Raw genomic sequence first — 57,671 nt, forward strand, 5'->3', positions numbered from 1 at the left:
AAAAATTAAAACTTTTTTTAATCTTTTTTCTTACCCCGAACAAAACCTCTATCTCAATGAACTTGCTCTCAAAACTTATGCCTCAAAAGCGGATGCAAATATACTAACATTCTTTTCTTAAAACCTAATAAAACCTTGTAAAAAAATAGAATTTATTTAACTCATTACGATAGCCCTTGAATATCAATAACCTATTACCTTTATTTTTTTTGAACATGAATTAAATTACCTCGCTTAGCGGCTATATTCATATAATCAAAATCTAATTTCGACACTTGTTTTTCTAAGGTTCCATTCATAAAAGCCCTTTGTAAGATATCTTCTATCATAAAATCCTCATCTATCAATTCTGGATTGTATTCTAATTTTAGAGATAATTTAAATAGACTCGCTGTCTTATGATACCAAAAAGCCTTCCATCCACTTCTAATTTCCTTTATTAAATCGAACGTGGTAACTCCAGTTTGCCTATGAATTAGTTTTATCAAAATACGTCCTTCCGTTCTTGTTAACTTTTTCAATTGTTCAGTAAACTCTTCCTCCATATATTTTTGAACTCTTTTTGTATACAATTTCTTCTTACGCTTAGAATCGATATTATCCAACCTTTCATTTAAAGTCGTTAATCGTTCGGCCGCCAATTTTGCAAAAGGGTAAGCTTTTATAGTTTTTTTTCTAAACCAATAATAATAACGTTTGTCATAATCGTTCTTAAACTTAACTTTATTCAGAACTGCCACTTCATCTAATTCTATGACCACCGTATCACCTTCAAAAATTATGTAGTCCTTATATATATAGGAAGAGTCCTTTTTTATTTTCTTTTCGGTTTGTGAGAACCCAAAAACTCCGATTAATACAAAAAATAAACTAACAAGTTTTCTCATAGCTATATATAACGTCTTTAGAGTTTACAAAATTACAATTATTTGAAACTAGAAATAATGTAAAACGGAAATTTCAGTATTTTTGAGAAAACTTTAAGAACATGAGCAATACAAAATCAATTTTAAATAAAAAATCAATAACCTTCCTCGAAAAATACTTGAATAACCCCTCTCCTACTGGCTACGAAAGTGAAGGTCAGAAAATTTGGATGGACTATTTAAAACCCTATGTTGATACATTTATAACGGATAGTTATGGAACAGCAGTTGGAGTGATTAATCCAGATGCAAAATTTAGAGTGGTTATAGAAGGTCATGCCGACGAAATTTCTTGGTATGTAAACTACATAACTGATGATGGATTGATCTATGTTATTAGAAATGGTGGAAGTGATCACCAGATTGCTCCTTCAAAACGGGTAAATATCCACACAAAAAAGGGAATTGTAAAAGGTATTTTTGGATGGCCAGCAATTCATACAAGACTAAAAGGCAAAGAAGAAACGCCTAAACTCGATAACATCTTTATAGATGTTGGTTGTAAATGTAAAAAGGAGGTGGAAAAATTAGGTGTTCATGTAGGATGCGTTATAACCTACCCTGATGAATTCATGATTTTGAATAAAACCAATTTTGTTTGTAGAGCCCTGGATAATAGAATGGGTGGATTTATGATTGCAGAAGTTGCAAGATTGTTAAAGGAGAATAAAAAGGACCTTCCTTTTGGCTTATATATAACAAACTCGGTTCAAGAAGAAATTGGATTACGTGGAGCCGAAATGATTACACATACCATTCAGCCTAATGTTGCCATCATTACAGATGTATGTCATGATACAACAACGCCTATGATTAACAAGAAAAAAGAGGGTGAAACAAAATCTGGAGATGGCCCTGTTATTTCATATGCTCCCGCTGTACAAAATAATTTGCGTGAATTAATTATTGATACTGCAGAAAAGAATGAAATTCCATTTCAGCGCTTAGCTTCTTCTAGAGCTACAGGAACCGATACTGATGCTTTTGCATATTCTAATGGAGGCGTACCAAGTGCATTAATTAGTTTAGCGCTAAGATATATGCATACAACAGTTGAAATGGTTGCCAAGGAAGATGTGGAAAATGTAATTAAATTAATCTATGAATCGTTACTTCAAATAGACCCTAAAAAAGGTTTTAGTTATTTTGATTAATGACAGATGAATTAATAGACATATTAAATAAAGATTATTCTTTTCAAAAAACTGCTTTAAAATCTGAAGCACATAAATATGGATGGTTGCATGCAAGCGTCCATATTTGGTTTTATACGGAGACTGAAGAATTATTATTACAGAAAAGAAGTGCTACAAAAATTGCATTTCCGAATGTTTGGGATGTTTCAGTTGCTGGACATATTGGAACTAAAGAATCTCCATTAGAAAGTGCATTAAGGGAAATTAAAGAGGAAATTGGATTGGAAATTGAAAAGGAATCCCTAAAACCAATTGGAACTTATCACGAACATCAACAATTTAATCCTGCTTATATAGATAATGAATTACACTACATTTATAAATGTAAATTAGAGAAGCGGTTTTCAGAATTAAAAATTCAAAAAGAGGAACTAACCGCACTTAAATTAATTCCTATAAAACTATTTCGCCAAGAAATTAAAGAATTAAATCATGATTATGCCAAACATCCAACGGATTATTATCTTCAAATCCTAAATAATCTGGAACAATGAATGTGGTATTGTTAACCATTGCTCCAATTGCTTTCATCATTATTTATATCTATGTGAAAGACAAGTATGAAAAAGAGCCAAAAAAATTACTAGTAAAAACCTTTTTAGGTGGTGCGATTATAAGTGTTATTGCAACCATTCTAATCTCTACAATAGCGAGTAAAATATTTCCTTTCTCAGATTCCTTTAATCTTTTTCAGCAATTTACTAAAGCCTTTATAGTTGTTGCATTAGTTGAAGAGTTTAGCAAATACCTTATTGTTAGGTTTTACGCTCAGAAAAAATCCGCATTTAATGAGCCTTTTGATGGAATTGTATACGCCGTTATGGTTTCTATGGGTTTTGCATTTACAGAAAACATTCTATATGTGATGGATGGAGGGTTTTATACCGCTCTAGCAAGAGCATTCACCGCTGTACCTGCTCATGCTACATTTGGAATAATAATGGGTTATTATATGGGAATTGCAAAATTCTCTAGGCACAGAATAAAATACAATCTTTTAGGATTACTATATGCCACGTTGTTTCACGGAGCATATGATTATTTCTTATTTATCAATTTTATTCCTGGAATTTGGATCGGCGCTTTACTCTCCTTAATAATAGGTATTGTATTATCAAGGAAAGCAATTAAAAAACACCAAAACCGCTCTCAGTTTAAATATTAAAGGGCATTATCCATTATTTCTTGAACCACTTCCGGGTTCAATAAAGTGGATGTGTCTCCTAAATTAGAGGTGTCCTTTGAAGCAATCTTACGTAATATTCTACGCATAATTTTACCACTTCTTGTTTTAGGCAGACCAACTGTAAACTGAATTTTATCCAATTTTGCAATTGGACCAATGTGTTCTGTAATTATTTGATTGATCTCTTTTCTTAAATTAGTCTGATCTCTAGACTCACCTGTTTCCTTCAAAATCACATATCCGTAAAGAGCGTTTCCTTTAATATCATGTGGAAATCCAACAATAGCGGATTCAGCAACCGCTGGGTGTTCATTCACAGCATCCTCAATTGGAGCAGTTCCTAAATTATGTCCTGATACAATTATTACATCATCTACCCTACCGGTAATCCTGTAATATCCAGTTGCATCTCTTAGCGCACCATCTCCTGTAAAGTATTTCTTTTCATAGGCAGAAAAATAGGTTTCTTTATAGCGCTGATGATTTCCCCAAATGGTTCTGGCCATAGAAGGCCATGGAAATTTAATACACAATCGACCATCAACTTGATTGCCATGAATCTCTTCACCATTTTCATCCATTAGGGCTGGTTGAATTCCAATAAACGGTAACGTAGCATATGTTGGAATTGTTGGTGTTACATATGGCAACGGAGAAATCATGATTCCTCCAGTTTCTGTTTGCCACCAAGTATCGACAATTGGACTTTTCTTATGCCCTACATTATCATTGTACCAGTGCCATGCTTCTTCATTTATTGGTTCGCCTACAGAGCCCAATACTTTTAATGAAGACAAATCATATTTATCTACATAATCTAGTTTTTCTTTTGCCAAGGCTCTAATTGCTGTAGGTGCTGTATAAAATTGCGTGATTTTATGCTTTTCAACAACTTCCCAAAATCTTCCATAATCCGGATAACTTGGAACGCCCTCGAACATTACTGTTGTTGCTCCATTTGCCAAAGGTCCATATACAATATAACTATGCCCAGTAATCCACCCAATATCTGCAGTACACCAATACACGTCGTTTGCACGGTAATTAAATACATTTTTAAAGGTGTATGCCGTGTAAACCATATAACCAGCAGTTGTATGCACCATACCTTTTGGTTGCCCAGTTGATCCGGAAGTATATAAAATAAATAATGGATCTTCTGCATCCATTATTTCTGGCTCACACTCTTTAGAAGCATCATCTAATAAAGGCTGCAACCATTTATCCCTACCTTCTTTCATATTGATTTCTGAATTGATTCTATTTACAACCAAAACAGTTTCTACGTTTGCACATTCTTCTAAACCTTCATCAACTATTCCTTTTAAATCAATTGTCTTTTTACCTCGGTAGGACCCATCGGAAGTAATGACCATTTTACAATCTGAATCATTAATTCTAGATGATAATGCTGTTGCTGAGAATCCTGCAAATACTACGGAATGTATAGCCCCAATACGAGCACAAGCTAATAATGAAATTGCCAATTCAGGAATCATCGGTAAATAAATGCAGACACGATCGCCTTTTTTAATTCCTTGAGATTTCAAAACATTTGCAAATTGATTTACTCTTTCGTACAAACGATTATACGTAATGTGCTGTGCTTCCTCATCCGGGTTATTAGGCTCGAAAAGAATTGCCGTTTTATTTCCATTTGTTCGCAAATGACGGTCAATACAATTCTCCGTTATGTTTAATTTGGCACCTTCATACCATTTAATTTCAGGTTTCTTAAAATCCCACGACAAAACTTTGTCCCAACGTTTACGCCAAACAAAGTGTTCTTCTGCAATCTCCTCCCAAAATACTTTAGGCTCTCTAACGGATTTACGATACACCTTATAATATTCTTCAAGATGCTTTATATGATAATTACTCATTAGTAGTAGTGTTTATTAGGTTAAAAGCGATTTCTAAAATCGAATCCGAAAATAATAAAATTAGCAATTTGAAAATTACTTTTTTCTATTGATGACGTGATTTTATCGACCAACTAAACTTTGAAAATGAAATATTAATGTGTTGCTTCTCCCGCTCCACTCGGTATTCTGATATTCTCAACAATTTCTTGTACTTCTTTTGGGGGTGCTGGTGTAAATTTCGAAATTACCATTGAAACAACAAAGTTTGCAATCATTGCTACAGTTCCAAACCCTTCTGGAGAAATTCCAAACCACCAATCTTCTTTAGTCCCTCCTCCAAACCAATCGAATTTGAATTTGAGCATATAAAATAACATGGACAAGATACCCACAACCATTCCGGCAATGGCTCCTTCTTTATTCATTCGTTTACTGAATATTCCTAATACTATTGCAGGGAAAAACGAGGCCGCCGCCAAACCAAAGGCTAAAGCAACTGTTGCGGCGACGAAGTCGGGTGGATTAATACCAAAATATCCAGCAACACAAACAGCGGCTACAGCAGATAAACGCGCAGCAACCAATTCTCCTTTCTCAGATATATCTGGTTTTATCATTTTTTTAATTAAATCATGCGAAACTGAGGCTGATATTACGAGTAATAATCCCGCCGCAGTAGATAATGCAGCCGCTAAACCGCCTGCCGCTACAAGGGCAATTACCCAATTTGGAAGTTTGGCTATTTCAGGATTTGCCAGAACCATAATATCTCTATCAACCGTTAATTCATTTAAACTCTCATCCCCAACATATTGAACTTTACCGTCTCCATTCTTGTCTTCAAAAGCGATCAATCCCGTAGTTTCCCAATTCTCGAACCACTCTGGCAACTGATCATACTGAACATTATGAACTGTCTCGATCATATTGGTTCTAGAAAACACAGCAATTGCTGGAGCAGTTGTATAAAGAATTCCAATAAATAATAAAGCCCATCCAGCAGATACACGTGCGTCGGCAACTTTTTTTACTGTAAAGAATCGCACAATAACATGAGGTAATCCTGCTGTACCAACCATTAAGGCTGCCGTAATAAAGAACACATCTAAAGTCGATTTTGAACCTGAGGTATATTCTGCAAAACCTAAATCTTTATGCAAGCCATCTAATTTATCTAACAAATACATTCCTGTTTCGTCAGTTCCTCCAAAGCCTAATTGTGGAATTGGATTTCCTGTCATCTGAATAGAGATAAAAATAGCAGGAACCATAAAAGCAAAAATCAACACACAGTATTGAGCTACTTGCGTGTAAGTAATTCCCTTCATCCCCCCTAAAACGGCATAAAATAAAACGATAATCATTCCAATAATAACACCCGTATTTATATCAACTTCTAAAAACCGAGAGAACACCAATCCTACGCCACGCATCTGTCCAGCCACATAAGTAAATGAAACGAGCAGTGCACAAAATACTGCAACTGTTCTAGCAACATTTGAATAATACCTATCTCCGATAAAATCAGGCACCGTAAATTTTCCGAATTTTCTTAGATAAGGCGCCAATAATAATGCTAACAATACATAACCACCAGTCCAACCCATTAGATAAACAGAACCATCATATCCTGAAAAGGAAATAATACCTGCCATTGAAATAAAAGATGCTGCAGACATCCAATCTGCCGCAGTTGCCAAACCATTCGCTAAAGGGGAAACACCTCCTCCTGCAACATAAAATTCTTTTGTAGATCCGGCCCGTGACCAAATTGCGATACCAATATAAAGCGCAAAGGTAATTCCTACCAAAACCCAAGTCCAAGTTTGTAAATCCATAATTATTTATCGAGGTTGTGTTTTTTGTCTAGTTTGTTCATTAAGCGAATGTATACGAATATAAGTATTACGAATACATAAATAGATCCTTGTTGAGCGAACCAAAACCCAAGTTTAAAGCCGCCAACTCTAATAGTATTCAATTCTTCAACAAATACAATTCCGAAAAGATAAGAGACAATAAACCAAATGGATAAAAGAATGGCCAAATATCTCAGGTTTGTTTTCCAATAAGCTTTATGATTGGGTGTAGACATGCTAGGTTTATTTTTGGATTCTAAAAATACATCTTTTTTAATTTAACTCACCATTCATTTAACCATTACAATCAAATCTTTTTTTGAACCCATTGTAAATTGATAATTGCTTTAGTACTTTCGCTCTATGATTGAATTCTCTGAAATTATAAAATCGCTGATAGAAAACTGGGGAATTGTTTTGCTCTTTTTTTCAATTGCAATTTTATATTCATCTGTAGGATTTGGCGGTGGCTCTAGTTACTTAGCAATACTTGCGCTCACTGGCTTAGCATTTACACAAATTAGAGCTACAGCTTTATTGTGTAATATAGTAGTTGTTACAAGTGGTACATTAATATATGCCAAACACGGTCTTTATAATTGGAGAAAAGTAATTCCACTAGTTTCTTTTTCAATTCCCTTAGCATTTATTGGCGGTTATTTAAAAATTAGCCAATCATTCTTTTTTATTCTATTGGGAATTACCTTAATTATTGCTGCATTATTTATGTGGATGTCGAAATACGTTTCGGAAAAATCAAGTGGTGAATTTTATCAATCTTCATTAACTAAGGATGCATCTTATGGAGGAATTATTGGTTTTATTTCTGGAATGGTCGGTATTGGTGGTGGCATTTTTTTAGCACCATTACTTCATTTAACCAATTGGGATACGCCTAAAAAAATTGCTGCTACAGCCAGTTTATTTATTTTAGTAAACTCCATTGCCGGATTGTTAGGGCAAATGCAACATAATAAATTTACAATAGAATGGGATCTAACCTTAGTACTATTGATATCGGTGTTTATTGGAGGTCAAATAGGGTCAAGATTAAGTGCTAAAACAATCTCTCCTTTTCTATTAAAAAAAATAACAGCTGTGCTTATCGCAATTGTTGGATTGCGAATTCTTTGGAAGTATGTAATTTAATACACTATACTGATGAGAGCCCCATATATATCAGCAAAACACCAAAAAAGGAAAGCACCATCATTAAAATACTCGTTTGATTTCTAATTAGAAAATTCCGCCATTTTAAGAACAATGTGTCTAATTTTTCTTGTGATAAATTATAAATAATTACCGGAACAATCATACTGCTGCTCGCCAATACTGTGAACAATAAAGAAGCAATGCCTCTGTCTAATAAGTCAGAAGTTAACGCTGTTTTTATTTGAACTGCACCGGCAACAACAAGGGCTAAGTTTTTTACATTTATAGTACACATTAAAAAACCTAGCGAAATAGATCTTTTAAATCCAAACTTATCTATATGAACAAATAGTTTAGGTATTTTAATTGGATCTGTTTTTTTAGTTCCCTTTATCTTAACAATAACAGCGGCCAACAACATTGCAACACCAATAATTATTTGAGTATTTTTTGAAGACCCCATCGATTTCCATGTTGCCTCCAATGGAATTGGTAACAATAAAACAGCACCTGCAATTAAATAAACCCCGACTAACCATCCAATTAAAAATGCAGAACTGTTTTGTTTCGCTTTTGGTGTAAGTAAAAGCATAAACATTGCTATTAAGGGCAGCGGACTAAGTGCTAGCCCTATTAACATAGGTAATGTTTTTAATAAAGATTCAATCAATTCTTTTAAATTAAACGGTTTACAATTATATCTATATGCTCTTTTTCTTTATAAAAAGTATGTGCAGCATTTCGAATACTTGTATAATTCAGTTCCATTAGTTGAAACCAATTATTCGATGGAGCATCGGAGTCCTTTTCTCCATAAAATAATTCAATCTTACAATTTGGTTTTAGAGTTTCCATTCTCAATCTTGTCGATGATACACCTATTATTCGTTGAATTTTCAACCCTTTTAAGCCCGCCTTCCAGCCTATAGTTCCACCAATACTAAAACCTAAAACATTAACTAACTCATTCTCTAGGTTTAAGAGGTTATTTATTGCAATTTCTATTCCTCCATTAACAAACGCATTATGCAATTCACTTTCAGTTTTACTTGCCTTTTTAATTTCGGCAAGGACTAAAGCATCATAAAATACAACCTCGAAGTAATCATTTAGAATAGCCATATAATTCTGAATCCAATTATTCTCTTTAAAACCAAATAAATCAGAAATTACAATAAGCCTAGATTTCATAAATTTTAAACGGACTTTTCCATGATAAAATCATCCATTACGTAACCAGATCCTATATTAGTTACAACGGCATCAACATTAATAAAACCCATTTTTTCATAGGCCCTAATTGCATTATCATTGTACTTATTAACGGTAAGGGCTACTTTATCCTTTTTCAATTCAACTGCCATTTCAAATACAAAATTCAACATAAACTTACCTAATCCTTTTCCTTGAAAGTGTTGTAACACATAAATCTTGCTTAAAAACAATTCATTCTCTTTAGGTAAAATAGATAAATACCCTACAGGTTCATTTTTGAAATTTATGATATAATACAAATAACCAGCATGCAATTGTTCAGTCATTGTATTCGCCGACTGAAACTTTTTAAGCATGTAAGCAACTTGTTCTTCACCAATAATTGGTGTATAATGCTGCTCCCACACTTCTTTTGCTAGTTTTTCAACCATCAAAATATCTTCTCTCGTATCGACAACTTTTAAATGCATTCTTATTTGATAACTTTCTTCAAACTTTTTTGAACCAATTCTGTCATTACATTGTAGCCTTCGTTATTCGGATGGACACCATCATAACCATATTCTGTAATTAACCCATTTCTTTCATCGACCATTGATGAAAAATAATCTAAATATTCATGGCCATTTTTTGCGGCATATTCTTTAAGTAAAAGATTTAAATCAATAATTTTTTGAGCAGGCTCCAATCCAGGCTTCCATGGATAATCATAAACTGGCAGGACAGAAGAAATTACAACTTTAATATCATTTGCTTCGGCAATTTCACACATCGAAAAAATATTATCGGCAATCATTTTTATTGTAGAAGGCCCCGTATTACCAGCAATATCATTTGTTCCCGCCAAAATAACGACCACTTTTGGTTTTAAATCTATCACATCTGGACGGAACCGAACAAGCATCTGCGGCGTTGTTTGTCCGCCAATACCTCTATTTACAAAATTGTTTGTATTGAAAAAATCAGGATTGGTATTGTACCAACCTATTGTTATAGAGTTCCCCATAAAGACAACTTCGGGATCATCTTTATCTCCGTTTAAAAACGGCGCATTGGCCTCTTTGAAACTTTCTAAATTTGCCCAGTCTTGTGCGTTTACATTTTCCATACCTACCATATAAACAAGAAAAACTCCCAAATACAGGAGTTTCTTATATGTTTTCAATGATTTTAATTTCATAAATATTATTTAGTTAAAAAAGCATTAACATTAACATTGATTCTGTTTTCAACATCCGAAACGTCAGCTTTAACAAAGTTTTCTCCTGTTATCTGCTCATATAACTCAATATACCTATTTGAAATCTCAATTAATTTTTCATCAGACATTTCCGGTATTTGTTGCCCTTCCTTTCCTTGAAAACCATTTTCTATTAACCATTGGCGTACAAACTCTTTAGATAATTGTTTTTGAGCCTCTCCTCTATCTTGTCTTTCTTGATATCCTTCTGCGTAAAAATAACGGGAAGAATCAGGAGTGTGAATTTCATCAATCAACACAATTTTACCCTCTTTAGTTTTCCCAAACTCATATTTAGTGTCAACCAAAATTAACCCCCGGTCGTTTGCTATTTCACTACCACGCTGAAACAGTTTTCTAGTATAATCTTCCAATACCAAATAATCTTCTTCAGAAACGATTCCATTTGCTAAAATATCCTCTCTAGAAATGTCCTCGTCATGTTCACCGTTTTCAGCCTTTGTTGAAGGTGTAATAATTGGTTCAGGGAATTTATCATTCTCTTTCATCCCTTCAGGCATTGGCATTCCACACAACAATCTTTTCCCAATTTTATATTCTCTTGCCGCGTGTCCACTTAAATATCCACGAATTACCATTTCTACCTTAAACGGCTCACATAAATGACCAACAGCAACATTTGGATCTGGAATATCAACAATCCAGTTTGGAACCAAATCTGAAGTTGCATTCATCATTTTGGCCGCAATCTGATTCAAAATTTGTCCTTTAAAAGGAATTTGTCTTGGCATAATTACATCAAAAGCCGATAACCTATCAGTAGCAATCATCACTAAGACCTCATCATTAATATTATAAACCTCTCTTACTTTTCCTTTATAAATAGACTTTTGATTCGAAAAATTATAATTTGTATCGTTAATTGTATTCATTGTTGTGTTGTAAAACAGACCTTTCATTTGAACAAAAGGTGACAATTCTTAAATGTTAATATTCAATCGCAAAGATACAACCCGCTATTCAGATTCTATACTTTTAAATGCTTTAATAATATGTGTTACTAACCTATGACGAACTACATCTTTATCATCTAAATAAACCATTGAAATTCCTTTAACATCTTTTAATGCCAATAAGGCCTCTTTTAAACCAGAAACTTGTCGATGCGGTAAATCTATCTGACCAGGATCACCCGTAATTATAAACTTGGCACTTTTTCCCATACGAGTCAAAAACATTTTCATTTGGCTATGTGTGGTATTCTGTCCTTCATCTAAAATAACAAAAGCATTGTCTAAAGTTCTACCTCTCATAAATGCCAATGGTGCTATTTGAATTACTCCTTTTTCTAAATAAGAATCCAATCTTTCAAACGGAATCATATCTCTAAGAGCATCATATAATGGCTGCATATATGGATCTAACTTCTCTTTCATATCACCTGGTAAAAAACCTAATTTTTCACCGGACTCTACAGCAGGTCGCGTTAGAATAATTCGTTTAACTTCTTTTTCTTTTAAAGCTCTAACAGCTAAAGCAACCGCAGTGTAAGTTTTCCCTGTTCCTGCGGGACCAACAGCAAATAACATGTCATTCTTTTGCATGTTATCTACCATCTTTTGCTGGTTTGGACTTTGTGGTTTAATTAATTTTCCACCTACACCATGTACTAATACACCATCAGATTTTGCATGGTTTTTCGGAGCAACATCATCAGAAGCGACAATACGCTCAATACTGTTTTCGTCTAATTTATTATACTTATTAAAATGAATAATTAGCCGTTGCACCTTTTTTTCAAAAACATCTAAAATTTCAGGTTCTCCAAATGCTTTTAACTTTGTTCCTCTCGCAACAATTTTTAGTTTTGGGTAGTACTTTTTTAAAATGTCTACATTACTATTTCTTGGCCCAAACAAATCATTTGGGTTGATATCGGTAAGTTCTATTAGGCGCTCGTTCAAATGATTATTGTTTTTGGTTTTTTGTTAGAAAATTGCTTGTAAAAACAAATCAATAATAGTTGAATATTGATTAGATTTGTAAACAAATTTATAAATTTATTATTGCAACCAACAATTAACCGCAGGAAGTAATTAACAAATGTCTTTAATAACTTTAACTACCGATTTCGGATTGAAAGACCACTTTGTTGGGGCAGTAAAAGGAGCGATTTATACTGAACTTCCTGATGTCACTATTGTTGATATTTCACACGATATTTCACCATTTAACATTGCTGAAACTGCGTATGTTATGAAAAACTCTTATAGGAGTTTTCCTGAAGGGAGTATTCATATTATTGGTGTAGATTCAGAATTAAATCAAGATACGAATCACATCGCTTTAAAACTAGACAACCACTTCTTTATCTGCCCGAATAATGGTGTAATATCTATGATTGCGTCTGATTTTAAACCGGAGAAAATTGTAGAGATTAATATTCATGATCGTGTAGAAAGTAGTTTTCCGGTATTAGATGTTTTCGTTAAAGTGGCTTGCCACATTAAAAGAGGTGGTACATTAGAAATTATTGGTAGAGTAATAGAAGATTTTAAACGATTAATTGATATCCAGCCTGTAATTTCATCTGACAATACTAAAATTACTGGATCCGTGATTTACATAGATAATTACGGAAATGTAATTACAAACATTAATAGAAAATTGTTTAATGAAATTGGAAAAGGACGTCCATTTACAATGCATGCTGGCCGCTATAAATTCACCAAAATATTCGAAAAATATAGCGACATTGTCAACTTTGATTTACCTGAAGAACAAAGAAATCAAGATGGTCAAAAATTAATTATTTTCAATTCTTCTGACTTTATTGAAGTTTCTATTTATAGAAGTAATATGAAAACCGTTGGAGGTGCATCTAGTTTACTAGGACTTGATTACAGGGATCAATTAACTATAACTTTTGAATAAAAATACCAAACGTAAAAATAGAGCGTTTGTTTAAAGAATTACGAATACACATATGATTGCCATTTTAAAAAAAGAATTAAATGCATTTTTCTCTACACCCATTGGTTATTTAGTCATTGCGGTATTTTTAGGGTTAAATGGTCTATTTCTTTGGGTTTTTGATGGTGATTTTAACATCTTAAATACTGGATTTGCCGATTTAAACGGATTCTTTTATTTAGCACCTTGGATTTTCACATTTCTAATTCCAGCAATTACCATGCGCATGTTTTCTGACGAATATGCAATTGGCACCATAGAAATATTAAAAACAAAACCTTTAAGCCTTTGGCAAATAATTTTTGGTAAATACTTTGCAGCCTTAATACTCATTATTTTTTCAATTGTACCAACTTTAGTTTATGTATACTCCATAGGGTCCCTTGGAAACCCGGCAAATAATTTTGATTTAGGAAGCCTTTTGGGTTCATATATTGGACTATTGTTTTTGGCTAGTACTTATATTGCTATTGGATTATATACCTCAACTCTTTCTAAAAATCAGATTACTACCTTTATTATTGGTGTTTGCTTATCGTTATTTTTGTATTCTGGCTTTGACGCTATGGATTCCCTATTTGGAAATTTAGAATACACCGTTCAAAAAACAGGCATGTCAGCGCATTTTAAAAGTTTGGCTCGTGGTGTAATTGACACAAGAGATTTGATCTATTTTTTAAGTATCTCAGGATTCTTTCTTGTACTAACTAAATTTAGACTAGAACGTGCTTAATTCAAAAAACATAAAGAGAGTTGGTATTCTAATCGTTTGCGTATTAGGAATAAATTTCATTTCTAATAATTTTTACCATCGTTTTGATTTAACAGAAGATGGTCGATACACACTATCAAACCCAGCCAAAACAATTTTAGAAAATGTAAATTCTTCTATTACTATAAAAGTATATCTAGAAGGAGAATTTCCTTCTGAATTTAAGCGTTTATCTGATGAAACGCGTCAACTATTAGAGGAATTAAAGGTTGAAAATTCTAATATACGATTCCGATTTATTAATCCATTAGATACAGATACCGAAGCGTTAATTGAAAGTGGACTTCAACCGAGTCAATTAACTATCGAAAAGAATGGACAGACTCAGGAAGTTATTATTTTCCCTTGGGCAACAGTACAAAAAGGAAAAAAAAATGAATTGGTTTCTTTACTAAAAGATACCAATGTACAAAGTCAAGACGAGCAATTGCAAAATGCAATAGAGAATTTAGAATATGCCTTTGCAGATGCCATTCATAAAATAACAGCTAAAAAAGAAAAGAAAATTGCCATTCTAAAAGGAAATGGTCAACTAGATGATATTTACATTGCTGATTTTTTAAGGAAGATTGGAGAATATTATCATTTGGCTCCTTTTACACTAGACTCGGTTAAAAGCAACCCTGAAAAAACGCTATCGCAATTAACAAATTTCGATTTAGCAATTATTGCAAAACCCACAGAGAAATTTACTGAAAATGAAAAATATACGCTGGATCAATTCATAACCAACGGAGGAAAATCATTATGGTTACTTGATAAAACGCATGCCGAATTAGATAGTTTAATGGATTCGGGAGAATCATTGGCATTTCCTAGAGATTTAAACCTGACTGATCAATTATTTAGTTATGGAGTTCGAATAAACCCTGTTCTTGTGCAAGATTTGTACAGCGCTAAAATTCCTTTAGCCACAGGTAGAATCGGCAATCAAACACAATACAATAAGTTATTGTGGAAATATTACCCTGTTGCCATTTCTAAAAACAACCACCCTATAAACAAACATATAGAACCAATCAATTTTAAATTTGCTAACGCTTTAGATATTTTAAACAATGATGTTGACAAAACGGTCTTATTACAAAGTTCACTGCTATCAAAAACGGTAGGGACACCGTCCATCATAAGTTTAAAAACGATTACAGAAAAACCAGATCCTAAATTATTTAATAACGGAAATATCCCATTAGCCGTGCTTTTAGAAGGGAAATTTAATTCAGCCTATAAAAATAGAGTTCAACCTTTTAGCACATCATTAAAAAAACTCATTTCCGAAGAAAATAAAATGATTGTCATTGCGGATGGAGATGTTATTGCGAACCAAGTTACTAGAGGGATTCCTGAGCCGCTAGGTGTTGATAAATACACTGGGCAACAATTTGGAAACAAAGAGTTTTTATTGAATTGTGTTAACTATCTACTAGACGATACAGGCTTGGTACAAATTCGCTCTAAAACTATTGAACTAAAAATGTTAGATAGAGAAAAAGCGTATCAGTCTCGTACTTTTTACCAGTTTCTAAATATTACTTTACCTCTATTCATAATTGCATTATTTGGACTTGTTTTTAATTTCATTCGAAAGAAAAAGTACACCTAAGCATACTCATAATTTTTTGTTAAACTACTTCCTCTCCATTTTTTGATTTGGTTTATGTTTATATTTGTGTAACTAAAAACGAAATATTATGATCAAAAAATTTACTACACTACTAAGTATTTTGAGTGTTACTTTTGCGCTAAATGCGCAAATACAAACACCGCAACCGAGTCCAGGTGCAAAAATTGAGCAAACTGTTGGAATGACAACAATAAAGGTTGACTACTCACGCCCCTCTATGCGAGGCAGAGTTGTTTTTGGCGATTTAGTGCCTTATGGAAAACTTTGGAGAACTGGAGCCAATATGAGAACTTCTATATCTTTTGGAGATGACGTTACTATTGAAGGTCAAGAATTGAAGAAAGGTACATACGCAATATTTTCTGTCCCATCTGAAGATTCTTGGGATGTAATATTTTACACAGAATATAATGCAGGTGGAGCACCACAGGAATTAGACAATTCTAAAGTAGCGCTAAAAGTTAATGTAAAAACTGGACAGATGGCAAATGCTTGGGAGTCCTTTACTATTGCATTTGGTGATTTCACAAATGACTCCGCTAATCTTTATATCGCTTGGGAAAAAACAATGGTTAGATTAAACGTTGGAGTTCCTTCAGATGCAATAGCAATGAAAAGCATTGAAACTACGATGGCGGGACCTGCGGCAGGAGATTACTTTCAAGCAGCGGTTTACTACTTAACATCAGGTAAAGATTTAAATCAAGCAAAAACTTGGATAGATAAAGCTGTTGAAATGGATGGTGAAAATCAAAAATTCTGGGTTCTACGTCAGCAATCTTTAATTTATGCAGGTTTGAATAAAAAGAAAGAAGCAGTTGCTATCGCTGAAAAATCTTTGAAACTTGCTGAAAAATACAAAAACGCAGACTACGTTAAAATGAATAAAGAATCCATTACAGAATGGTCTAAATAATAATTAAAATAACTAAATTAAAATCTAAACAATTATGAAATCTAAACTAATCCTATCTCTTATTATGTTAGTGTCTGCTGTAACTTTTGGACAAAAAAGTCCGGCTGAAACAGTAACAGGAACAATTGCAGAAGCAAGCGTTGAAATTAAATACAGTTCGCCAAGAGTTAAGGAAAGAACGATCTATGGAAATTTAGTTCCTTATGCTAAAGTATGGAGAGCTGGTGCAAACGAAAATACTACAATTTCATTTGACAAAGCAGTAAAAGTAAATGGCCAAGATTTGGCTGCTGGAACATATGGTTTCTTTATTATCCCTAATGAAAATGATAACTGGATAGCAATTTTTAGCAATAAAAATGATGCTTGGGGTTCTTCTTCTTATAAAGAAGCAGATGATGCTTTACGAGTAGATGTTAAGGCAAAATCTTTAAAAGAATCGAAAGAAAACTTAACTTATAAGGTAACTGAAAAAGGTGTCAAATTTGTTTGGGCTGATAAAGGCTTCATGATGAAAGTAAAATAATTCACACGAATTTTATATGAAAAGGCTGCTCTTTAGAGCGGCCTTTTTTTTGTTTTGTATTCTTATCTTTGAGAATAAAATTTGATATCATGAAAATTCATTTCTCGCTTTTATTTATCCTAATTCCTTTTTTGAGTTTTTCACAATCTGTAAATACAACGCCTTTAAAACATTTAGTAAACAAAGTTTGGAAAGCAAACGGGAATTGGAGAGATGGTAGCCCTTTTAAGCAGAAAATTTCTTTTTCATTGGATTTAAATGAATCCATTATCATTTCAAAAACGAAAGGATTTATAGATGAAACTAAAGAAAAATACGGAAATCGCAACCATGGTGTACGAATGTATGACACCTCTTCTAGTTCCTACAAATTTTGGGAATTCGATGTTTTTGGTGGTGCAACTACGGGAGACATTACCTTTATTGAAAACGACATTTATTACACCTACCAATATGGTGAAAGCATCGTTACCGATTTATGGGAATATGTAAACCAAACAACATACAACTATAAAGTCGGCATTTTAGTAAATGACGAATGGCAAAATGTTTTTCTAGAAACTACTTTTTCTGCTGATTAATTTCCTGAATTTAATCTTGAAGTATAACTCTTAATCTCTTTAACAACCTTTGGCGCTAAAATAATAGTCGCTGTCATTGTTGGTATAGCCATTAATGCAAATACGCCATCAATTAAATTAATCATCATACTTAATGATGTTGTTGCTCCAATAACGATACTAGCGATGTAAAAATAGTTGTAATAATGCTTTTTATCTGCACCAAACAAGTACGACATACATTTTGTTCCGTAATACGAATAGGAGAACAACGAAGAAATACTAAAAATAGCAATGCATAACAAGAGTAAATAACTCCCAATAGACGGAATGGCATTATTAAACGCCGAAGCTGTTAAACTTACTCCATTTGCTTCTGTTGTTTGCCAAACACCCGTTACCAAAATTGCTAAAGCGGTTAAAGTACATACAACTAGTGTATCAATTGCTGGACCCAACATTGCGACTAAACCTTCTCTTACTGGTTCATCCGTTTTTGCCGCTCCATGCGCCATTGGCGCTGTTCCGATTCCGGCCTCATTAGAAAATGCTCCTCTTCGGATTCCATGGATAATTAATGCTCCTAAAACTCCTCCAAAAACAGCCTCACCTTTCATATGGTTTGCTTCAAATGCATCTGTAAAAATCATTAAAAAGTATTTTGGAACTTCGTTCATATTTACCACTAAAATGATAACGACCAACACAAAATATAACACCACCATAGATGGTACTAATCTAGAAGCAGTTTTACCTATTCTTTTCAACCCTCCTAAAATAACCACAGAAGTAAGCGCAACAAGAATTAACGCGATAATAATATTAGAACCTAAGCCAACATCTACTCCATTTGGTTTTAATAAAATATCATTAATCGCTTGTGTTAGTTGATTTACATTAAAAATTGGAAAGGCTCCGATTAAACCACAAATACTAAACATAACGGCTAAGGGTTTCCATTTTACCCCTAATCCTTCTCTTATAAAATACATCGGTCCTCCCTGTAGTTCACCGGCACTATCTTTTCCTCGGTACATAATAGCCAGTGTAGACGTAAAAAATTTTGTAGACATCCCAACAATTGCACTAACCCACATCCAAAATACTGCCCCAGGACCACCAATTGATATTGCTACCGCAACACCAGCAATATTACCCATACCTACGGTTGCAGATAAAGCCGTTGCCAAGGCCTGAAAATGACTAATTTGTCCAGGATCGTTAGGGTCATCGTACTTTCCACGTAATACTTGGATAGCGTGACCTAAATAGCGAAAAGGTAAAAATTTTGACAAAATTAAAAGATACAACCCTCCTCCTATTAACAACACTAATAAGGGCAATCCCCATACAAAAGAAGCAAACGATGCTATCCAACTATCTAATAATTCCATGTAACTAAATTTTAAGTGCTAAAAATAGTAAAGTGAAAACACTATTGCCTATCGAATTTATAATAATTATCAAAAAGTAACTGACAAGTATAAACTCACATTACATAATTTTCTAATAACATTTCTGTAACTTTGCGTTTTTCCAATATTTTACATGAAAAATCAGCAAGAATATATAGATGTTTTAGGAGCGAGGGTTCACAACTTAAAGAATATTGATGTTCGTATACCACGTGAAAAATTGGTGGTCATAACCGGATTAAGTGGTAGTGGAAAATCCTCATTAGCCTTTGATACTATCTATGCTGAAGGACAACGAAGATATATAGAAACTTTTTCTGCATATGCACGTCAATTCTTAGGTGGATTAGAACGACCGGATGTTGACAAAATTGACGGCTTATCTCCTGTAATTGCTATTGAACAAAAAACAACAAATAAAAGCCCTAGATCAACGGTAGGAACCGTAACCGAAATCTATGATTTTATGCGATTACTCTTTGCCAGAGCATCAGATTCATATTCATACAACACCGGAGAAAAAATGGTGAGTTATAGCGATGAGCATATTCGCCAACTAATTCTAAATGATTTTGATGGAAAAAGAGTAAATATCCTTGCCCCCGTAGTAAAATCCAGAAAAGGACATTATAGAGAGTTATTTGAGCAAATTGCCAAGCAAGGTTTTGTAAAGGTTCGTGTTGATGGCGAGATTGTAGACATCGAAAAAGGAATGCGCTTAGACCGTTACAAAAACCATGATATTGAAATTGTAATTGATCGTTTACAAATAAACGAATCCATCGAAAAACGTTTATCTGAATCTATTGTAACAGCATTATACTCTGGAAACAATGTAATGATGGTGTTAGAGCATGACGCTGAAAAACCTCGCTACTTTAGTAGAGAATTGATGTGTCCAACAACGGGAATTGCTTATCAAAACCCTGAGCCAAACACCTTCTCTTTTAACTCGCCTAAAGGGGCGTGCCAAACTTGTAATGGATTAGGAAAAATAAACATTGTTAACGAGGCCAAGATTATTCCGGATAATTCCATGTCTATAAAGAATGGAGGGATTGCGCCAATTGGTGAACAAAAAAGCAGTTGGATTTTTAAACAATTAGAATTAATTGGAGAACGATATAATTTTAAATTAACAGATCCTATATCTAAAATTCCAAAAGAAGCTTTAGAGATTATATTAAATGGAGGAAACGAGAAATTTAAGGTTGCATCAAAAACCATGGGGATAACCCGAAATTATGAAATAGACTTTGAAGGAATCATCAATTTTATTCAAAGCCAATACAATACTTCTGAATCTACTTCTATTAAAAGATGGGCTAAAGGTTTTATGAATGAAGTTAATTGTACAACCTGCCATGGTAAACGCCTTAAAAAAGAAGCGCTTCATTTTAAAATAGATGGTAATAACATTGCCGACTTAGCACAAATGGATGTGATTGAAATGGCAAATTGGTTCAAAGATATTTCACAAAATTTAACAGAACGTCAATTAACAATTGGTTCAGAAATAATAAAAGAGATACGAACACGTATTCAGTTTTTAGTGGATGTTGGATTGGATTATTTAACCATTGACAGAACTTCAAAATCACTTTCTGGTGGAGAAGCACAACGAATTAGATTAGCCACTCAAATAGGATCTCAATTAGTCGGAGTTCTATATATTTTAGACGAACCCAGTATCGGGCTTCATCAACGAGATAATCAAAAATTAATCGATTCTTTGGTGAAGTTAAGAGATGTTGGCAATTCGGTATTAGTCGTTGAACATGATAAGGACATGATTGAAAAAGCCGATTATGTTTTAGATATTGGTCCTGGTGCCGGTAGACATGGCGGTGAAATTGTGAGCGAAGGTTCATTCGAAGAAATAAAGTTGCATAAAACACTAACATCTGACTATTTAACCGAACGAAAAAAAATAGAAATTCCAACGCAACGGAGAAAAGGAAATGGCAATAAAATAGTCCTAAAAGGAGCAAGTGGTAATAATTTAAAAAATGTCACAGCCGAATTCCCTCTTGGAAAATTAATCTGTGTAACGGGGGTTTCTGGAAGTGGTAAATCAACCTTAATAAACGGAACCCTCTACCCTATTTTAAATCATCATATTTACCGCGGTGTAAAAAAACCGATGCCTTATAAATCCATAAAAGGTCTAGAGCATATAGATAAAATTATTGCCATAGATCAATCTCCTATAGGAAGAACGCCTCGATCTAACCCGGCAACATATACGGGTGTTTTTAGTGATATTAGAAGTATTTTCACCAAGATCCCTGAATCTCAGATTAGAGGTTATAAACCAGGTCGTTTTTCTTTTAATGTCAAAGGCGGTCGCTGTGAAACTTGCCAAGGAGGTGGTGTTAGGATTATTGAAATGAATTTTTTACCAGATGTAGAAGTTGAATGCGAAACATGTCAAGGAAAAAGATTCAACAGAGAAACCTTAGAGATAAGGCATAAAGGAAAATCTATATCTGATGTTCTAAATATGACCATAAATGAATCGGTTGATTTCTTCGAAAAATACCCGAAAATCTACAAGAAATTAAAGACAATTAAAGATGTTGGGCTTGGCTACATTACCCTTGGACAGCAATCTACAACCCTTTCTGGCGGTGAAGCGCAGCGCATAAAATTAGCGTCTGAACTTTCTAAAAGAGATACTGGAAATACATTCTATATTCTAGACGAACCTACTACTGGATTGCATTTTGAAGATATTCGCGTTCTAATGGAAGTATTAAATAAACTTACCGATAAAGGAAATACAGTATTGGTAATTGAGCATAATATGGATGTTATAAAACTCGCAGACCATATTATAGATATAGGACTCGAAGGTGGTAAAAAAGGAGGCGAAATTCTATGCACTGGGACCCCAGAAGCAATTGTTAAAAACAAAAAAAGTTACACTTCAAAATTCTTGATAAAAGAACTATCTTAGCAGGCTCACTTTTTTAGAAATTGCAAAAAAACAAATGATTATGAGTCCAAATGAAGATAGAAAAATAAAAGAAAAATTCAAGCACAAAACATGGAACGAAGTTAAAACCAATGATTCTTGGGCCATTTTTAAAATTATGGCAGAATTTGTTGAGGGCTATGAAAAACTTAGCAAAATAGGTCCTTGCGTTAGTATTTTTGGTTCTGCCAGATTACGACCTGGTCATGAATATTACGAATTAGCAGAACGTACCGCATATAAATTATCACAAAATGGATATGGTGTTGTTACAGGAGGAGGACCTGGAATTATGGAGGCCGGTAATAAAGGTGCTCATAGAGGAAAAGGTGTTTCGGTTGGATTAAATATTGAATTGCCATTTGAACAACACGACAATCCATGGATCGATAAAGATAAAAATCTAGATTTCGATTATTTCTTTGTTCGTAAAGTAATGTTTGTAAAATACTCACAAGGATTTGTTGTAATGCCAGGAGGTTTTGGAACCTTAGATGAAATGTTTGAAGCACTTACTTTAATTCAAACAAAAAAAATTGGAGCATTCCCTATTATATTAGTGGGCACCGAGTTTTGGAGTGGATTATTAGACTGGGTAAAAGACACGCTACTCAAAAAATTTAGCAGCATTAGCGAAACAGATTTAGACCTTATTTCATTAGTTGATACAGAAGATGAAGTAATTGATGTAATAAATGAATTCTATAAAAAATATAGTTTGAGTCCAAACTTTTAAAATTCAATTTATAAATTTCTTTATTTTAACGCATTATTTATACCAAAACGGTACATTTAATGCGTTAGTAAGTTATAGAGATTTTATCCTACCAAATTGTTGTGAAGATTCAAAAAATTCTTGTCGGTTTTCTATTGCTTTGGGCGTTTTTTACCCAAGCACAAACCAATGAAATAAAGATTGATGCAACTTTAGATATTGAAAATTACGCTCTTCATATACAACAGCAAATCATTTTTAATAATAACTCTGAAAAACCATTAGATACAATTTTTCTTCATAATTGGATGAATGGCTATAGAGATAATGAAACACCACTTGCAAAAAGGCTAATTGAAGATTATAACAAAACACTCTATTTTGCAAAAGACAAACACCGCGGAGAAACAACTATAAAAAACATCTCAATTGATTTTCAATCAATCAATTTTATTGAATATAATGGAATTGCTGATATAATTGCAATTCCACTTAATGAAACAATTCAACCTGGAGGGTCAACTCAGTTAAATCTTACCTACACAGTTAGAATCCCATCTGATAAGTATACCAGCTATGGCCGAAATCGAGAATTTTTTAATTTAAGATATTGGTATCTAGTTCCTGCAAATTATACGGATAAATGGGAGTTGATGAGCAATTTAAACATGGATGATTTGTATATGGATATTGCAGATTATGACATCAAAATTGCCGTTCCGAAGTTTTACAGATTAAGTTCTAGTTTACTCGGTAGTACCGAAACTAATAATAATGATAGAATTTATCATTTAAAAGGAAAAAAACGTGTAGATATAGAACTATCGATCAGTCCAATAGTTGATTATACCACTTACGAAACGGACAATGTTATCATAGAATCTAATATGAAGGCTGTAAATTTAGATTTAAATGTTAGACGCGATATATTAGGGAGAGAAATGGCGTTTTTAGAAGAGCAACTAGGAAAATACCCTCATAAAAAACTATTTGTTGATAGGATCTCTTATTTAAAAAATCCAGTATATGGATTGAACCAACTACCTTCTTTTATTCAACCTTTTTCTGATGCTTTTGAATGGGACATTAAAATGTTTAAAATTTTATCTAAAACATATATAGACAATACGTTATTAATAAATCGTAGAGAAGATATGTGGTTAGCAGATGGAATTCAGCATTATTTAATGATGAAATATGTTGAAACCTATTACCCAGAAATAAAAGCGATTGGAAACATATCAAAAGTGTGGGGTATCAGAACTTTTAATTTGGCCAAACTAGATTTTAATGATAAATACCCTTTTGTATATCAATTCGCTGCCCGAAAAAATGTAGATCAAGCATTGAGTAAAAGAGCCGATTCCCTTTCTAATTTCAATCGTAAACTTGTAAACAAATACAAAGCAGGTCTTGGGCTAGAATACTTAGACGCCTATATAGGTAAAGATCTTATTTCAGAAAACATAAAAGAATTTTATAATGAGAATGTTCTCAAAAACAGCTCAAGTAAATCGTTTAAAAACAACTTGATTAATAGCACAGATAAAGACCTTTCATGGTTTTTTGGAGACTATGTACAATCAAAAAAGAAAATAGACTATACCATCAAAAAAATTAACGTCGTTGGAGATTCTATTGATGTAGTGATAAAAAACAAGCGAAACATTACTGTTCCAGTATTGCTTTATGGTGTCAACAGTAATGAAATTAAATATAAAAAATGGTATTCAAATATAGACTCTACAGCCACTGTAAGAATACCTAATGATAGCATCGATAGACTTGCATTGAATTATGAATTTAAGTACCCAGAATTAAACCTAAGAGACAACTGGAAGAGTGTTAAAAAAAGACTATTCAACCGTCCAGTCAAGTTTAAATTATTTAAGGATATTGAAAACCCATATTACAATCAAATATTTTATGATGCTAAGGGAAAATACAACTACTATGATGGTTTACAAATTGGATTAAACTTCTCAAATAAATCACTATTAAACAAACCGTTCTCTTACCGACTTCAACCTTTTTACGGAATTAAATCTGAGAGCATTACTGGATCATTTTCATTACTTTATGAATATACACCTGAAGAAACAGTTATAGATAGACTACAGTTGGGTTTTGCTGGTAGTTATTTCCATTACGATACCGATTTGTCATATCAAACATTCTCACCCTATGCTGTTCTTAATTTTAAACGAAAGAGTTTAAGAGATGTTGGAGGTAGCGCATTAATTGCTAGTTTATCGGCCATACAAAGAGACATTGATCCTAATGAGTTAGCACCAAACCCCGAAGAATATAAATACAATATTTTCAGTTTGAGTTATGTGTATTCGAAACCTGCACTTATTGAGGATTTTAGACATGCCACAAATTTGGAATTTGAAAGTGATTTTACCAAACTCTCATATGACCTTAGATATCGAAGATTAACAGATAACTTAAGACAATTCGATTTTAGATTGTTCGCAGGTGTATTTTTACGTAACAAAACTGAATCTGACTTTTTTAGTTATGGTTTATCGAAACAAAACGATTACCTCTTCCGATTAAATTTCTTCGGTCGTTCGGAAGATTCTGGTTTTTTTAGCCAACAGTACATTACCAGTGAAGGAGGTTTTAAATCGCATGTTGAAAAAAACTTTGCAAATCAATGGATGGTTTCCTTTAACTCTAGTATTGGGTTATGGCGATGGATTGAGGTGTACAATGATGTGGCTTTATTGAAAAGTAAAAATGAGTCCACATTTTTTGCCTATGAGAATGGAATACGGTTAAATTTTGTGCATGAAATCCTAGAAGTCTATTTTCCAGTGTATTCCAATAATGGTTGGGAAATCACTCAAGAGGCCTATCCAACAAGGATAAGATTCGTATTATCAATAAATCCTAAAAAAATTATTAATTTCGCTAGAAGAGGCTTTTTTTAGTGAAAATAATTTAAATAATACGCCTCATTTTGATAATTCATTAAATATTCTTAAATTTGCAGTCCATAAAATCATCCCATGGTCTCTGAAAAAACTTCTAAAAACACCGAACAACTTTCATTCCAGCAATTTAGAGAAGAAATCTTAAATGATTATCGGATTGCAGTATTGAGTAGAGAATGTAGTTTGCTAGGGAGAAAAGAGGTATTGACCGGAAAAGCAAAATTTGGAATATTTGGTGACGGAAAAGAAATTCCACAATTAGCCATGGCCAAAGCCTTTAAGAAAGGTGACTTCAGATCTGGTTATTATAGAGATCAAACTTTTATGTTTGCTTTGGGTGAATTAACACCACAACAGTTTTTTGCTGGCTTATATGCACATCCTGATGTGAATGCTGAACCTTTCTCTGCTGGAAGGCAAATGGGAGGGCATTTTGCAACCCAAAGTATAAAACCCGATGGCACATGGAACAATCTTACAGAACAATACAATACCTCTGCCGATATATCTTCAACGGCTGGTCAAATGCCAAGACTGCTCGGTTTAGCACAAGCTTCTAAAGTTTATAGAGAATTAGATACCGTAAAAGAACACAGTAAAAACTTTTCTAAAAAAGGAAATGAAATTGCTTGGGGTACTATCGGAAATGCTAGTACTAGTGAAGGATTGTTTTTTGAAACTTTTAATGCAGCAGGAGTTTTACAAGTTCCAATGGTTATAAGTGTTTGGGACGACGAATATGGTATTTCTGTACATGCAAAGCATCACACAACAAAAGAAAACATTTCTGAAGTTTTAAAAGGATTTCAAAGAGACGCTAAGAATAAAGGTTACGAAATAGTAACAGTTAAGGGATGGGATTACGTACAACTAATCGACACCTATAATAAAATTGCAGAATTAGCGCGTAAAGAACATGTTCCTGCTTTAATTCATGTTACAGAAGTAACGCAGCCACAAGGGCATTCGACCTCTGGGTCTCATGAGCGTTATAAATCTAAAGAACGTTTGCAATGGGAAAGAGACCACGATTGTAATTTAAAAATGCGCGAATGGATTCTTGATTTCGAATTGGAATCGAATGGAGAAATCTTAAGATTTATAGACTCAGAAGACGAATTAATTGCTATTGAAAAAGCAGCCAAAAAAGAAGTGAGTATTGCAAAAAGAAACGCTTGGAAATCTTATACGGAATCCATCGATGCAGATTTACATGAGGCAATACCTTATTTAGAAAAAGCAGCGCTAAAAAGTTCTAACAAGCAGTTTTTACAAAAAACCGTAAATGATTTAAAATCATTACACGAGCCTTTAAGAAAAGATATTTTTACACTTCTCAGAAAAGCTTTACCTTTTTTAGCCAATGATACTTCTAATGAGAAAAATCAGTTTTTACATTGGTTAAAAACAAAGCAACGCAACATTCAAGAAAAATATAGTTCTGAATTATACGATGACAGTTTAAATGCTACGACAGCAATTGAAGGTGTTCAGCCTTCTTATGATGAAACGCCTAACCAAGTAGATGCAAGAATTGTAATACGTGATAATTTTGACGCCTTATTCAATAAATATCCTCAATTAATGACCTTCGGAGAAGATGTTGGGTTTATTGGGGATGTAAATCAAGGTTTAGAAGGTTTACAAGCTAAATTTGGAGCGATTCGTATTTCAGATACGGGTATTAGAGAAGCATCAATAATGGGACAAGGTATTGGTCTTTCTTTAAGAGGACTTCGACCAATTGTAGAAATTCAGTATTTAGATTATCTAATCTATGCACTCCAAATAATGAGTGATGATATTGCAACCTTGCGTTATAGAACTTTTGGCCAACAAGTTGCTCCTGTAATTATTAGAACTAGAGGACATAGACTTGAAGGAATTTGGCATTCTGGATCACCAATGGCTATGATGCTTGGTGCATTTAGAGGCATACACTTATTGGTCCCTAGAAACATGACAAAAGCGGCAGGCTTTTATAACACGCTCTTACAAGCAAATGAACCTGCAGTAGTAATTGAATGCTTAAATGGATATCGATTAAAAGAAGATTTACCAACCAATCTTGGAGAATTTACTACTCCCCTTGGAGTTGTAGAAACGTTAAAAGAAGGAGAAGACATTACCATAGTTTCTTACGGATCTACCTTACGCATTGTAGAACAAGTAGCGAAGGATTTGTTACAGGTAAATATAAATGTTGAAGTAATTGATGTACAATCTCTCTTACCATTTGACATTAAACATGATATTGTTAAAAGTTTACAAAAAACTAACCGATTGTTGATTGTTGACGAGGATGTTCCAGGTGGAGGTTCTGCATATATCCTGCAAGAAGTACTCGAAAACCAGAATGGATACGAATACTTAGATGCTAAACCGGTAACTTTAAGTGCTAAGGCTCATAGACCTGCATACGGTACTGATGGTGACTATTATTCTAAACCAAATGAAAATGACATCTTTGAAACCGCATATAAAATTATGCAAGAAGCAAATCCTAAAGCATACCCTGCTTTAATTTAAAAATATTGAATTCTATATAAAAAAACTCCTTCTATTTTTAGAAGGAGTTTTTTTATACTATCTATTTGGCGGCGGAGGTGGTGGTGGAATTTCATCTAACGCTTTGTTTTCATTTAAATCATCTAAATTTGATTGAATTACCGGTAATAATGAATCTTCATTTTTCAAGGCAATTTCAATTCCTTTTTTAAATATATCAATAGCTTCCTTTTGCTTTCCAAATCTATTTAAAGCTTCGCCATAACTGTTATAAGCGTTTATTGAGTTAGGATAAAATTCAAGCACCAAAGACAAAACATCCATTCCTAATTCGTTTTTACCGCTCTGAAAATAGTTGTATGCCTGCGCATTTAAGTAGTTTTCTGATGGCTTGAATTCTTCTCCGACCAGTTTACTATATTTATTATAATGCCTTAAAGAAGCCTCTATATAATTTCTATTCTTTATATCTACATTAAAATCGGATATCATATTAAGCAACTGTTCCAAGTCAACACCTCCTTTAATATTATCCTTCGAGAGGTTCCAATTTTTATAATTTTTTATATTCCCTCCAAAAGATTCTGAGACCCCTTCTAGCACTCCATTTTTTAATGCAAATCTTATTTTAGAATTCATATTTCTAATAGAATCCGAAATAATCACTTTTAAAAGATCATCTTCAACAACAACCTTCTTAACTTTTAACATATCAGTTCTATCAGGAGTAAAAAAAGAAATTTCGGCTTCCATACGTGTTGACTGAAAAGTTATGTCTAAAATTAACCCCAGATAAACATTATTATAGGTTGAAGTTCCATACCAACGTCCGTCAATCTTTTCCGAATTAATCTCATCTCCAATAATGATTTCAGGAATTGAGTACGTTGTCGTAGGCTCATTTAATTTTAAATAGCCACCCTTCTTTGCCAATTTACTCACAACATTCCAACTTGATTTTTGAATGAATTCTATATTCTTTTGATTTAATTGCAATAAGATTTCTTCCTCTTCAGAAGACTCACCTCTACTTGACAATCGAAAACCTGATATTTTATTTGAAAGCCCTTCTGTTGATTCTTTAAAAATTGTCGAAAATATGGTCGAGGCAACTATAAACGAGCCATATTCAGATGGGTGCGAGCCGTCCGGGTCGTATAAACTAAGAGAATTATTTACTCTTAATTTATCCCAAACTAACCCTACGGGCGCAAGAATTGCATCTAATTCACTCGCTATTTGGTTATATGCATGTGTAAGAATCACCTGTTCATTTGGTTTATTTTTAGTAGACCATGTCATAAAAAAAACAGTTTGCGCTCCTCTTTTCTTAATTTCAGTATTGAATTTTCTAGCGTATTCATAAAAATTATCAGTATCACCAAAATATATATCATTATCAATAATAAGTCCCATGCCTAGTTTACTCTGTTCCTGCAAAACCACATAATCCCAATCTTTCGATTTAAGGGTTTCCAAGGCAGATCCTTCTTCCCAATGCCTTTTCAATGTCATTCCGCCTTGACTCACTAATTTTACTTCAATTTCATGGTTTGGAAATTTTTCTTTTACCATTGACTTTAATAATTCTGGAGAACTATTATAGTAGGTATAACTATTTCCAATAAAAAGAATTCTAGTTTTGGCTGAATCAGGCACATGTGAACAAGAGATAACAAATGAAAAAATCAAAGTTACTCTAGATAGCATTTTAATAAAGTGCATCAAGTTGATTTTAATGTTGATCAAAAGTAGCAAGAAATAATCGTACCAAAAGTTAAATTTTATGTATTAAAATAAAGTTTATTGAGTCAACTTTTTGGTACATTTACAATAAAATTTGAAAATTCATGATTCATCTCATTGTTGGCAACACCGGCTCTGGAAAGACAACCTACTCCAATCAATTAAAAGAAAAAATCAAAGGGATTATCTTTTCTATAGATAAGTGGAATAACGCCTTATTTATTCCTGATAAGACCGATAAGGATGGCTTGGAATGGTTTTTAGAACGAATTGAAAGATCTGAAAAATTGATTCTAGATTTAATTAGTCAATTAGAACAATCTGGAACTGATTCAATTTTAGACTTAGGGTTATCAAAGGCGGAACATCGTCAAAAATTTCGAAATTTTGCAAATACTAATGGATATGAAATCAAACTTCATTATCTCGACATTCCCAAAGAAACTCGACTTCAACGCGTTTTAAAAAGGAATTCTGAAAAGGGAGACACGTTTGAATTTGAAGTTACCCAAGAGAATTTTGATTTTATGGAAACATGGTTTGAAAAACCAACAGAAAAAGAATTGAAAATAGCTGTTTTAATTCATGAATAACATTTCCTTTAATTTGAAAAATACTTTTAATTTGAAAATACTTTTTTTATTTTCATCTCTAATGATTTGTGGGATTTGCCACGGACAGAAGAAACTGCTTAAAGTAATTACGACTAGCGCAAATACTGAGTGGAGAACATCAAATCCAAAATTAGAAAAAACTAAGCACTCTTTTTTCAATACAAAAAATTCTAAATCTAATCTAGTAATTCCGGTTGAAATAAGCGGCCTGAGTATTCCGTTCTCTTGGGACTGCGACCTTTCAATTTTAAATTTCTTAACGTTAGAAGATGATGATTATTCAGTTAAAACTGGAATGAACGCGGATTCCATTTATTTAGGAACAAAAATTAGTTGGAGTAAAAACAAATCCTCACTTATATGGTTAAATAACAAAACTCATAAAGCATCAATTGACAATTGGTATTTAATGGAAGTAACGGATTGCCCAAATACTTTTGTTTTCCCTGTTTTACAATTTAGTCCAGTTTTAGAATTAAAAAAAGCCAGAACTAATAATTTGAAAGGTATTGCCATTATCCCGTTCAACCCTGAAATTAAAAATATAAAAAGCTTAAAAACTAAACTATATACAATTAATAAAATAGAATTAAGCGGAACAGGATATGATCTTAATGATGACGGTGCTTTAGATGTTTTCATTCATTATGAATCTATTGCAAACGATGGAACAATCGGGTACAAGCGAATGTATTTAAATATTAATGGGTCTTGGGTTTGTAAATGGAATCAATATTATCAAGAATGTATTTAAAACACTTTCTCTCTGTAGTAATTAGTCTTTTTTTTGTATCTAGTTTCTCTCAAAAAAAGGAAATCAAATACTTTGATGAGTTTAGGCAAGAAATTAACAAGCGACAGTTTAAAAAACTTATCGACTATAAAAACACAATAGATATCTACATTGAAAGGGACTCCTTAACCCTTGGTCTTATCGTAAAACGAAATAACTTTGGTAAACTTTCTTCTAGAAATAACAATGCCTTTAGAAGATACTTAAGTGAAGTAGCCACAACTCCAATTAATGAGAACGAAAAAATCGTTATTTCATATCTGTATGAGGAAGCAGAATTAAAAACAACACAACAAAAGTCAACATGGAATGTTTTAAGTGCTAATTTTTTGAAACGACTTCATGAAACGAGCCCAAATGTCAGACAGTTTTATATAGTTTCTCCTAAAAACTCAAAATTAGATTATTTCGGAGCACCAGAAATACCTTGGATTATAGATGCCGATTTTAATGTTGAGCGTTTATTTTTTGATAAACCCATAAACTCGGGAATTTACATTTTATTAAAACCAAATGGTTTATATTATTTCTATGTAGGTGAATATGGAGATTTTATGGTTTTAGAGAATGCTTCAAAGTTCTTTGCTAAAAAATAATATGAGTAGTTTATTTTGATTAATTTTAACTACCAAATTTTAATTCAAATGAAAAAAACTATCCTTCTATTTTGTTCTGTACTCGTTAGCGCAATTACATACGGACAATCTCGTACAATAACTGTTGATTCTACAGTCATTACAAAACATGAAACAACTGCAAACGGAGTATCATTTCCATATACTGCCACTACTGGAACGCAGCCTGTTTGGAATAATGACGGGGCCGTTGTTGCATCGTTATTTTATACGTATTACAAACGCTCGGATATTAAAGACGATACAAGTAGACCTCTATTAATTTCGTTTAATGGTGGGCCTGGTTCTGCTTCTGTTTGGATGCATGTTGCTTATACGGGTCCGAAAATTTTAAAAATTGATGATGAGGGTTACCCAGTACAACCTTACGGTGTAAAATCAAATCCATATTCAGTTCTTGATGTTGCTGACATTTTATACGTCAACCCCGTTAACACAGGCTATTCTAGAATGGTAAAAGACAAAAACGGTGAATATCCAGATCGAAAACAATTTTTTGGTGTCAATGCTGATATCCAATATTTAGCAGAGTGGGTCAACACGTTTGTAACAAGAAATAACAGGTGGAGATCTCCTAAATATATTATCGGTGAAAGTTATGGAGGAACAAGAGTTGCTGGTTTAGCAAAAGCACTGCAAGGTTCACAATGGATGTATTTAAACGGTGTTATTATGGTTTCTCCTGCAGATTATAAAGTGTTGCGTCAAGACAATCCTCTTTCTAATGGCATAAATCTACCTTATTTTACTGCCGCAGCTTGGCATCAAAAGGCATTAAGTGCAGATTTACAAAACAAAGATTTATTAGAAATTTTGCCTGAAGTTGAAGCATACGCAATTAATGAATTGATTCCCGCATTATCAAAAGGAGGCTCATTAAGTGCTGCCGACAAAGATGCAATAGCAACAGAAGTCGCACGCTATTCGGGGCTCTCAAAACAAGCCGTTCTAGATAATAATTTAGCGGTACCTACCTCCTATTTTTGGAAAGAATTGAAACGAAATAAAGGATTTACAGTGGGTCGATTGGATTCGAGATACTTAGGGATTGATAAAAAAAATGCTGGGGATAGCCCAGATTATAATTCTGAAATTACTTCGTGGTTACATTCCTTTACTCCAGCCATTAATTATTATTTACGTGAAGAACTAAATTATAAAACAGATTTAAAATACAACATGTTTGGAAGTGTGCGTCCTTGGGATAACAGCAACGATAATACACGAGAAAACTTGCGTCAGGCTATGGCAGAGAATCCTAACTTACATGTATTATATCAATCGGGATATTACGATGGTGCAACGACTTATTTTAATGCAAAATATTCTATGTGGCAACTAGATCCAAGTGGTAAAATGAAAGGCAGACTTTCATTTAAAGGTTACAGAAGTGGCCATATGATGTATCTGAGAAAAGAAGACTTAGAAGCATCCAACAAGCATTTGAGAGAATTTATTCTTAATACAATTCCAAAAGAAGGCGTACCTGCCAAATATTAACTTCTTAACAATTTAAGTCCTATTGCGCATTGCAAACATTTTTGTGGTGCGCAATAGTTGTTTTTTAACTCTAGTAAAGCCTGTGTTTCAAAAGCGCTTGATGTTGGAAAAGACAGTGCTTTAAAATTGTCAATTATACTATTCCCTTCAGGCTTCAATTCTTGAATTAATCTTAAAAACGGAACAGGTTCAAATTTACCTACATGTTTAAAATAGACAAACCTCAGCGGAATTATAGTGTTGATTAACAATAAATCTACAAATGATTTTGTGAGGTTTTTGTTACTTTTTTTGGAATCAGTTTCAAATGTATAATGTGTTTCCCAATACTTAGAAGTCGCAACTTTAAAATAAGTATAGAAATCACTTAAAGAATTTAATTTCATTACATCGGCAAACAGTTGCTTTTTTTCAAAAATTAAGTTGGCTAATTGCGCTGCTCTAATGGTTGGGAAATTGGTGGGTCGCAATCTAAAATACTGCACTTTGGTTATCGGTAGGCCTAACTTGTATTTTTTAACCTGATACTCATACTCCTTTTTCAACTCCAAATAATAATCGTTTTCTACAACTTCATTTAGCATTGCTAATTGTCCAAAAAACAAACTCTCCAACCGTGTTAGACTTTGAGATTCCTTTCTAACAATTGCATAGTCTAATGCATCGGCCATTTTAAAAAAGGGTTCAGCATTCACTTTTAAACCAAAATTCTTAGCCAATAACTGAAACAATACCTGCTCCCAATTAAACTCACTTTTGTTCAGTAATTTGTTTACTTCTAAAGCCTTTCTCTCAATTCGCTCTATATATAAACGCTCTAACCAATTGTTAATGGTAAAATGATCTATTAAATCTAACGACTTTTCGCAGTTGATAAAACTCTTTGATTTTGAAAATAACTTCTGGTAATTGTTCAATAATTCCTTAGAAACAATTTTATTCAATTCGATGGTAGGCAAAACATTATTCGCTTTGTCAAAAACTGCAACATCATTGTTCCAAACAACATGTAAAATTAAGGCATCATAATTACTGTCATTCTCATGTCCATGGACATACCAATCTGATGCATTTACATGAATTTCAATATTTCCGGCCCACAATTGATCGTCGATTCTAATTCTTGCATTCAAGAAATCAGGACCTGTATGTAAATTGTGTGTACCAACAGAAACTACATAAATTGGCTTACAGGAGACCGTTTTCATACTAGATGAATAAAACAACTTGTGCATCCAAATAAAATGGAGTAATTCTTCTTTCATAGCAAACAAAAGGATTCATTAAATATACAAATTTTATACATCGATTGATTATTATAATCACATTACCACTTTAAGTTTTCATTTTTACCTTTCCTTTGCATAATTATTATAGAACAATGGATAGTATAGAAAAATTAAAATGGCGTTATGCCACGAAAAAATTTAATCGTGATAAAAAGTTATCTAACGAACAATTAGATGTACTCAAAAACGCATTCAATTTAACCGCAACCTCTTATGGACTGCAACCTCTTAAATTATTAGTGATTTCGAACCAAGAAGTTAAAGATAACTTGGTTGAATACGCCTTTAACCAATCGCAAGTTGCAGACTGTTCACATCTCTTGGTTATTTGCATAAAAACAGATATTGATAGTAATTATGTCGATAGAAAATTTAATCTCGAAATAAAGGAGCGTGGACTAGAACCTGAAATGCTATCTGATTTTAGAGCCTACTTAAAGAAAACGATCGAAAATCAATCGCAAGAAGATAAAGATAACGCTGCGAAAAACCAGGCATATATTGCCTTAGGTAATTTAATGACCGTTTGCGCACTTGAAGAAATTGACTCTTGTCCAATGGAAGGTTTTTTACCTTCCAAATTTGATAAAGCACTTAATCTAAAGGATGAAAACCTTAAATCAGTACTTTTATTACCCGTTGGATTTAGAGCGGAAGACGACTTTATGAGTTCTCTTAAAAAAGTTAGACTACCAATTGAAGAATCAATTATTACAATTGATTAATAATTCAATTTTAGGATACTTATAAGTATCTTCGCAACATATTCAAATACTTAACTTATTACCATGATTAGAACTATTGAACCTAAACAAGTTTGGAAAAACTTTGCTGATTTAAACGCCATTCCTCGTGCTTCTAAAAAGGAAGAACAAGTAATAGCCTTTATGCTTGATTTTGGGAAAAAATTAGGATTGGAAACAACCATAGATAAAGTTCAAAACGTTTTAATTAAAAAGCCTGCAACCCAAGGTATGGAAAACCGTAAGTCTGTGGTTTTGCAAAGTCATTTAGACATGGTGCATCAAAAAAATAATGACACGAATTTCGATTTTGATACAGAAGGTATTAAAATGTTTATTGATGGAGATTGGGTTAAAGCGGAAGGAACAACTTTAGGTGCAGACAACGGTCTTGGTGTTGCTGCGATTATGGGGGTCTTAGAATCTACCGATATTGCTCATCCTGCAATTGAAGCATTATTTACTATTGATGAAGAGACTGGTATGACTGGTGCTATGGGATTAGAACCCGGTTTTTTAAGTGGTGACATTTTATTAAACTTAGACACGGAAGAAGATGATGAAATTGGTGTAGGTTGTGCTGGTGGAGTTGATGTAACTGCATCTAAAAAATATGAACAGCAAAAAATATCTAATGGCGTTACGTATAAAATTACTGTAAAAGGTTTGCAAGGAGGCCATTCTGGAATGGATATTCATAAAGGTTTTGGAAATTCAAACAAGTTGATGAACCGTCTTTTGGATGCTATCAAAGATTTTATTCAAATCTCTGAAATTGATGGAGGAAGTTTAAGAAATGCCATTCCAAGAGAGAGTAATGCTGTAGTAGTTGTAAAAGATACCGCAGAATTCGAACAAATATTTAAAACCGCTTCATCAGAAATATATAACGAGTACACTTCAATTGAAAAAGATTTAGTTATCAGTTATAGTATTTCAGATGCCTCTGATTCAGTTTTATCTTCAAAAGATCAAGATATAATTATTCAAACTATCTACGCTTTGCATAATGGAGTATACAGAATGAGCCCTGATATTGAAGATTTAGTAGAAACATCTAATAACATTGCGAGAGTAATTGTTAAGGATGGTAAAATCCAAATCTTATGTTTAACACGTTCTTCTGTTGAAACTGGCAAATGGGATATGGCTAAAACTCTAGAAAGCACCTTTAATCTTGGTGGTTTTAATGTAGAGTACTCGGGGTCTTATCCTGGTTGGAAACCGAACCCAGACTCTACCATTTTAAAAGTAATGAAGCCTTTATATGAAAACTTATTTAACTCAAAAGCAAACATTTTGGCTTGCCATGCTGGCTTAGAATGTGGCTTATTGGGAACGCATTATCCAGAAATGGATATGATTTCTTTTGGTCCAAATATTAGAGGCGCACATTCACCTGATGAAAGGGCACAAATCAGTTCCACTAAAAAATTCTGGAAATTCTTAATTGAAATTTTAAAGAATATTCCAGTTAAAGCATAACAGATGGGAAAGAAAGTGATTATTACTGGTGCTAGTGGTATGGTTGGTAAAGGTGTTTTATTAGAATGCTTAATATCAGATTATATTAGCGAAGTATTGGTCATCAATCGCTCTTCAATTAATGAAAGTCACTCAAAATTAAAAGAGGTCTTATTAGAAGACTTTACACAAATAGCAACGATTAAAAACGAAATAGAAGGTTATGATGCTTGCTTTTTCTGTATGGGAATTTCTTCAATAGGTATAAGTGAGACTGACTTTAACGCAATTACATTCGAACCTGTTAAAGCATTTACTGATGTATTGTATACTGTAAACCCTAAACTAGTTTTCAATTATGTTTCAGGTACCGGAACAGACAGTTCTGAGACAAGTAAAACCATGTGGGCGAGGGTTAAGGGAAAGACGGAAAATTATATTTTAAATAAAGGTTTTAAAGATGCCTACGCTTTTAGACCAAATATGATTATTCCCGAAAAAGGCACTAAGTCTAAAACTGGTTGGTACAATAGTATTTATGTTCTATTGCGTCCATTCTTTCCGTTATTAAAAAAGTCAAAAAACATTACTACCACTACCCGATTAGGACAAGCAATGATTAATTCAATAATTCATCCAATTGAATTAAAGCACTTAGAAAATAAAGATATAAATCAACTTTCCAATATTTCGACGGTCAATTAATTAGGCTTTCTTCATTTATTCTTTTTACCTTGTGATTAGAATTTATTTGTAATGATAAAGCAATTCATTTTTATTTTCTGCTTTGTAAACTTGTTGAATTCCTATTCGCAAGAAGTTACCTTATACAAGCAATTTGGCGGTCACATAGATTTTACCATAATTGGAAATTCCATGAATCTAGATGAGAATGGCGCATTTTCTAATTGTGTTATAAATACATCTTCTAGTGCGACTTTGAATTTAACCGATGATGAAACAATTAAAGGAGCATACTTGTATTGGGCTGGTTCTGGACCGGGAGATTTTGGGGTTCAATTAAATAATGAAAGTATTACTTCACAGCGAAATTTTAATGCTGTTTTAGAAACAGTTGACCTTCCATATTTTAGTGCTTTTTATGATGTTACGGCACAAATCATATCTGAAAGAAATACAGAATACACTTTAAGCGAGCTAGATCTTACTGATATCATTTCGGCTTATTGCCCCAACGGAACTAATTTTGCCGGGTGGGCAATTTTGGTAATTTATGAAAACCCAAACCTACCTCTAAATCAAATTAATATTTATGATGGCTTAGAGTACGTACCTAATGAACTTTCAATTTCATTAAATAATATTGATGTAATTGACACCATTGATTCTAAAATTGGATTTATTGCTTGGGAAGGGGACGCTTTCCTAAGTGTAAATGAGTCACTTTATATAAACGGAAACCTTATAGGAAACCCTCCATTAAACCCCAATGATAATGCATTTAATGGTACCAATACTTATACAAATTCTGATGAACTCTACAATATGGATTTGGATGAGTACAGCATTCAAAACAATATTGCAATCGGCGATGACACTGTAAATATTCAATTGACTTCTGGGCAAGATTTTGTGATGATCAATACTATCATTACAAAACTCAATAGTCAATTGCCAGATGCAACAATAAGTATTGACAATTTTCAAATTACCTCTTGCAACAATAGAGAAACGCAATGCTATGTAACAGTTTACAATAATAACAGCACCAAAGAACTCCCTGTAAATACATCAATAACTATATATGGTGACGAGAATTTGTTAGCTACTACATTTACTACTTCAATCATACCAATCAATGGCTCAGAATCCATTGAAATTCCCCTTATAATTCCAGAAAGTATTTTACAAGATTTTGAATTGAAAGCAGTTGTAAATGAAATAAATCCAGTTCTAGAAATTAGAACTGACAACAATGAATATTTTCTCTTTATTAATTATCCTTTACCACCAGTTTTAGAGGTCCAAAGCCCAATTGAAAACTGCAACTTAGGGTTTGAAAAAGGAATTTTTGACTTCTCTGATATTTACACCGAAATAATAACTACAGTAGGATCAGACGTAACCATAACGTTTTACCCAACCGAAGAGGATTATTTAAATGATACTGCTCCAATCAATCCCAATTTTGATTACGAGAACATCTCAAATCCACAAACAATTTATATTAAAGCAACAAACGATTTAACAGGCTGCTACTCTTATGTAACACTTCCAATATCTGTATATAATTGTCCGCCCTTTATCCCAGATGGTTTCTCTCCAAATGGTGATGGAATCAATGATGAATTTAATATTAGTGGATTGTACGATATTTTTACATCCTTTAATCTAGAAATATATAATCGTTGGGGTACATTGGTTTATGATACCAATCAAAATAAAGAACCTTGGAATGGTCGTTTATATAACACAAAAGAACTCGTACCTACCGGAGTTTATTATTACATCTTATATCCAAACGACTCAAATTACAAAACCGTTCAAGGATCCGTTTATGTAAGTCGCTAAAATTAATTTACTACCCCTGACATATTTTGTCACTGCTCACTTTAATTTTGTGGTATATTTAAACTTTAAAATCAAAAAATCATGAAAAACGCAGTGAATTGGTTCGAAATTCCAGTTACAAATTACGAAAGAGCAAAAACATTTTACAACACTATTTTAAATCTGGAAATCCAAGATTACCATATGCCAGAAAAAAATATGGAATATGGCATGTTTCCGTATGACATGCAAGGTAATGGCGTTGGAGGAGCCATTGTAAAAATGGAAGGTCTTAATCCATCTTCAGATGGATCAACTGTTTATTTAAATGGTGGAGATGATTTAAGTGTTGCATTAGAAAAGGTTGAATCTGCTGGAGGCACTATAATTATGCCAAAAATGGATATCGATGAAAACGGATTTATAGCCCAGTTTATAGATACTGAAGGAAATCGTGTTGCCTTACATTCAATGAATTAAAATTTATTAGAAAGATAGTGAACCGATGGTTCACTATCTTTGGTTTATGACACAACTTTCGAGACTCATATCTATTCTTACTTTATTAAAATCGAAGCGATTGTTAACGGCAACTGAATTGTCAAATCGTTTCGATGTGAGCATTCGAACTATTTATAGAGATATTCGAAAATTAGAGGAAGCGGGTGTACCAGTAATAACCATTGAGGGTAAAGGTTACACTTTGATGGATGGATATACCGTCGCTCCCGTTCAATTCACAGAAAAACAAGCAAACGCACTAATCACTGCCCAGCATTTAATCAAACAAAGTAATGATCAATCCTTTATTAGAGATTTTGAAGAAGCCCTGACTAAAATCAAATCTGTATTTAGAAGTTCCATTCAAGAAAAGAGTGAATTACTTAATGAAAACATTCATGTGTTCAACACAAAAAATGAAACGATCAGTAGCAATGCTTTGTCTGAATTTCAATTAGCGATTACGAACTTTAATTTCGTAGAAATAAATTATTCAAAGGTGTATACCGATGAAAAATCATTTCGAAAGATTGAACCTTGCGCCCTGTACTCCACACAGAATAAATGGATTTTAATTGCTTGGTGTCATTTAAGAAAGGATTACAGAGCGTTTAGATTGGATAGAATTCAACATTTTAAAATTCTACAAGAAAAATTTGAAGACCGAAAGTTTAGCCTAATCGATTTTCATAAAAATGAAAATTACCCAGATACTTAAAAAATGGATAAAACTATATGTGAAAGAATAATCGCTATTTGCGATGCAAAAATCGCTAAAAAAGGAGACGTAGTTGGCCTCTCATTTTATGCATTTTTTGAAAACAAAAACAACAATCCCGAAACCTTGTTTAAAGTTGCCAAATGGTGGATAAAAGAAGAGAAGTTAGACCACTTCGAAAAAGCCATTAAGATAAAAAAGCTCGTCAAAGAACTAGACCAATTTAATTAACAAAACCACGAATTATTTTGTTGATTTTCATTCAATTAAATTCATTAATTTTGGATGTGAGGTTAAAACTATTCATATTATTTTTTTCGATTGGAATCTTATCCTATTCACAAGGCGAAGCCAATAATTGGTTTTTTGGTGAAAACGCTGGTTTAAAATTTAGCAAAAGTGGGATTCCATCTGCTCAAAGTGGTACATTAAATACCTTAGAAGGATGCGCATCCATATCAGACTCAAATGGTAATCTTTTGTTTTATTCCGATGGCACAACCGTCTTCACCAAAACGCATCAAGTTATGGAAAACGGGACGGATCTAAAAGGCCATAGTTCTAGTACGCAATCCGCAATTATTGTTCCCAATCCCCTTGATGAGAATATTTACTACTTATTTACAGTCGGTCAATTTCGAGATGCCGGTTTTCATTATTACACTATAGATTTATCTAAAAACAATGGAGAAGGCGCCGTCGTTGGAGGCGAAGTAAATTTAGATCCAACGGATGGGACATATACTAAAACTTGGACTGAAAAAATTACTGCGGTGAAATCTAATGATTGTGATTATTGGGTTATCTCGGTGGTTGAAAACAAAATATTATCCTATAGAGTGGATGAAAATGGTGTAAATTCAGACCCTGTAAGTTCTAGTGGAAGTTTCTTTGCTTATAACACTAGAGGTTATTTAAAAGTTTCTCCAAATGGCAAAAAGTTAGCAATTGCTCATCAAGGAATCGTACAAGATGATCGAAAAGTTATCCTATACGACTTTAACAGAGATACTGGAGAAGCAACCAATGAAAACGTAATCTATCAAAGTCAAAATAATGAACAACCATATGGTTTAGAGTTCTCTGCCGAAACCAAGATGCTTTATATGACCACAACGGATTTTGTTGGCAGTACAACTGAAGATGAAGACTCTGACGCCCCTCAAAACGGAACTTATAGATTATATCAATTTGAATTGGACAAACCATCGATTTTAAGGACCAAAACATTAATTTATACAGAAAAAGAAGCCTTTAGAGGAGCTCTTCAATTGGGTCCTGACAAAAAAATATACGCAACCATTCCGGAAACTTATTTTAAAGGAACTACATTTTTAGATGTAATTCATGAACCAGAGAAAAAAGGCAACGCTTGCAGATTTCGAAAGGGGTATATTTATTTAGGAGGAAAATTTTCGATGCAGGGTCTCCCGCCTTTTATTCAATCCATTTTTGCCGAAGATGAGATTAATATTGTAAACCCTTTTGAAGAAGTAGATCTTACAAGTAGCGAATTGGCTATTTGTGAAAACTCAGAATACACGCTCTCAGGGCCAGATATTCCAGATGGCGATTACAGTTGGACCTTTAACAATGGATCGGGAGAAGTTCCTATACAACTGCCTACACCGCGACATCAATTAACAATCAGTTCCAATTCTCCATCAAAGATTGGTAAATACACATTAACTATAGAAACAAATGATAAATGCAATTTAATCCTTAAAGGGGAAGCAAATCTTTCTTTTATAATCCCTCCAAACACCAAACCAATAGCAACTTTAATTAAATGTGACCTATTCGATTCAAATCCTAGTGATGGATTGACCTTTTTTAATTTGAAAGAAAGTTTGGATGAGCTCACTTATAATGATTCGAAAAATTTCAGTGTTTATTACTATTTAACCGATTCTGATGCAGAAAATGATCAATTCAATCAAAATGCGCTACCCAATGTGTTTTCAAACACAATTCCAAACCAAACTATAACTGCTAAACTTTTTTATCAAAACTCAAAATGCTATAGTTTAAGTAAAGTAGAATTGATTGCGAATGTTAGCGTCGTTCAAACCACCTCTGACTTAATCGAGTGTGAAATTGAAAATGACGAAGCTTCCTTTGATTTAAAAACAAAAAGAACAGAAATTCTAAATGCTCTTAACATCGGAAATAATGTTGCCATTTACTTTTATGATTCCATAGAGAATGCTTTGAATGAAACGAATCTTTTAGGAGATTTCAAAAATTCAGCCGGTGAAACTATCTATTTTAATATTACACAAGACGGTATTTGTTATGGCTCTGGAGAGTTTAATTTAATTGTAAGTACATTTCCAGATTTAGACCTAGAAGAAAACTATATTTTATGTAAGTCTGATTATCCAATAAAAATTAACGCGGGAGTGCCAATAGATATTCAACACAACTACGAGTATATATGGAGTACAGGAGCAGTAACACATGAAATTGAAATTAACTCTGAAGCGGATATATCGCTAATCATTAGAGCAAAATTAAATGCTTGTGAATTTATAAAAACATTTGAAATCGAAGACGCCCCAATTCCTACCATAGTAGATTACGAGGTGGTTTCTGAAACTTTTGGAAACACTATTCACATTATTACTGATACAGATTTTGAGAACCTATATGCCATTGGAAGTCCGCTCAACCCATATAAATTAATAAATTCATTTGATAATTTAGTACCTGGAGTCTATGATGTTTTTGTTAAAAACAAGTATGAATGCGGGACAGTATCTAAGAAGATTTATGTTCTTGGATTCCCAAAATTCTTTACACCAAATGATGATGGATATAACGATCATTGGCAATTAATTGGTTTAGATCAGATAAATTTTTCTTTTTCAGACATTCAAATTTTTGATCGTTTTGGCAAACATTTAAAATCCATTGCTCCAAATGAGTATTGGTCTGGAATATACAATGACATTGAACTGCCTTCTTCGGACTATTGGTTTTCATTCAATGTAACCGATAAAGAAAATATTACAAAAAATTACAAAGGGCATTTCAGTCTCATCCGACGTTAATATTTTATAATTTTAATGGCTATCATTATTTAGAATAGTAGATTTACTGTATGGAATTTAAACTAAAATCAGAATTTAAACCAACGGGTGATCAACCCGAAGCAATTGCTCAATTAGTAGATGGATTGAATAATGGAGACGACAGTCAAGTTTTGCTTGGTGTTACTGGGTCTGGAAAAACGTTTACCGTTGCCAATGTGATTGAAAAAGTGGATAGACCTACTTTGGTTTTGGCACACAACAAAACATTAGCCGCCCAATTATATTCTGAGTTTAAGCAGTTCTTTCCAGACAACGCTGTTGAGTATTTCGTTTCTTATTACGATTACTACCAACCAGAAGCATACATACCTGTTACAGGTACATTTATTGAAAAAGATCTATCAATAAACGATGATATAGAACGCATGAGAATTAGCACCTCCTCAGCCCTATTATCTGGTCGTAGAGATGTTTTAGTAGTTGCTTCAGTATCTTGTTTATACGGGATTGGAAATCCGATTGAATTTAAAAAGAATGTAATTGAAATTGAACAGGATATGCAAATATCCAGGACTAAATTCTTACATCAACTCGTTCAAAGTTTATACTCAAGAACAGAAATGGAAATTAGCAGTGGTACTTTTAAAGTAAAGGGAGATATTGTTACTGTATATCCATCTTATGGAGATTATGCTTATCGCATACATTTCTTTGGTGATGAAATTGAAGAAATCGAAAGTTTTGATTTACAAAACAACGAAGTAGTAGAAAAGTTTGAAAACTTAACCATTTATCCTGCCAATCTTTTTGTGACTTCGCCCGATGTAATGCAGAATGCCATTCATCAAATTCAAGAAGATCTGATGAAACAGCATGATTATTTTAAAGAAATCGGAAAACATTTAGAAGCAAAAAGGTTAAAGGAACGGACAGAATTCGATTTAGAAATGATCCGTGAATTGGGCTATTGTTCAGGAATAGAAAACTATTCTAGATATTTAGATGGTAGAGAAGCAGGCACAAGACCGTTCTGTCTTCTAGATTATTTTCCTGATGATTATTTAATGATTATAGATGAAAGTCATGTTACCATTCCACAAACACATGCCATGTATGGTGGTGACAGAAGTAGAAAAGAGAATTTAGTAGAATTTGGGTTTAGATTGCCTGCAGCAATGGATAATAGACCTCTAAAATTTGAAGAGTTTGAAGCCATTCAAAACCAAACAATATATGTAAGTGCTACTCCCGCAGATTACGAACTACAGAAAACAGAAGGTCTTTTTGTTGAACAAGTAATTAGACCTACTGGGCTTTTAGATCCAATAATTGATGTAAGACCTAGTTTAAATCAAATTGATGATTTAATTGAGGAAATTCAAATAAGAGTTGAAAAAGATGAACGAACTTTAGTTACAACGTTGACTAAAAGAATGGCTGAAGAGTTAACAAAATACTTGAGTCGAATCCAAATTCGTTGTCGTTATATTCATTCTGATGTTGACACTTTGGAACGTGTTGAAATAATGCAAGATTTAAGAAAAGGTTTATTCGATGTTTTAATTGGTGTAAACCTGTTAAGAGAAGGATTGGATTTACCAGAAGTTTCTTTGGTGGCAATTTTAGATGCAGATAAAGAAGGGTTTCTAAGAAGTCATAGATCTATAACACAAACCATTGGTCGTGCTGCAAGAAACGTTGAAGGCAAAGCTATTTTATATGCTGATAAAATTACCAACAGCATGCAATTGACAATTGATGAAACTACACGGAGAAGAGAAAAGCAAATTGCTTACAATACTGCGAACAACATAACACCTAAACAAATTAAGAAGGCCATTGATAATTCATTGATTAAAACCAATGTATCTTCATTCCACTATGATAATTCTAACAAGGCTGCAGAAGAAGAAGCTCAATATTTATCGAAAGGAGAAATTGAACAACGTATTAGAGACAAGCGTAAATTAATGGAAGAAGCTGCAAAAGCTTTAGATTTTTTAGTTGCGGCTCAATTACGCGATGAAATAAAAGAATTACAAACACACTTATAAAAAAAGCCGCTCAATAGTTGAGCGGCTTTTAATTCTTAATTCCAAACATGGTTTAACAACCAATCTTCTACATCTGGCATATATGTTTCATATTCACATCCCGCAAAATGGTCTAAACCAGCAACACGGACAAATGTAATATCTGACCCCGCATTAATAGAACCATCGATAAACCCCTGTGTTATTTCAACATCAAACAATTCATCTTCTTCACCATGGAAAGCATAAATAGGAATATCAAATTTTGTATATCCTCCTGAACTACTCGTATCATAAGAACTGGCTAAGGGAATTGCCGCTGAAAATATTTCTGGAAAGAACTGAGCAAAGAAAAAACTACCGTTGCCTCCATCACTATAACCCATTACCACAATTTTAGAAGTATCTACATCTAAAAATTGAGAAACCATATCTACTAGTGCCTGAACTTGAACTTGATTAAACTCATCATACCATTGATATCCACTACTGTTTGGTCTAACAATATAAGGGTCTAAATTTTCCATACCTGGAAGTATCAAGCAACTTGTTGTTTTATGCGCATCTAGTAGCATATTTCTAGCGCCACCATGCAAATCAATTATTAAAGGTCTCTTATTGGCTGAACTTGCCGATTCTGGCTGAACAATTCTAAAATTCCAGAAAACACCTTCAACCAACGATTCCAGAGCCAAATCATTAACACCATCATTAATAATTAAATTGCTAAAATCTTCTCTAACATCAGCTGCTGTTCTCGGCTCTTTAGGAGGTGTATCATCATCAGAACTACAACTAATAACAAAAATTAAAGAAAAAAATGCAAGGCAATACAATAGGTTTTTCATCTTAAAAGTATAATGATTAGATCTTAAAATTAATTCTAATCCATTTACACTCAAAAAAATAAATGTTAAAAAAAACAAAAAGCCGTGAAAATCACGGCCTTTATAAATTTATGTTTTAAGGAATTAGTTTCCTTCATTATAGTCTGCTAAAAACTTAGCCAATCCAATATCAGTCAATGGATGTTTTAATAAACCTTCAATGGCACTTAAAGGCCCTGTCATTACATCTGCGCCAATTTTAGCACAATCCATAATATGCATTGTATGTCTTACAGATGCCGCTAAAATTTGCGTATCAAAACCATAGTTGTCATAAATTAATCTAATCTCAGAAATTAAATTTAATCCATCAGTAGAAATATCATCTAAACGACCTATAAAAGGAGACATATATGTTGCTCCTGCTTTTGCTGCTAACAATGCTTGTCCAGCAGAAAAAATCAAGGTTACGTTTGTTTTGATTCCTTTTTCAGAAAAATACTTACATGCTTTCACCCCATCTTTAATCATAGGAATCTTCACTACAATTTGTGGATGTAAAGCAGCCAAGGCTTCACCTTCTTTAATCATTCCCTCAAAATCAGTTGAAATTACTTCAGCACTCACATCACCTTCAACAATATTACATATGTCTACGTAATGCTTTAAAATATTTTTTTGGCCGGTAATTCCTTCCTTAGCCATTAATGATGGGTTGGTCGTAACACCATCTAAAATCCCTAAGGCTTGAGCCTCTCTAATTTGATCTAAATTCGCTGTGTCAATAAAAAACTTCATGAGTATATTTTGAGTTAAATTTTATGGTGCAAAGATATGAAAAACTAACACTTTGCCACTTGATGTTTAAACAAATAAGTAAAGATTTACTAAAATTTTTCGAACTACAATTTATAATGGTTCATCAATAATTTTTCATACATCCTATCCGGTAATATCCGCTTTAAAACAATGGAAAACTTCTGCATAAAATCTCCCACTTTATAATGAAGTTTCGGATTTTTAGTATTGATAATCTCATAAACCGTTTTCGCCATTTCAATTGGGTCACCTCCTTCATCTACATGCGCATCCATAAGGTCAAGGTTTAACTGGTAGTTTTCTTTATAAGCTGAATTCTCGAATATCGGCGTATGATAGCGACCACTTGCAATACTTGTTGCAAAGTCCCCTGGTGCAACATTGGTAACATTTATTCCAAACCTTTTCGTCTCCATACTCATGGCTTCTGTAACCAATTCTAAAGCACCTTTGGTCGCAGAGTAAATTCCACGATAAGGTAAGCCCATATAACCAGCAATTGAAGTAACATTAATGATCAATCCAGATTTCTGATTTCTCATAATTGGCAAAACCGCCTTAGCAACATCAATCGCTCCGAATAAATTCGTATCAAAAACTTTACGCATTTCATCTGTCGGTGTATCTTCAATAGGTCCAGTAATACCCATTCCGGCATTATTTACCAACACATCTAATCGTCCTTCTTTAGTAATGACTTCGGCAATTGCATTAGATATAGATTTCGGATTGGTAACATCCAAAGCAACTAAATTAAAAGGATGATTTTTCATATTATCAGGATTTCTACTAGTTCCATAAACTACATATCCTTTTTCCGATAAAAACTCTCCGATAGATTTTCCAATACCAGATGAACCTCCGGTTATAAATATAACTTTACTCATAAGGGTAAAAATAAGTGGTTTTGATCAATAAAAAAATGAGAAAAAGAAGAAAGTTTCGGATACAAAAAATGGCAAGCGACCTACATCACACTGCTACAACCTAATACCCTTGCTGCGTTCCCGCCCTGGGGGATTCAAAGGGAGCTAGTTGTGTAGGACTTGCCGCTGCAAATTTACAATCAATTTTAGCAATGGGCAACCAATTTTTATTCTTTTTTCTGTAACATTTTTAATGAACTGACTACTAATCATTTTATAAATTAAAAAATACTTCAAACTCAAATACTTATAGTTTTTAGTATATTTGTTCAACTAATTAAACTACTTAAAAAAATGGAAAATCAAACAGTCTCTTCAAAATCAATTATGCTTAGTAAAGGTGTTATGCTTGGAATTGCTTCAATTCTGCTAGCGGTAACAGTTTATGCCTTAGGCCAGTCTTACGACCAACCCTTTTGGGCTACATTGGTAAGTATCGTTTTAACGATTGTTGTTATAGCAATGGGGTTAAAAGAGTTTAAAGCTGGTAATGGCGGGTTTCTAAAACTTGGAGAGGCGTTAAAAATTGGTCTTGGAATATCACTTATTTCAGCAATTGTTTATATCATATATTTTATGGTATTCATAAATTTTGTTGAACCTGATTTTTATACAAACATGTATACCATTCAAGAAAATTCATGGATTGATTCAGGAATGACCGATGAACAAATTGATGGTGCCAAGTCTATGTATGAAACGATGGCCAACCCAATGGTTACTACTGGAATTGTGTTAATTTCTAGTTTGTTTTTTGGTTTTATTACTTCGTTAATTGTAGGTTTAATTATGAAGAAGTCAAACGAAGAAGTTACTAGTATCTAGAAAAAAATATTAAATGAATATATCTGTTGTCATTCCTTTGTTGAATGAAGACGAATCTTTAAATGAATTATACGATTGGATTGTACGAGTTGTGCAATCCAATCGTTATTCTTATGAAATCCTTTTTATTGATGATGGCTCTACCGACAACTCTTGGAAGGTAATTCAAGAATTGTCTGAAAAAGACCGCCATGTAAAAGGAATTAAATTCCAAACAAATTATGGCAAGTCACAGGCCTTAAATGCTGGATTTAAAATTGCGCAAGGTAATGTTGTCATTACCATGGACGCTGATTTACAAGATAGTCCAGACGAGATCCCTGAATTATATGATCTCATTACCAAAGAAGGATTTGACTTAATCTCTGGTTGGAAGAAAAAACGCTTTGATTCTAAAATTCGTAAAAATATTCCTTCTAAATTATTTAATTGGGCCGCAAGAAAAACGTCTGGATTAAAACTACATGATTTTAATTGTGGACTAAAGGCTTATAGCAATGAGGTAGTAAAGAATGTTGATGTATATGGAGAAATGCATCGTTATATTCCGGTATTGGCTAAAAATGCAGGTTTCAATAAAATCGATGAAAAAGTTGTGCAACATCAAGCTAGAAAATACGGAGAAACTAAATTTGGAATGGACCGTTTTATCAATGGGTTCTTAGATTTAATTACAATTTGGTTTTTATCCAAATTTGGCAAACGTCCTATGCACTTATTTGGATTATTAGGAAGTCTAATGTTCGCTGTTGGTTTCTTTTCGGCAGTTTATATTGGTGTTATGAAATTATTGCGTTTGTTCGTTTTTCATACACCTACTAAGTTAATAACTGAAAACCCTTGGTTTTATATTGCTTTAACTACTATGGTTATCGGTACGCTTTTCTTTTTATCAGGATTTATTGGAGAACTGATATTGCGATCTAAAAGAGATGAAAGTCTTTATAAGATTAGTAAAAAGTTACACTTATAATCTTTTCATAAATTTCTATATTTGTCTTTAAACTTAAGAAGTTCAACATTCCTATGAATACTCAAGAAATATTAGCAAAAGCTCAAAGTTGGTTATCTGCTACATTTGATGCAGAAACGCAGCAAGAAATTCAAAACTTAATTGATAACAATCCGGATGAATTGGCGGATCGTTTTTATAAAAACACAGAATTCGGAACTGGTGGAATGCGTGGTATGATGGGAGCAGGAACCAATCGTATAAACAAATATACCTTGGGAAGAGCCACGCAAGGCTTGTCAAATTATTTAAATCAAAATTTTCCTAATAAAGAACTAAAGGTTGTCATAGCGTACGATTGCCGTCATAATAGTCAAAAATTTGCACATATTGTTGCAAGCGTTTTTGCTGCCAATGGTATTAAGGCGTTTGTATTTGATAGTTTAAGACCAACTCCAGAACTTTCTTTTGCGGTTAGACATTTAGGTTGTGATGCAGGGATTGTTTTAACAGCATCTCATAATCCTCCAGAATATAATGGGTATAAAGTATATTGGTCAGATGGTGGTCAAATTGTTCCTCCACACGACGATAAAATAATTTCTGAAGTAAACAAGTTAGATTTTTCTGAAATAAAATATACAGAAGATACAAGCCTAATAGAAATAATTGGGTCTAAAGTTGATGATGCATTTATCAATGGCGCTGTGGAAAACGGAAAAATTCCATCATTGTCTAACAGGGATAATTTAAAAATTGTTTTTACTTCATTACACGGTACTTCAATAGTCTCTATGCCGGAAACATTGAAACGTGCCGGCTATACAGATGTTCATATTGTTGAAGAACAGAGAAAACCAAACGGGGATTTTCCGACAGTAGCTTCACCAAATCCTGAAGAACCTGCAGCATTAAAAATGGCAACAGATTTGGCTGATAAGATTGGAGCAGATATTGTAATAGGAACAGATCCTGATTGTGATAGATTAGGTGTTGCTGTAAGAAATTTAAATGGCGACATAACCTTACTCAATGGGAATCAAACCATGAGCGTTATGACCGATTTCCTTATTAAAAAATGGAAAAACGAAGGTCGTTTAAACGGAAATCAATTTGTAGGTTCTACCATTGTTTCTTCAGAATTGGTGAATAGAATTGCTGAAGGTTATGGAGTTGAAACCAAAATTGGATTGACAGGATTTAAATGGATTGCAAAAATGATTCGAGATTTTGATTCAATGGATTTTATTGGTGGTGGCGAAGAGAGTTTCGGATATATGGTAGGCGATTTTGTAAGAGATAAAGATGCTGTTACCGCTACCCTACTAGCTTGTGAAATTGCTGCTTGGGCAAAAGAAAATGGAAGTTCATTTTATAATGAATTACTAAATATATACGCCAGAAATGGTTTCTATAAAGAACACCTAATTTCAATTGTTAAAAAAGGTATGGATGGCGCCGAGCAAATCAGTAATATGATGAAAGGTATGCGCGAGAACCCCCTAACAGAAATTGATGGTGAAAAAATTGAAACTTTAAGTGATTATCAATCTTCTATTCGAAAAAATTTAATCACAGGTGAAGAAATTACAATGGACATTCCAAAATCTAACGTACTCATTTATCAAACGGAGAGTGGTACTCGTATAGCGGCAAGACCAAGTGGTACAGAGCCTAAAATTAAATTCTATTTTAGTGTAAATACGAAGTTAGCAAATACAACTATTGCATCTCAAGTTGAGGCGGAATTAGCAGCCAAAACAGAACGTATCATTCAAGAAATGAATTTGATTTAATGACTTATTTCAGGAAAATATTGGCATTTGCCAAGCCTTATACTAGATTTATCTGGTTAAATGTAATTTTCAACATATTATATGCCATTTTTAATGTTCTGTCTGTTTTAGGATTTATCCCAGTACTAGGAATTTTATTTGGACAGGAAAAACAGGTGTATGAAAAACCAACTTACGAAGGAATTAAGTCCATTTATAATTTTGTTCAAAACTCACTTAATTATAGGGTTACCGAAATGATGGAAAGTGGAGGGATAGACAAAGCTTTACTATTTATTTGCATTCTTTCATTCAGTTTATTTTTCTTTAAAAACTTCTTTAGATACTTAGCTTCATTTGTTCTAGCCTATTTAAGAAACGGAATTGTTAAGGATTTAAGAGATAAACTATATAGAAAAATTGTAGAATTGCCAATTGCCTATTTTTCAGAAAAGAAAAAAGGTGATGTCATTGCCAGAATGACTTCAGACGTACAAGAAATCGAAGTTTCTTTTTTGACTTCTTTAGAAACTATAGTAAGAGAACCATTAACAATTGTATTAACCCTAGTATCTATGTTTGCTATTAGCGTTAAACTAACGCTATTTGTTTTTATTCTTTTACCTGTTTCTGGTTTTATCATATCATCTATTAGTAAAAAACTAAAAGCAAATTCGTTATTAGCACAAAAAGAAAATGGTAATTTCTTGTCTTTTATAGAAGAAACCTTAACTGGATTGAGGGTCATAAAAGGTTTTAATGCTGAGGAACGAATCGAAAATAAATTCAATAATTCCACCAAGAAGTATCGGAATTTGATGACAAGTGTATTACATAGAAAAACATTGGCGTCACCAATGAGTGAATTCTTAGGAACAACTACGATTATCGCAATTCTATGGTTTGGTGGACGCTTGGTTTTAGGAGAAAACAGTGATATGACTCCTCAAGAATTTTTTGGATATATAGGTTTGTTTTATTTAGTATTGAATCCTGCCAAGGCAATTGCAACAGCATATTCAAATATTCAACGAGGAGATGCTTCTGCAGAACGTATTTTAGAAGTCTTAGAAACTGAAAACACTATTGTTGATGCAAAAAATGCCATTGATAAAGGCGAATTTGAAAAATCAATTTCATTTAACAATATTTCTTTTAAATATGAAGACGAATATGTGTTAAAAGATTTTTCATTAACAGTTAATAAAGGACAAACTGTTGCCTTAGTTGGTCAGTCTGGAAGTGGTAAATCTACCATTGCAAATCTTATCACTCGATTTTATGATGTAAATAAAGGAACTATTACAATAGATGATATTGATATTAAAAATATTAGCAAGAAATCTTTAAGAGGCTTAATGGGAATTGTAACACAAGATTCAATCCTTTTTAATGACACCATTAAAAATAATATCAGTTTAGGGGTTGAAAATCCTAATGATAAAGACATATTAGATGCGTCTTCAATTGCCAATGCACATGAATTTATAAAAGATTTACCTGAACAATACAATACAAATATTGGAGACAGCGGAAACAAGTTATCGGGAGGTCAAAAACAACGTTTATCTATTGCTAGAGCTGTATTGAAAAATCCGCCAATAATGGTTCTTGATGAAGCGACTTCTGCGTTGGATACTGAAAGTGAACAATTGGTACAATTGGCCTTAGAAAAAATGATGCAAAATAGAACTTCGTTGGTTATTGCTCACAGACTCTCTACCATTCAGAAAGCTGATAAGATTGTTGTATTGAAAAAAGGTAAAATTGTTGAACAAGGAAAACACGAAGAATTACTGGCCTTAAATGGCACGTATCATAAATTAGTAACCATGCAATCTTTAGCCTAATGAGCGAACATATCTTTATAAACGGACATAAACATGTTTCACATCAACACGAAAGTTATGATGTCGATACCATGAAGAATCGTAGTAAAGAATTTTATAAATGGCTAAACTCAAGAAGGTCTGTTAGAGAATATTCTGATAAAGAAGTATCCAAAGAGGTTATTGAGAATATTATGATGAGTGCATCAACGGCTCCTTCTGGAGCACACAAGCAACCATGGACATTTTGTGCTATTTCTAGTGCCGAAATTAAATCGAAAATTAGAGCAGCAGCAGAAGCTGAAGAAAAAGAAACTTATTCTAAAAGAATGAGTGATCGTTGGAGAAAAGATTTAGAACCGTTAGGAACAGATGATAACAAGCCTTTTTTGGAAATTGCACCATGGCTTATTGTAGTGTTCAAAAGGGTTTATGAGCATGAAAATGGTGAAAAACACAATAATTATTATGTAAATGAATCTGTTGGTATTGCATCTGGTATGTTAATCTCGGCTATTCATAATGCAGGACTAGTTACGTTGACACATACACCTAGCCCAATGAATTTTCTTACTAAAGTATTGGAAAGGCCTTCTAACGAGCGACCGTTTCTTTTGCTTCCTGTTGGATACCCAAAAGAACCTATTTACGTTCCGAACATCGACCGTAAAGGCTTGGATGAAATTAGTGTTTTTTACGAGTAAAAAGTGAACTTTTAAACAACAACAAAAAATTCTAAGCCCTTTTCAGACCAAGGCTATCAGCTTTAGAAAGCATGAATTGAAATGCCTCATCGTAGTCATTTGCTATTTCACCTTCTAAGATTGCTTCTTTAATAGCATCTTTAATTTGGCCTATTTCTCTACATGGTTTTAATTCGAACGTTTTCATTATCAATTCACCAGAAATTGGCGGCTGAAAATTACGAACATGGTCACGTTCTTCTACTTCCTTAATTTTTTGACGGACCAATTCAAAGTTTTTATGATAACGCTTGAATTTCTTAGGGTTCTTAGTAGTAATGTCCGCTTCGCATAAAGTCATTAAACTTTCTATATCTTCACCAGCGTCAAAAATTAAACGTCTTACGGCAGAATCAGTTACTTCAGATGCCAAAACAATTGGGCGAGAACTTAATAACACCATCTTTTGAACAAATTTCATCTTATTGTTCAATGGCATTCTTAACCGTTTAAATAGTTTATAAACCATTTTAGAACCTACAAACTCATGCGCATGAAAAGTCCAACCTATTTTCTTATCAAATTTCTTTGTTGGCGCCTTTCCAATATCATGCAACAATGCTGCCCAACGAAGCCAAAGATCTTGCGTGTGTTCAGAAATATTATCAACAACCTCAAAGGTGTGGTAAAAGTTATCTTTATGTTTTTGCCCATCGACATCCTCAACTCCTTTTAATGCTGTAACTTCAGGAAGGATTTGATTCAATAGATCACATTTATACAATAATAAAAATCCTATTGAAGGCTTTGGTGAAGCAATAATTTTATTCAGTTCATCAACAATTCGTTCCCTTGTTATAATCTTTAATCGTTCAGAATGTTCAGAGATAGCCAAAAGAGAATCTTCTTCAATTCTAAAATTCAACTGTGTGGCAAATCTAATTGCTCGCATCATTCTTAAGGGGTCATCAGAATAAGTAATACCTGGCTCTAATGGTGTTCTTATTATTTTATTTTCTAAATCTTTAATTCCACCAAAAGGATCAAGTAAATCTCCTCGAGAGTTCTCGTTTAAACTAATGGCCAAGGCGTTAATTGTAAAGTCTCTGCGATTTTGATCATCCTCTAAAGTTCCATTTTCTACTATTGGGTTTCTACTATCTTCAGCATAAGACTCTCTTCTTGCTCCAACAAATTCAACTTCAATATCGTCGTAGCGTAACATCGCTGTACCATAGGTTTTAAAAACCTGCACCTTAGGTTGATTTGGCAATAGCTTAGCAACTTCTTGCGCGAGTTTAATTCCACTTCCAATGGCTACGATATCTACATCTTTTGCAGTTCCTCGTTTTAAAATAAAATCGCGAACAAATCCACCAATTACATAAGATTCTATACTTAAATTGGTTGAAGCTTTTGAAATAAATTCAAATATAGGATGTGTAATAGCTACAGAATAATTCATAGATTAATGGCTTACTAAGCTCTTAGTACTTCAATTTCTCCAGAAGGTAAGACTTTCACTATTTTTGAAGGTAACTGACTCCCTGAATGGTTCGGCAAATTTACAACATAGTCTACGCTCTCCAAAATTGCTTTGTCTATTTCTTGAAAAGATTGCGGTGTTGGTTCACCACTAATATTCGCAGAAGTCGAAACCAATGGCCTGCCAAATCTACGAATCAGTTCTTGACAAAATTCATCCTTAACAATACGGATAGCAACAGTATTATCATCTGCAATGCAATTTTTCGCTATTCCCTTAGGCTGTGTATAAATAACGGTGGTAGGCCGAGTAGAATTCGCTAAAAAGTCATGTATCTCATTGGTTATTTTTACATAATCCTGAAGCATTTCTATCGAATCTACTAATAAGATTAAACTTTTTGAACTGGGCCTTTTCTTTATTTCAAAAATTCTTTGAACTGCATTATTGTCCGTTGCATCACAACCAATTCCCCATACAGTATCTGTAGGATAAAGCAAGGTATTGCCTTTGTTCAGAAATAAAACTACTTTTTTAAATTCTTCATTCATTGGACAATTTTTTTGTTTCAATACATGAATTATGGCTGTGTAGAATTGCTAGCGCAAATTATGATTTAATAACCACAACTTAATAAACCTGGTTAGAACACCATAGGATTGTGTCACCGCAATTACAAATCCAGGAAAGCCATCTAAAATTCCTAACCTAATAAAATAATGAATAAAAAATCGAGCAATTGGTTTTACAAAAATATGAAAAGCATTTACCTTCTTATTCTTTCGTTTTAATTGCTCGGCTTGCAACCAAGCATATTGATTTAATTTATTGATATAATGATCAAACCCCCTGTAAGAATAATGCTCTAATTTACTTTTAAAGAAACCTAATTTACCGTTTGCTTTTATAACTTCATGCACTAAGTTACCATTATATCTACAGAAATTCCTGTTAAACAAACGAGCAACTTTATCTCGTTGCCAACCACTATATTTTATTTTTCTTCCGCCAAAATAAAAGGTTCTATACACATAAAACCCTACAAAATCCTTTGGGTCTTTTAGAGCATTTAATATTTCAACTTCTAAATTAGGAGTAACACGTTCATCGGCATCTAAAAGGTAAATCCAATCATTTTCAGCCTGATCTATTGCAAAATTCTTCTGTGAAGAAAAATCATCAAATTCTCTCTGAATTAAACGAATGTCATACTGTTCTGCCAACTCTACCGTTCTATCAGTACTGAAGGAATCAATAACAATTATCTCATCAGCAAAACTAACGGACTTTATAGCATCTTCAATATGTATTTCCTCGTTAAAGGTTGGTATTATAGCAGTTACTTTCAAGTGTTCTTTTTCAAATATAAAATTAAACCGCTACATTATTTTCGCGAAGTGCATCATTTAATGATGTTTTCTTATTTGTACTTTCTTTTC

Annotated in this window: 52 protein-coding genes and 1 other RNA gene (1 of these 53 running past the window's edge); 32 read left to right on the top strand and 21 right to left on the bottom strand. The window is 33.2% G+C overall.

Annotated elements, in window-relative coordinates:
• Positions 1-200 precede the first annotated feature (200 nt).
• The gene (locus RM519_RS11025) at positions 201-887 is read right to left on the bottom strand and encodes a DUF4294 domain-containing protein (RefSeq protein WP_311593867.1); all 687 of its coding nucleotides are present in this window, start codon (positions 885-887) and stop codon (positions 201-203) included.
• Between the two features lie 101 nt (positions 888-988).
• Here RM519_RS11025 and RM519_RS11030 point away from each other — a divergent pair, with 101 nt between their 5' ends.
• From RM519_RS11030 to RM519_RS11040, 3 genes are read left to right on the top strand one after another with little or no spacing between them, the layout of a single operon-like run.
• Positions 989-2,080: a M42 family metallopeptidase gene (locus RM519_RS11030; RefSeq protein WP_311593868.1), complete on the top strand. Its 1,092-nt coding sequence runs from the start codon at positions 989-991 to the stop codon at positions 2,078-2,080.
• Positions 2,080-2,616 (top strand): NUDIX hydrolase, encoded by a 537-nt coding sequence (locus RM519_RS11035; RefSeq protein WP_311593869.1) that lies wholly within the window; start codon positions 2,080-2,082, stop codon positions 2,614-2,616. The genes RM519_RS11030 and RM519_RS11035 overlap by 1 nt, the downstream gene beginning before the upstream one ends.
• Positions 2,613-3,287, top strand: a complete 675-nt coding sequence (locus RM519_RS11040) for a PrsW family intramembrane metalloprotease (protein WP_311593870.1) — start codon at positions 2,613-2,615, stop codon at positions 3,285-3,287. Before RM519_RS11035 ends, RM519_RS11040 begins: the two co-directional genes overlap by 4 nt.
• Here RM519_RS11040 and acs read toward each other — a convergent pair.
• The 3 genes from acs to RM519_RS11055 form a co-directional block, all read right to left on the bottom strand.
• Positions 3,284-5,191 carry an acetate--CoA ligase gene (gene acs / locus RM519_RS11045; RefSeq protein WP_311593871.1) on the bottom strand — a complete coding sequence of 636 codons (1,908 nt, stop codon included), beginning with the start codon at positions 5,189-5,191 and terminating at the stop codon, positions 3,284-3,286. The two genes, RM519_RS11040 and acs, sit on opposite strands and share 4 nt — an antisense overlap.
• A 134-nt stretch (positions 5,192-5,325) precedes the next feature.
• Positions 5,326-7,011 carry a sodium:solute symporter family protein gene (locus RM519_RS11050; protein ID WP_311593872.1) on the bottom strand — a complete coding sequence of 562 codons (1,686 nt, stop codon included), beginning with the start codon at positions 7,009-7,011 and terminating at the stop codon, positions 5,326-5,328.
• 2 nt (positions 7,012-7,013) lie between these two features.
• Positions 7,014-7,268, bottom strand: a complete 255-nt coding sequence (locus RM519_RS11055; protein ID WP_311593873.1) for a DUF4212 domain-containing protein — start codon at positions 7,266-7,268, stop codon at positions 7,014-7,016.
• A 127-nt stretch (positions 7,269-7,395) separates the two neighbouring features.
• On the opposite strand from RM519_RS11055, the gene RM519_RS11060 reads away from it, so the two are divergent.
• Positions 7,396-8,181, top strand: a complete 786-nt coding sequence (locus RM519_RS11060) for a sulfite exporter TauE/SafE family protein (protein ID WP_311593874.1) — start codon at positions 7,396-7,398, stop codon at positions 8,179-8,181.
• 4 nt (positions 8,182-8,185) lie between these two features.
• On the opposite strand, the gene RM519_RS11065 is transcribed toward RM519_RS11060, so the two are convergent.
• The 6 genes from RM519_RS11065 to RM519_RS11090 form a co-directional block, all read right to left on the bottom strand.
• A complete protein-coding gene (locus RM519_RS11065) occupies positions 8,186-8,824 on the bottom strand; it encodes a GAP family protein (RefSeq protein ID WP_311593875.1) in 639 nt (212 codons plus the stop codon).
• 35 nt (positions 8,825-8,859) lie between these two features.
• Positions 8,860-9,375 (bottom strand): alpha/beta hydrolase, encoded by a 516-nt coding sequence (locus tag RM519_RS11070; protein ID WP_311593876.1) that lies wholly within the window; start codon positions 9,373-9,375, stop codon positions 8,860-8,862.
• 5 nt (positions 9,376-9,380) lie between these two features.
• Complete coding sequence (locus RM519_RS11075) at positions 9,381-9,869, bottom strand: GNAT family N-acetyltransferase (RefSeq protein ID WP_311593877.1); 489 nt, start codon at positions 9,867-9,869, stop codon at positions 9,381-9,383.
• Between the two features lie 2 nt (positions 9,870-9,871).
• Positions 9,872-10,579, bottom strand: a complete 708-nt coding sequence (locus RM519_RS11080) for an SGNH/GDSL hydrolase family protein (protein ID WP_311593878.1) — start codon at positions 10,577-10,579, stop codon at positions 9,872-9,874.
• A gap of 5 nt (positions 10,580-10,584) precedes the next feature.
• The gene (locus tag RM519_RS11085) at positions 10,585-11,532 is read right to left on the bottom strand and encodes a phosphoribosylaminoimidazolesuccinocarboxamide synthase (protein ID WP_311593879.1); all 948 of its coding nucleotides are present in this window, start codon (positions 11,530-11,532) and stop codon (positions 10,585-10,587) included.
• 84 nt (positions 11,533-11,616) lie between these two features.
• Positions 11,617-12,564 carry a PhoH family protein gene (locus RM519_RS11090; protein ID WP_311593880.1) on the bottom strand — a complete coding sequence of 316 codons (948 nt, stop codon included), beginning with the start codon at positions 12,562-12,564 and terminating at the stop codon, positions 11,617-11,619.
• Between the two features lie 139 nt (positions 12,565-12,703).
• Here RM519_RS11090 and RM519_RS11095 point away from each other — a divergent pair, with 139 nt between their 5' ends.
• The 6 genes from RM519_RS11095 to RM519_RS11120 all read left to right on the top strand — a co-directional run bounded on the left by RM519_RS11095 (position 12,704) and on the right by RM519_RS11120 (position 17,992).
• Entirely contained in the window at positions 12,704-13,534 is an 831-nt protein-coding gene (locus RM519_RS11095; protein ID WP_311593881.1) for an SAM hydrolase/SAM-dependent halogenase family protein, read from the top strand.
• Between the two features lie 52 nt (positions 13,535-13,586).
• Positions 13,587-14,306, top strand: coding sequence for a gliding motility-associated ABC transporter permease subunit GldF (gene gldF, locus RM519_RS11100; protein ID WP_311593882.1), 720 nt, complete (start codon positions 13,587-13,589; stop codon positions 14,304-14,306).
• Positions 14,299-15,948, top strand: coding sequence for a gliding motility-associated ABC transporter substrate-binding protein GldG (gene gldG / locus RM519_RS11105; RefSeq protein WP_311593883.1), 1,650 nt, complete (start codon positions 14,299-14,301; stop codon positions 15,946-15,948). The genes gldF and gldG overlap by 8 nt, the downstream gene beginning before the upstream one ends.
• Positions 15,949-16,036: 88 nt before the next feature.
• Complete coding sequence (locus RM519_RS11110; RefSeq protein WP_311593884.1) at positions 16,037-16,885, top strand: DUF2911 domain-containing protein; 849 nt, start codon at positions 16,037-16,039, stop codon at positions 16,883-16,885.
• Between the two features lie 34 nt (positions 16,886-16,919).
• Positions 16,920-17,411 carry a DUF2911 domain-containing protein gene (locus tag RM519_RS11115; protein ID WP_311593885.1) on the top strand — a complete coding sequence of 164 codons (492 nt, stop codon included), beginning with the start codon at positions 16,920-16,922 and terminating at the stop codon, positions 17,409-17,411.
• 89 nt (positions 17,412-17,500) lie between these two features.
• Positions 17,501-17,992, top strand: coding sequence for a hypothetical protein (locus RM519_RS11120; RefSeq protein ID WP_311593886.1), 492 nt, complete (start codon positions 17,501-17,503; stop codon positions 17,990-17,992).
• On the opposite strand, the gene RM519_RS11125 is transcribed toward RM519_RS11120, so the two are convergent.
• Positions 17,989-19,365 (bottom strand): alanine/glycine:cation symporter family protein, encoded by a 1,377-nt coding sequence (locus tag RM519_RS11125; protein ID WP_311593887.1) that lies wholly within the window; start codon positions 19,363-19,365, stop codon positions 17,989-17,991. The two genes, RM519_RS11120 and RM519_RS11125, sit on opposite strands and share 4 nt — an antisense overlap.
• A 154-nt stretch (positions 19,366-19,519) precedes the next feature.
• Here RM519_RS11125 and uvrA point away from each other — a divergent pair, with 154 nt between their 5' ends.
• The 4 genes from uvrA (at position 19,520) to RM519_RS11145 (ending at position 28,549) form a co-directional block, all read left to right on the top strand.
• Positions 19,520-22,345, top strand: a complete 2,826-nt coding sequence (gene uvrA, locus RM519_RS11130; protein WP_311593888.1) for an excinuclease ABC subunit UvrA — start codon at positions 19,520-19,522, stop codon at positions 22,343-22,345.
• 40 nt (positions 22,346-22,385) lie between these two features.
• Positions 22,386-23,099, top strand: a complete 714-nt coding sequence (locus tag RM519_RS11135; protein WP_311593889.1) for an LOG family protein — start codon at positions 22,386-22,388, stop codon at positions 23,097-23,099.
• A 101-nt stretch (positions 23,100-23,200) separates the two neighbouring features.
• Positions 23,201-26,017: a gluzincin family metallopeptidase gene (locus RM519_RS11140; RefSeq protein WP_311593890.1), complete on the top strand. Its 2,817-nt coding sequence runs from the start codon at positions 23,201-23,203 to the stop codon at positions 26,015-26,017.
• 78 nt (positions 26,018-26,095) lie between these two features.
• A complete protein-coding gene (locus RM519_RS11145) occupies positions 26,096-28,549 on the top strand; it encodes an alpha-ketoacid dehydrogenase subunit alpha/beta (RefSeq protein WP_311593891.1) in 2,454 nt (817 codons plus the stop codon).
• A 57-nt stretch (positions 28,550-28,606) separates the two neighbouring features.
• On the opposite strand, the gene RM519_RS11150 is transcribed toward RM519_RS11145, so the two are convergent.
• On the bottom strand, positions 28,607-30,253 hold the full coding sequence (locus RM519_RS11150) for an SGNH/GDSL hydrolase family protein (RefSeq protein ID WP_311593892.1): 1,647 nt from the start codon (positions 30,251-30,253) through the stop codon (positions 28,607-28,609).
• 125 nt (positions 30,254-30,378) lie between these two features.
• On the opposite strand from RM519_RS11150, the gene RM519_RS11155 reads away from it, so the two are divergent.
• The 4 genes from RM519_RS11155 to RM519_RS11170 are packed head-to-tail and all read left to right on the top strand — an operon-like array spanning position 30,379 to position 33,816.
• Positions 30,379-30,867 (top strand): P-loop nucleotide/nucleoside kinase family protein, encoded by a 489-nt coding sequence (locus RM519_RS11155; RefSeq protein WP_311593893.1) that lies wholly within the window; start codon positions 30,379-30,381, stop codon positions 30,865-30,867.
• Between the two features lie 31 nt (positions 30,868-30,898).
• Entirely contained in the window at positions 30,899-31,642 is a 744-nt protein-coding gene (locus RM519_RS11160; RefSeq protein WP_311593894.1) for a hypothetical protein, read from the top strand.
• Positions 31,633-32,277, top strand: a complete 645-nt coding sequence (locus tag RM519_RS11165) for a hypothetical protein (protein WP_311593895.1) — start codon at positions 31,633-31,635, stop codon at positions 32,275-32,277. The genes RM519_RS11160 and RM519_RS11165 overlap by 10 nt, the downstream gene beginning before the upstream one ends.
• A gap of 48 nt (positions 32,278-32,325) precedes the next feature.
• Complete coding sequence (locus RM519_RS11170) at positions 32,326-33,816, top strand: S10 family peptidase (protein ID WP_311593896.1); 1,491 nt, start codon at positions 32,326-32,328, stop codon at positions 33,814-33,816.
• On the opposite strand, the gene RM519_RS11175 is transcribed toward RM519_RS11170, so the two are convergent.
• Positions 33,813-35,081 (bottom strand): DUF2851 family protein, encoded by a 1,269-nt coding sequence (locus RM519_RS11175; RefSeq protein ID WP_311593897.1) that lies wholly within the window; start codon positions 35,079-35,081, stop codon positions 33,813-33,815. The genes RM519_RS11170 and RM519_RS11175 overlap by 4 nt on opposite strands.
• Before the next feature lie 116 nt (positions 35,082-35,197).
• Here RM519_RS11175 and RM519_RS11180 point away from each other — a divergent pair, with 116 nt between their 5' ends.
• From RM519_RS11180 to uvrB, 9 genes are all read left to right on the top strand, one after another.
• Complete coding sequence (locus RM519_RS11180; RefSeq protein ID WP_311593898.1) at positions 35,198-35,830, top strand: nitroreductase family protein; 633 nt, start codon at positions 35,198-35,200, stop codon at positions 35,828-35,830.
• A 63-nt stretch (positions 35,831-35,893) separates the two neighbouring features.
• A complete protein-coding gene (locus RM519_RS11185; protein ID WP_311593899.1) occupies positions 35,894-37,333 on the top strand; it encodes an aminoacyl-histidine dipeptidase in 1,440 nt (479 codons plus the stop codon).
• A gap of 3 nt (positions 37,334-37,336) precedes the next feature.
• Positions 37,337-38,017 carry a Rossmann-fold NAD(P)-binding domain-containing protein gene (locus tag RM519_RS11190; RefSeq protein ID WP_311593900.1) on the top strand — a complete coding sequence of 227 codons (681 nt, stop codon included), beginning with the start codon at positions 37,337-37,339 and terminating at the stop codon, positions 38,015-38,017.
• Positions 38,018-38,110: 93 nt separating this feature from the next.
• Positions 38,111-39,844 carry a T9SS type B sorting domain-containing protein gene (locus RM519_RS11195; protein ID WP_311593901.1) on the top strand — a complete coding sequence of 578 codons (1,734 nt, stop codon included), beginning with the start codon at positions 38,111-38,113 and terminating at the stop codon, positions 39,842-39,844.
• Between the two features lie 81 nt (positions 39,845-39,925).
• Positions 39,926-40,303 carry a VOC family protein gene (locus tag RM519_RS11200; RefSeq protein ID WP_311593902.1) on the top strand — a complete coding sequence of 126 codons (378 nt, stop codon included), beginning with the start codon at positions 39,926-39,928 and terminating at the stop codon, positions 40,301-40,303.
• Positions 40,304-40,349: 46 nt separating this feature from the next.
• Positions 40,350-41,042, top strand: a complete 693-nt coding sequence (locus tag RM519_RS11205; protein WP_311593903.1) for a helix-turn-helix transcriptional regulator — start codon at positions 40,350-40,352, stop codon at positions 41,040-41,042.
• Between the two features lie 3 nt (positions 41,043-41,045).
• Entirely contained in the window at positions 41,046-41,273 is a 228-nt protein-coding gene (locus tag RM519_RS11210) for a DUF6500 family protein (RefSeq protein WP_311593904.1), read from the top strand.
• 56 nt (positions 41,274-41,329) lie between these two features.
• A complete protein-coding gene (locus RM519_RS11215; RefSeq protein WP_311593905.1) occupies positions 41,330-44,095 on the top strand; it encodes a T9SS type B sorting domain-containing protein in 2,766 nt (921 codons plus the stop codon).
• Between the two features lie 50 nt (positions 44,096-44,145).
• On the top strand, positions 44,146-46,131 hold the full coding sequence (uvrB, locus tag RM519_RS11220; RefSeq protein WP_311593906.1) for an excinuclease ABC subunit UvrB: 1,986 nt from the start codon (positions 44,146-44,148) through the stop codon (positions 46,129-46,131).
• 35 nt (positions 46,132-46,166) lie between these two features.
• On the opposite strand, the gene RM519_RS11225 is transcribed toward uvrB, so the two are convergent.
• From RM519_RS11225 to ffs, 4 genes are all read right to left on the bottom strand, one after another.
• Positions 46,167-46,958 carry a dienelactone hydrolase family protein gene (locus RM519_RS11225; protein WP_311593907.1) on the bottom strand — a complete coding sequence of 264 codons (792 nt, stop codon included), beginning with the start codon at positions 46,956-46,958 and terminating at the stop codon, positions 46,167-46,169.
• A gap of 123 nt (positions 46,959-47,081) precedes the next feature.
• A complete protein-coding gene (gene fsa / locus RM519_RS11230) occupies positions 47,082-47,735 on the bottom strand; it encodes a fructose-6-phosphate aldolase (RefSeq protein WP_311593908.1) in 654 nt (217 codons plus the stop codon).
• Between the two features lie 104 nt (positions 47,736-47,839).
• Positions 47,840-48,643: an SDR family oxidoreductase gene (locus RM519_RS11235; protein WP_311593909.1), complete on the bottom strand. Its 804-nt coding sequence runs from the start codon at positions 48,641-48,643 to the stop codon at positions 47,840-47,842.
• A gap of 66 nt (positions 48,644-48,709) precedes the next feature.
• Positions 48,710-48,808, bottom strand: an RNA gene (gene ffs, locus RM519_RS11240) — signal recognition particle sRNA small type.
• A 168-nt stretch (positions 48,809-48,976) separates the two neighbouring features.
• Here ffs and RM519_RS11245 point away from each other — a divergent pair.
• Genes RM519_RS11245 through RM519_RS11265 form a run of 5 tightly spaced genes read left to right on the top strand, consistent with a single transcriptional unit; the run spans position 48,977 to position 54,767 of the window.
• On the top strand, positions 48,977-49,507 hold the full coding sequence (locus RM519_RS11245) for a DUF4199 domain-containing protein (RefSeq protein ID WP_311593910.1): 531 nt from the start codon (positions 48,977-48,979) through the stop codon (positions 49,505-49,507).
• A gap of 13 nt (positions 49,508-49,520) precedes the next feature.
• On the top strand, positions 49,521-50,480 hold the full coding sequence (locus tag RM519_RS11250) for a glycosyltransferase family 2 protein (RefSeq protein WP_311593911.1): 960 nt from the start codon (positions 49,521-49,523) through the stop codon (positions 50,478-50,480).
• A gap of 53 nt (positions 50,481-50,533) precedes the next feature.
• Positions 50,534-52,255 carry a phospho-sugar mutase gene (locus tag RM519_RS11255; protein WP_311593912.1) on the top strand — a complete coding sequence of 574 codons (1,722 nt, stop codon included), beginning with the start codon at positions 50,534-50,536 and terminating at the stop codon, positions 52,253-52,255.
• Entirely contained in the window at positions 52,255-54,084 is a 1,830-nt protein-coding gene (locus tag RM519_RS11260; protein WP_311593913.1) for an ABC transporter ATP-binding protein, read from the top strand. Before RM519_RS11255 ends, RM519_RS11260 begins: the two co-directional genes overlap by 1 nt.
• Complete coding sequence (locus tag RM519_RS11265; RefSeq protein ID WP_311593914.1) at positions 54,084-54,767, top strand: nitroreductase family protein; 684 nt, start codon at positions 54,084-54,086, stop codon at positions 54,765-54,767. The genes RM519_RS11260 and RM519_RS11265 overlap by 1 nt, the downstream gene beginning before the upstream one ends.
• Positions 54,768-54,798: 31 nt before the next feature.
• On the opposite strand, the gene RM519_RS11270 is transcribed toward RM519_RS11265, so the two are convergent.
• The 4 genes in view from RM519_RS11270 to RM519_RS11285 are tightly spaced (at most 48 nt apart) and all read right to left on the bottom strand, a layout consistent with a single transcriptional unit that may run on beyond the window.
• Positions 54,799-56,211, bottom strand: coding sequence for a CCA tRNA nucleotidyltransferase (locus RM519_RS11270; protein WP_311593915.1), 1,413 nt, complete (start codon positions 56,209-56,211; stop codon positions 54,799-54,801).
• Between the two features lie 14 nt (positions 56,212-56,225).
• A complete protein-coding gene (locus RM519_RS11275) occupies positions 56,226-56,783 on the bottom strand; it encodes an L-threonylcarbamoyladenylate synthase (RefSeq protein ID WP_311593916.1) in 558 nt (185 codons plus the stop codon).
• 48 nt (positions 56,784-56,831) lie between these two features.
• On the bottom strand, positions 56,832-57,581 hold the full coding sequence (locus RM519_RS11280; protein ID WP_311593917.1) for a glycosyltransferase family 2 protein: 750 nt from the start codon (positions 57,579-57,581) through the stop codon (positions 56,832-56,834).
• Between the two features lie 22 nt (positions 57,582-57,603).
• Positions 57,604-57,671: the end of a 2,3,4,5-tetrahydropyridine-2,6-dicarboxylate N-succinyltransferase gene (locus RM519_RS11285; RefSeq protein WP_311593918.1), read on the bottom strand. Its footprint extends 748 nt past the window's final position; the window shows 68 of its 816 coding nt (coding positions 749-816); its start codon lies beyond the right edge, outside the window; the stop codon is at positions 57,604-57,606.

Origin of the sequence: Urechidicola vernalis, assembly GCF_031846385.1 — a bacterium.
Lineage (GTDB): Bacteria > Bacteroidota > Bacteroidia > Flavobacteriales > Flavobacteriaceae > Urechidicola > Urechidicola vernalis.

Excerpts from the sequence above, each read along its gene's own strand:
- RM519_RS11025 (WP_311593867.1), bottom strand. The coding sequence starts at position 887 with ATGAGAAAACTTGTTAGTTTATTTTTTGTATTAATCGGAGTTTTTGGG.
- RM519_RS11030 (WP_311593868.1), top strand. The coding sequence starts at position 989 with ATGAGCAATACAAAATCAATTTTAAATAAAAAATCAATAACCTTCCTC.
- RM519_RS11035 (WP_311593869.1), top strand. The coding sequence starts at position 2,080 with ATGACAGATGAATTAATAGACATATTAAATAAAGATTATTCTTTTCAA.
- RM519_RS11040 (WP_311593870.1), top strand. The coding sequence starts at position 2,613 with ATGAATGTGGTATTGTTAACCATTGCTCCAATTGCTTTCATCATTATT.
- acs (WP_311593871.1), bottom strand. The coding sequence starts at position 5,191 with ATGAGTAATTATCATATAAAGCATCTTGAAGAATATTATAAGGTGTAT.
- RM519_RS11050 (WP_311593872.1), bottom strand. The coding sequence starts at position 7,011 with ATGGATTTACAAACTTGGACTTGGGTTTTGGTAGGAATTACCTTTGCG.
- RM519_RS11055 (WP_311593873.1), bottom strand. The coding sequence starts at position 7,268 with ATGTCTACACCCAATCATAAAGCTTATTGGAAAACAAACCTGAGATAT.
- RM519_RS11060 (WP_311593874.1), top strand. The coding sequence starts at position 7,396 with ATGATTGAATTCTCTGAAATTATAAAATCGCTGATAGAAAACTGGGGA.
- RM519_RS11065 (WP_311593875.1), bottom strand. The coding sequence starts at position 8,824 with ATGTTAATAGGGCTAGCACTTAGTCCGCTGCCCTTAATAGCAATGTTT.
- RM519_RS11070 (WP_311593876.1), bottom strand. The coding sequence starts at position 9,375 with ATGAAATCTAGGCTTATTGTAATTTCTGATTTATTTGGTTTTAAAGAG.
- RM519_RS11075 (WP_311593877.1), bottom strand. The coding sequence starts at position 9,869 with ATGCATTTAAAAGTTGTCGATACGAGAGAAGATATTTTGATGGTTGAA.
- RM519_RS11080 (WP_311593878.1), bottom strand. The coding sequence starts at position 10,579 with ATGAAATTAAAATCATTGAAAACATATAAGAAACTCCTGTATTTGGGA.
- RM519_RS11085 (WP_311593879.1), bottom strand. The coding sequence starts at position 11,532 with ATGAATACAATTAACGATACAAATTATAATTTTTCGAATCAAAAGTCT.
- RM519_RS11095 (WP_311593881.1), top strand. The coding sequence starts at position 12,704 with ATGTCTTTAATAACTTTAACTACCGATTTCGGATTGAAAGACCACTTT.
- gldF (WP_311593882.1), top strand. The coding sequence starts at position 13,587 with ATGATTGCCATTTTAAAAAAAGAATTAAATGCATTTTTCTCTACACCC.
- RM519_RS11110 (WP_311593884.1), top strand. The coding sequence starts at position 16,037 with ATGATCAAAAAATTTACTACACTACTAAGTATTTTGAGTGTTACTTTT.
- RM519_RS11115 (WP_311593885.1), top strand. The coding sequence starts at position 16,920 with ATGAAATCTAAACTAATCCTATCTCTTATTATGTTAGTGTCTGCTGTA.
- RM519_RS11120 (WP_311593886.1), top strand. The coding sequence starts at position 17,501 with ATGAAAATTCATTTCTCGCTTTTATTTATCCTAATTCCTTTTTTGAGT.
- RM519_RS11125 (WP_311593887.1), bottom strand. The coding sequence starts at position 19,365 with ATGGAATTATTAGATAGTTGGATAGCATCGTTTGCTTCTTTTGTATGG.
- uvrA (WP_311593888.1), top strand. The coding sequence starts at position 19,520 with ATGAAAAATCAGCAAGAATATATAGATGTTTTAGGAGCGAGGGTTCAC.
- RM519_RS11135 (WP_311593889.1), top strand. The coding sequence starts at position 22,386 with ATGAGTCCAAATGAAGATAGAAAAATAAAAGAAAAATTCAAGCACAAA.
- RM519_RS11145 (WP_311593891.1), top strand. The coding sequence starts at position 26,096 with ATGGTCTCTGAAAAAACTTCTAAAAACACCGAACAACTTTCATTCCAG.
- RM519_RS11150 (WP_311593892.1), bottom strand. The coding sequence starts at position 30,253 with ATGCACTTTATTAAAATGCTATCTAGAGTAACTTTGATTTTTTCATTT.
- RM519_RS11155 (WP_311593893.1), top strand. The coding sequence starts at position 30,379 with ATGATTCATCTCATTGTTGGCAACACCGGCTCTGGAAAGACAACCTAC.
- RM519_RS11165 (WP_311593895.1), top strand. The coding sequence starts at position 31,633 with ATGTATTTAAAACACTTTCTCTCTGTAGTAATTAGTCTTTTTTTTGTA.
- RM519_RS11170 (WP_311593896.1), top strand. The coding sequence starts at position 32,326 with ATGAAAAAAACTATCCTTCTATTTTGTTCTGTACTCGTTAGCGCAATT.
- RM519_RS11175 (WP_311593897.1), bottom strand. The coding sequence starts at position 35,081 with ATGAAAGAAGAATTACTCCATTTTATTTGGATGCACAAGTTGTTTTAT.
- RM519_RS11180 (WP_311593898.1), top strand. The coding sequence starts at position 35,198 with ATGGATAGTATAGAAAAATTAAAATGGCGTTATGCCACGAAAAAATTT.
- RM519_RS11185 (WP_311593899.1), top strand. The coding sequence starts at position 35,894 with ATGATTAGAACTATTGAACCTAAACAAGTTTGGAAAAACTTTGCTGAT.
- RM519_RS11190 (WP_311593900.1), top strand. The coding sequence starts at position 37,337 with ATGGGAAAGAAAGTGATTATTACTGGTGCTAGTGGTATGGTTGGTAAA.
- RM519_RS11200 (WP_311593902.1), top strand. The coding sequence starts at position 39,926 with ATGAAAAACGCAGTGAATTGGTTCGAAATTCCAGTTACAAATTACGAA.
- RM519_RS11205 (WP_311593903.1), top strand. The coding sequence starts at position 40,350 with ATGACACAACTTTCGAGACTCATATCTATTCTTACTTTATTAAAATCG.
- RM519_RS11210 (WP_311593904.1), top strand. The coding sequence starts at position 41,046 with ATGGATAAAACTATATGTGAAAGAATAATCGCTATTTGCGATGCAAAA.
- uvrB (WP_311593906.1), top strand. The coding sequence starts at position 44,146 with ATGGAATTTAAACTAAAATCAGAATTTAAACCAACGGGTGATCAACCC.
- RM519_RS11225 (WP_311593907.1), bottom strand. The coding sequence starts at position 46,958 with ATGAAAAACCTATTGTATTGCCTTGCATTTTTTTCTTTAATTTTTGTT.
- fsa (WP_311593908.1), bottom strand. The coding sequence starts at position 47,735 with ATGAAGTTTTTTATTGACACAGCGAATTTAGATCAAATTAGAGAGGCT.
- RM519_RS11235 (WP_311593909.1), bottom strand. The coding sequence starts at position 48,643 with ATGAGTAAAGTTATATTTATAACCGGAGGTTCATCTGGTATTGGAAAA.
- RM519_RS11245 (WP_311593910.1), top strand. The coding sequence starts at position 48,977 with ATGGAAAATCAAACAGTCTCTTCAAAATCAATTATGCTTAGTAAAGGT.
- RM519_RS11250 (WP_311593911.1), top strand. The coding sequence starts at position 49,521 with ATGAATATATCTGTTGTCATTCCTTTGTTGAATGAAGACGAATCTTTA.
- RM519_RS11255 (WP_311593912.1), top strand. The coding sequence starts at position 50,534 with ATGAATACTCAAGAAATATTAGCAAAAGCTCAAAGTTGGTTATCTGCT.
- RM519_RS11260 (WP_311593913.1), top strand. The coding sequence starts at position 52,255 with ATGACTTATTTCAGGAAAATATTGGCATTTGCCAAGCCTTATACTAGA.
- RM519_RS11265 (WP_311593914.1), top strand. The coding sequence starts at position 54,084 with ATGAGCGAACATATCTTTATAAACGGACATAAACATGTTTCACATCAA.
- RM519_RS11270 (WP_311593915.1), bottom strand. The coding sequence starts at position 56,211 with ATGAATTATTCTGTAGCTATTACACATCCTATATTTGAATTTATTTCA.
- RM519_RS11275 (WP_311593916.1), bottom strand. The coding sequence starts at position 56,783 with ATGAATGAAGAATTTAAAAAAGTAGTTTTATTTCTGAACAAAGGCAAT.